This window comes from Pseudarthrobacter sp. IC2-21, assembly GCF_034048115.1.
Taxonomy (GTDB): domain Bacteria; phylum Actinomycetota; class Actinomycetes; order Actinomycetales; family Micrococcaceae; genus Arthrobacter; species Arthrobacter naphthalenicus.
This window is the reverse complement of the sequence record NZ_CP139145.1, coordinates 3029032-3086227: the sequence shown is the minus strand read 5'-3', so window position 1 is coordinate 3086227 and position 57196 is coordinate 3029032. Positions and strand designations below refer to the sequence as shown.

The window sequence follows — 57196 nt, the reverse complement described above, 5'->3', positions numbered from 1 at the left end:
CGATCTCGGAATTTCTTGCGCAAAGACTGCCCATTTACGGCGTACCCTGCGGTTGTACTCGGTGAAGGCTGCGGAAAACCTTGGAAATCGTGGCCTCTGGACACACAAGCGGACCCCCTCGGTTCTGGGTGCCGAGAGGGTCCGGTTCTTGGGGCGCCTTATGGCGCATTTTTGTGCGGGCCTGCACCTACATGCGGGAAAACGCCGCGATAATGTTGATGACTGCCGGCCCGAGGATGACGATGAACAGAACGGGCAGGATGCAGAGCATCAAGGGAAAGAGCACCTTGATGGGAAGCTTCATTGCTTTCTCCTCAGCGCGCTGTCGCCTTTTGATCCTCATCTGCTTGGCCTGTGTTCGCAGGACGCTTGCTATCGCGATACCGTAAACGTCTGCTTGGACAACGGCTCGCACGAAGCTCCGAAGGTCCGACGCCCCGGTGCGTTGTCCCATGGCCAAGTAGGCTTCCCGCCGGCTCCTGCCAACTTGCATATCCTGCAGGGTCCGGAGAAGTTCCGCGGCGAGAGGACCTTTGCCGTTCTGGCCAGCGCGTGCCATGGCTGACTCAAAGCCCAGGCCCGCCTCGACTGAGATCAGCATCTGGTCCAGGGTGCTGGGCAACTCCAGTTCGATAGCTTCCTGGCGCTTCACACCCTGGCTATGCAGGAGGAGGTCGGGAACGAAGTATGCGAGTACCGTCACGAACAAGGCTACGAGAAAGCCCATGCTCGTGGGGCTCCTGAGGATCAATAGGATTCCCACCACTCCGGCCACCAAAGCGAGAGCCGGCTTGACCACCAGCAGCCGGTCCAAAGGCATGGCCGCCGGACGGCCCGCCTTCGCGAGCAGTTTGTCAAGCCATGCCGGGTAACCCTTCGGCGTTAGGCGCTGGCCCAACTGCACAAGCCAGGGGGCTTCGACTCCTTGGGAAGCGTCGGCTGCCTTTCCTCGCCCTCGTCCAAGATTGCTTCGGACGGCCGCCAAGCCGGGGCGGTCCACTGAAATCACTGCCCAAACCATCAGCGAACACGGAACAACGATTATTGCCACTATGAACCAAGCCATTGCGCTCATGCTTTCACCTCCTAGAACTTGATCTTGACGACGCGGCTCAGCCAGAAGGACCCAAGGGCCAGCAGAACAACTCCAAACCCGAGCATGACCCACCCCAATACGTTCGCGTACAGCACGCCGAGGTAGCCGGGGTTGGAGAAGCTGAGGAACAAGAAGATCCCGACCGGCAAGGCAATGAGGATGTAGGCCGAGAGCTTGCCCTCTGCGCTGAGGGATTGCACTTGGCCCTTGATCTGCATCCGCTCTCGGATGGTCTCTCCCACATGGTCGAGTACTTCAGCCAGGTCTCCGCCGACTTCCCGGTGGATCTCGATTGCCTGGGCCATCCAGTCAAAGTCCTCGCTCCGCATGCGCCGAGCCGAGTCGGCCATAGAGTCCTTCAGGTCTCGGCCGAGCCTGGTCTCGTTGACCAGCCGTGCGAATTCCTCTGACGTAGGCGCGTCAGATTCCTGGGCCACGGCGTCCACAGCCCTCAGCAGACTGTGGCCAGCTCGTAGGCCTCCTGAGAGCATCTGCAGAGTGTCGCCGAGCTGTGATTCGAACTTGGCGCGGCGCTTGCCGGCCAAAATGTTCAGGAACAGCTTGCCTCCGAAAGGCGTCAGTAGGGCGAACACCAGTGCCAGTCCGAGGCCGCCAAGAACAAAGCCCACCACCCCCGCTGTTACCGCCGCGCATCCGAGTAAGAGGATGAAGTCTGCCTGGCGAAGGTGTAGTCCTGCTTCCTCCAAGGACGAGGAGGAACCGAACCTGGCATTCCGGCTGATATTGCGTTCGACAAAGGACGTCGCCGATGCGGCAACTCGGGTGAGGGCAGACGGTTGTTCGGCGACGCCAGGTCGCCTACGCGACAATTCGATATTTGCCTCGCGGCCGCGGAGGGTCACGACGAAGAGGAACACTAGCGAGGCCAGGCACAGAAGGACACCAAGAATCAGCAAGATCGGGCTGGTGGCACTCACCGGTAAACACCCCCAATCGGTGAGCTCCCGAAGACAGCCGGCGATAGGACAATTCCCAGGTCCGCGAAGTGATCTGCGAAACGAGGCCTGACGCCGGTGGGGATCGGCTTTCCGAGGAACCTTCCGTGAGCGTCAACTCCGGCGCTGTAATCGAATGTGAAGGCGTCCTGGAGCGTGACAATGTCGCCTTCCATCCCTTGAACTTCCGTGACATGCGTCACCCGCCTGGTGCCGTCGCGAAGGCGTGAAATGTGAACGATGAGATTTACCGCTGAAGCGATCTGTTCGCGAATGGCACGAAGCGGCAGGTCCATGCCTGCCATCAGCACCAAGGTCTCCAGTCGGGCGATAGCGTCACGGGGTGAGTTAGCGTGCACAGTTGAGATGGACCCGTCATGGCCTGTGTTCATGGCCTGGAGCATGTCCAGTGACTCACCGCCACGGACTTCGCCGATCACAATTCTGTCCGGGCGCATGCGCAGGGAGTTACGAACGAGGTCCCGGATGCTGATTTCACCCTTGCCCTCGATGTTTCTCGGCCGACTTTCGAGCCGAACAACGTGTTCCTGCTGGAGTTGAAGCTCCACGGCGTCCTCAATGGTGACGATCCGCTCGTCCGGAGGAATGAAGGATGACAAGACATTGAGAAGTGTCGTCTTACCGGTGCCGGTGCCTCCGGAGACGATGATGTTGAGCCGCGCGTGCACGCAGGCGTTCAGGAGTTCGGCGATTTCCGGGGAGATGGTGCCAAAAGAGATGAGATCTTTGACCGTCAGCGGCACCTGGCCGAACTTTCGAATCGTCAGCGACGAGCCGTTGACGGCCAACGGCGGAATGATGGCGTTAACACGCGAACCGTCCGCCAAGCGGGCGTCCACCAGTGGAGATGATTCATCAATTCTCCTACCTACTTTGGTGACGATCCGCTCGATGATCCGTCGCAGATGATCCTCGGACTTGAAGCGGGACGCCGTGAGGAAGAGTCTGCCTCCCCGTTCAACGTAGATCTTGTCCGGACCGTTGACCATCACCTCGGTCACCGCATCATCCGCAATGAACTTTTGGAGCGGTCCGAGACCAACGACGTCATCGAGGATGTCCTGGACCAAGCGCTGCCGTTCCCCCGAGGACAGAGGGATCTCATCCTCTTCGATGATGGTGCGGAGCTCCCCTTTGGCGTACTCGTGCAACTCAGCCTCGTCCAGGGACGCGTCTGAGATCCGGCTTCCCATACGCTCATAAAGTGCATTGCCGGCGCGTTCCTTGACCGCTGTTAAGGCGTCGTTTGCTTCAGCGCTGTGATCGTTGGAGGCGGGTTCACTCCAAGCGGACTCAGTCTGACTTTTCCCTGCCCACGGAATTTCAGTTCGGATTTCAGCCGGCTGCTGGCTCGCCTGGTTGCGAACAGATTGAAAGCGATCTGCGAGTGTCATTGGACTACCGCCCTTCGGTGAAGTTTTTTGTGAGTGCGCTGCTCCCACGCCGGATCAAACCGCTGAACGAGCTGACGCAAGCCCTTTGCGACAGCATCCCGGGACGACTCCTGCAGAAGGGGGACCCCCTTGTTTGTGGAATACGGCACCGCATGTGACCGGGGGAGCACGACATCCACAGGGCACCCGATAGTTGACTCGACGTCCTTCAGTGTCAGTCCGCTTCGGCGGTCGCCAAAGTTGAGCACCACGTGCCTGTTCGGCGGCAGCAAGCCAAGCTCGGTCAGGATCGAGAATCCTGTCCGAAGACCCTTGATGCTCGGTATGTCCATACCGCAGACCCAGACGCCGTCGGTGGCCTGTTCGAGGCTCGCGAGTACATGTTCCCCAAGCCCGGGTGCGGTATCGACAACCACGAACTTGAACTCGCTGGCCAGCTGCACCAGCAATCTGGCCACCTGTTCCCCTGATATTTGGTCCGCCTCCACGGGGTTAAGAGGCGCACATAGTGCGTACATGCCGGACGGATGCAGTGTGAGGTACGACTTGAGTACCAGGCTGTCACCTGCCGCCGCCCCTTTGACAGCGTCGGCGATAGTCTTCTCAGGTTCGAGTCTGAGCCCGGAGGCTACGTCGCCGAACTGCAGGTCTAAATCGACCACCACAACGCTCATCGGGTCCAGCTTTGCCAGGCCGACGGCCAGGTTGGTAGTCACGGTCGTCTTTCCCACACCGCCCTTAGGGGACATGACTGCAATGATCCGTCCGTTGCCACTCGTCGGTTCAACGATGTTTCCGAGGCCGCGGCGGCGCCCCGCGGCTGCTAAACTGGCGCGCTCCAGCATGACGTGGATGGCGTCGACCTCGGCCCCGGGGTCCAGGAGGTCCCTTATGCCGGCCCGCATGGCGGGCAACGCGATGTCGGAATCACTTTCTGTGACAAGTACCACGCTGATCTCCGGATATTGGAGGTCAAACAGACTGGCAAGCCTGATGGAGTCGTCCACCGGAAGGCCTGGTCCAAGCAGAATCACTTCCAGCTGGTCGCCCGAGAGCGTACCCAGAACGTCGTCCGGGCCCGGCGGCAGGAAGTTGGCCACGATGCCATGGAACGTTCCGTGCAGGCGGGAAGCAGCCTGCCTGGCCCGGGCTTCGAACTCGGCGTCGGCCGTGATGGCTACGAACCTGCTCACCGGTACAGCTCCGGCTTCTTGACAACCAACGGTGTTCCTTCGGTGGCGGACGCCGGTTCCTTCGTTAGCCACAGGGTTCCGAAGTTAGCCCCGAAAGCGATTTTCGCGGCATCTGCGTCGTTTCGGGCGAAAGTGACCAGCAGCTGTCCAGTGGGCAGTTCAGTATTGGCCTGTTCTTCGGCAGTGGTGCCTCCCGCGGCTGAGGCAGATGTCTTGGCCATGGAACGCTGGACGCTCGTAACCAGGACCTTGTGGAAGATCTGCTGTCCGGATTCGACATCAGGCGCGTCCTTGACGGCTCCCTTATCGAAGAGGACCACGATGCCAACGGTGTCGCCGGCCGCGATGCGCCCGCCCACCACCCGCTGCGCCTCCAGTTGAACGGAGATCTCCTGCATTCCATCGGGCACCGGGACTGAGCCGGGAGCCGACAAGCTTTCAGGATCAGCCAGCCGTGCGCCCAGTAGTGCCTCTCCTGGCAGCAGGTCCACTGCGGCGACTTTTCCGTTGAGGCCGTCCAGGCTCTTCAGGGCGCCGTTGGGCACTGAAGCCGAAGGCAGTGAGGTGAGCTTTACTGAGGCCTTCAGTTTTTCCAGGTCGGTGCCTTTGGCGACTTGTTGTTGAACGACGAGTACGTCGACTGGCTGCAGGTCTTTTTGGGCCCGCGCCTCGGATGCTGAAACGTAAGAGACAAGTAAGACTGTGCCAGCTATTGCCAGCACGAATGCGATGATGCCTCCCAGTAGGCGTGTTTTCACAGGTTCCCCCTCGGTGGATTATTAATTGGCGAGTGACACACTTGATGTTCCGAAGTCCTCCCCCCCGGTTCCTCCGGTACTGGTTTGGAACTGAACGAATGCGCCGATGATGCAGCGGTCTTCTCCTCCTGAACAGGCAAGATTAGCGTTCATCCCGGTATCTGTTGCTTTATCTCGGAATTCGTAAGGTCCACTGGCGTTCCCAAAATGCCAACCCGTGATTCTGAAGGTGGCGTATCCAATAATATGAAACGTTCCCGTATTTCCTCCGCCGGAAGCCGTATCAAATATGGGAAAGGCAACCTCCACCTTTCCGCCGGCTGTGAGGGTAGCAACCCAACCTTCTAAGATCGTTTTACAATTCTTAGGATGCTTGTTGCCTGGGTTTGATGTCGCGAAGTTTCCAATATTTGTAACAGCCACGCAGGGGTTTGCATCCGTGTCGGTGAGCCAACCCCATCCGCCGGGGATCGTATGGCCTGAGGCATTTGTACAAGTCGTGCCGGGTTTCCATGAAATTCGTTGAAGCGTCGCGGTCGCGGCGGTCGCAGGCCCAAGGCCGTAGCAACTCTCGGAGAAAGCAAGTGGGAATCCTCCGCCGCTGCTTGGAAATCCCCAAGTGGCTGTGGCCGTGGCCTGGATGTCGGTACTGTTGATTCCCAAGGCTTTGGCAAGCATCAAGGAAAAGTGGTTTGCTCCGTCGTGCGTCTGAGACTGAGTGGTCACATCCACTTTGCGCGCAGTTGTATTTGCGATAGCAGTCAAGACGTTGCTGTGAGCGTCCAGCGCGTTGCCGTTGGCGTACGGAGTAGCTCGTGCCTTTTGATCGGCAGAACAAGGAGTCGATACTGTTGCTTTAGCGCAGACCTGGGCAACAGCGAGCGCCGCTGAGTCTGCCCCATTCTGCAACTGCGCCTTTTCTGAGTACATGGCACCTACGTCTACAGCAAGGGCGCTGAAGCCAAGTAGTACAACCATGAGAAGTGCCGCAAGAGGAGCTACTACTCCGCGTTCCCTGTCAGCGGGCCGGAAACTTCCCAGGAACTTTTTGCCTAACCTTCGCATCGCATGACCCCCTTAGCCGAAATGTTCATGATGTCGGGGAGAAAGGGAACCAGCGTTGGCAGCCCAGTCAGGTAATTGACATTTGCATTGATGGTGACTACAGCATCCAGGTTTGGAGCGCAGGGACTGATGTTGATCTCACCAAGCTGCAAGTCTGCTATGGGAGCAGCGTCAACGGCTTTCTGCTTTGCCGTAGCGGGCAGGTATCCCGCCTTTGCATAATGGATTGCTGCGTATCGCGCAGCTTCGCGGGCGCCCTCGGCCATCGAAACTTGAATGCTAAAGGCTCGACCGTACTCGACGACTCCAAGGATCAAGGCGAGGAAGATGGGGAGAATGAGGGCAAACTCGACCGCGACAGCCCCAAATTCCCTGGATCTATTTCTGTCGCCGAGGTTTACCGAGGGTTTCTTCACTGCCCGACCTATCTTCTGCACCGACGCGAGATTTTCGCGCACGTGGCGATTCGCCAACTTGAGTTGGGCGCAACACAGAGGCGTCCACCTTTGCGGTTGAGACCGTTCACGATCCCTCCTGAAATTTGAATACTTGCCGACTTGCGCGTATCTAGGCGGAGATCCGAAGGGCGGTGCGGTGGCAGCGGAGCTGTCGCCCGACTACCGCCGCCCCGCCTCGGTTTTAATGAGATGCGGCTTTAGGGTGCGATGCCGGCGAGCTGGCCGCGAACGACCTCGAAGAGACGGTTGAGCTGGCCGCCCAGGAGGCCGACAGTGACGATAATGGCCACGGCGATAAGGGCGACCATGAGGCCGTATTCAACGGCGGTCGCTCCCTTCTCGGAAGAGAGGCGATCCTTTACGCCGGCGACGTAAGCCATCATTGAGACCATAAGAGAAGTCATTGTATGTTCCTTAATTCGGTGAAATGGATTTGAATTTATTCCAACGAATTTCCAGCTCCCCCCATATTTCTTAGCGGTTGCTGGACTTCGCTAAGAAGAGATTGTCAGGCGGGACTTCCGGCAACAATGCGTAGAGGTACCCGACTTTTTTCGGGTCCTTTCAATGACGTACTCGAAACGCAATCGTGAGTACTCGCATTGGCGATGTAGGTACGCACGTCACTACTTGGACGCGGCGATGCTAAAGATCTGTAGCAATGATGATGGGGCGTCGCAGCCTAAGCCAAGAGGAGCGCTACGCTGGCGGCGGCAGCAAGCATTGAGGGCCCGTGGGGCACCTCAGAGGCATGTTCCGCGCGGTTTCCGCGAACGACGACGAGCGTTACGACTCCGTTCAGGATGAATCCCAGGAGGCCGCCGTACATCAGATGACTCCAGCCTAGGTATCCCAAGTAAAGCCCGATGGGTGCCGCGAACTTGACGTCGCCCATTCCCATGCCACCGGGGGAGATAATCGCCAGAATCAGGTAGATGACGAAGAGAATTGCCCCGCCGGCGAGTGCGCGCAGCACCTCTGTCCACGGCGATCCCCCAAAAACTGCTGCCAGAAGGCAAATAAGCCCACCTAGTAATAGGGACAAAACCAAGGGGTTAGGCAGAAGATGCAGCGAAATATCAATCCTGGCCAGCTGGATCCCCAAAACAGCAAGGAGTGTAAAGGCCGGCAGCCCGGGGTCGGCCCCGAAACGCAAAGCGAAAGCGGCGCAAAGGGCGCCGGTGATCACCGCCGTCGTGATCCGGACGCGCGTGGAGGGCAGTCCGCCGATGCGGGGAAGGAGCTTGGCGATGAGCCAGTCGGCGACCGGTGAGAGGATGAGTCCCAGGACTCCGATCGCGGCCACAAACAGCGGCATTGTTGAACCGGCGTAGCCCAAAGAAGTCATCGAGTCCCCCTGCTTGCATCAGGCCGGCGCGCTGCGAAGACTGTCCGGCTCACCCATTTTGACCCTGGGGCCGAGTTCAAGCTAACATTGGTAGTCGTTGTGCGTGTCCTTTCTCGATGATGCGTGCCCGCTTGAGAATCCGGTTGCAGGATAACTACTCAACGAGCACATTCGAGACTTCTGGATGACTGGTTACATAGAGCCCTCACCTCTGTTCCGGTAGCGCATAGATAGTAGGTGCACACGCTTGAGTGACACCTAAACAAGAACGCCAGAACAAGAACGAGGCAAAAACCGTGCGTACGTACACCCCGAAGCCCGGCGATATCAACCGCCAGTGGCACGTCATTGACGCCACAGACGTTGTCCTTGGTCGTCTTGCCAGCCAGACCGCAATCCTGCTGCGCGGCAAGCACAAGGCCACCTTTGCATCCCACATGGACATGGGCGACTTCGTCATCATCATCAACGCTGAAAAGGTAGCCCTCACCGGCGCCAAGCTGGAGCAGAAGCGCGCATACCGCCACTCCGGCTACCCGGGCGGCCTGACCTCCGTCAACTACGCGGAACTCCTGGAATCCAACCCGGTCCGCGCCGTTGAGAAAGCCATCAAGGGCATGCTCCCCAAGAACTCCCTCGCTGCACAGCAGCTGGGCAAGCTGAAGGTGTACCGCGGTGCAGAGCACCCCCACGCCGCCCAGCAGCCCAAGACTTTCGAAATTACCCAGGTCGCCCAGTAGTCCTGGCCACCAAACAACTTATCTATACAAGGAGAATCGTGGCTCAGAACGAAGAGACCACCGAAGCCGTTGAGGCTGAGGAAACCCTGACCAGCTACACCTCTGAAAGCGGAGCCGCTGAAGCTGCTGCGCCCAAGAAGGAGCGCCCGGCACTCACTGTTGCCGGCGCAGCTGTTGGCCGCCGCAAGGAAGCCGTTGCCCGCGTCCGCGTTGTACCGGGCTCCGGCAAGTGGACCATCAACGGCCGTGCGCTGGACAACTACTTCCCGAACAAGCTGCACCAGCAGGACGTCAACGAGCCCTTCAAGATCCTGGATCTCGAAGGTGCCTACGACGTCATCGCCCGCATCCACGGCGGCGGCATCTCCGGCCAGGCCGGCGCCCTGCGCCTCGGCATCGCCCGTTCACTGAACGAGATCGACGTCGACAACAACCGCGCCACTCTTAAGAAGGCCGGTTACCTGCGCCGCGACGCACGCATCATCGAGCGCAAGAAGGCTGGCCTCAAGAAGGCCCGCAAGGCTCAGCAGTACTCCAAGCGCTAAATCCGCTTGCACAGAAGCCCGTCCCGCCATTGGCGGGGCGGGCTTCTGCCGTTAACTGTGTGGCTTGCCAGAGCAAGCGGGCACGTCCCTGACCAGTCGTTTCAAGTCCCCCGGCCCCCATCCCATACACTTGCACAGTGTCTAGATTATTTGGAACAGATGGAGTCCGGGGCCTGGCTAACGGCCTGTTGACGGCGGAGCTTGCGATGCAGCTCGCCCAGGCAGCAGCCGTGGTGCTGGGGCATGACCGCAACACGAACGGCACGCGGCCCCGCGCCGTGGTGGCTCGCGACCCGCGCGCCAGCGGTGAGTTCATCGCCGCGGCCGTTGAGGCCGGGCTCTCCAGCTCCGGCATTGACGTCTACGACGCAGGAGTTCTACCCACGCCGGCCGCTGCCTACCTTGTGGCCGATCTTGACGCCGACTTCGGCGTGATGATCTCCGCGTCGCACAACCCGGCACCGGACAACGGCATCAAGTTCTTCGCCCGCGGCGGCCAGAAGCTCCCTGACGACGTTGAAGACGCCATCGAGCAGCAGATGAGCAAGGAGCCCACCCGTCCCGTCGGCGCCGACGTGGGACGCATCCAGCGCTTCTCCGACGCCGAAGACCGCTACGTGGTCCACCTCCTGGGCACCCTGCCGCACCGCCTGGACGGTTTGAAGGTCGTCCTGGACTGCGCCCACGGCGCCGCCAGCGGCTGCTCACCCCAGGTCTTCAAGGACGCCGGCGCCGACGTCGTGGTCATCGGCGCGGATCCGGACGGCCACAACATCAACGACGGTGTCGGCTCCACCCACCTGGGACAGCTCAAAGCCGCCGTCATGGAGCACCGCGCGGACCTCGGCATCGCCCACGACGGCGACGCCGACCGCTGCCTCGCCGTGGACCACGAAGGCAACGAAGTGGACGGCGACCAGATCATGGCGATCCTGGCCGTTGCCCTCAAAGCTTCGGGCAAGCTCGTCGATGACGTCCTGGTCGCCACCGTCATGAGCAATCTCGGCCTCAAGATCGCGCTCCGTGAAGCCGGCATCAGCATCCGCGAAACGGCAGTGGGGGACCGCTACGTTCTCGAAAGCATGCGCGAAGGCGGCTACAACCTCGGCGGCGAACAGTCCGGACATGTCATTTTCTCCGACTACGCCACCACCGGCGACGGCGTCCTTACCGGCCTGCAGCTCGCCGCGCAGGTCGCGCTGACCGGCAAGCCGCTCAAGGAGCTGGCCGCCGTGATGACCAAGCTCCCTCAGGTCCTCATCAACGTCAGGGGCGTTGACCGCAGCCGCGTGGGCAGCTCGGAAGTTCTGCAGCAGGCCGTGGCCGTGGCTGAGGCCGGACTGGGCGACACAGGCCGTGTCCTGCTCCGCCCGTCAGGCACGGAGCCCGTGGTCCGCGTCATGGTGGAGGCCGCCGATGAAGCTACCGCCGAGTCCATCGCCGAGCGGCTCGCCCAGGTGGTCCGCACCGAGCTCGCGCTCGAACTCGTCACCGAGTAACCAAGTCCAAACAAGTGTGGCCCGCCTCCGTCAGGAAGCGGGCCACACTTGGTTGGTGAGTGGAGAACCTACATCGTTCGGTTCTGCAGTGAGTCGCGGATTTCGGTGAGCAGGGCGATCTGCGGGTCTTCGGCAGATTCTTCCTTGACGTCGGGATCGATGCCGAGCCGGCGGTTGCGGCGCTCGATCATGTGGTTCATGGGCATAACCACCACAAAGTAGATGGCGGCAGCGATAAGCAGGAAGTTGACGATGGCGGTCAGCAGAACGCCAAATTCCATGGCGTTGCCGTTGAAGTCAACCTTGGCGAAGCTATCGAAGTTCGGAGATCCCACGAGTCCTGCAATGAATGGCATGAGTACCTTGTTCACCAGTGCGGTGACGACCGCCCCGAAGGCTGTACCCATGACAACGGCGACGGCAAGGTCTACGACGTTGCCCTTCATGATGAAATTCTTGAATCCTGTCAACATAAAGACCAAGCTAGCGCACTAAAGCGACGCCACACCTGACGGCAAAGTAAACTTTTCGCCCGTGTCGGGAACCAAACGGGCCCCTCAGGCGTACCCCGGCGCCGCTTCCAGCCCGAAGTACTCCTCCACCGTGTTGATGCCCCGGTTCGCCATGTCCGTGGCGGCCCCCACTCCGATGTACCGCAGGTGCCACGGCTCGTAGTAGTAGCCGGTGATCGGGTGGAACATCCACGGGTACCGCACCACAAAGCCGAAGCGGTGGCCGTTCGCCTTCGCCCACACGGCCGCCGGCTGGTCCGCGAAGCAGGGCTGGAAGCCGCACGCCCCGCCGCCGTCGCCGATGTCGAACGCCCAGCCGGTCTGATGCTCCGAGTAGCCGGGCCGGGCGCTGGCGGTGTCGGCGTCCGCCTGGCCGCGCGCCGCCACATACCCGTTGTACGTGGTCACCTGCGTGGCGTAGGAGCGGTAGCCGCTCGCCAGGACGATGGTCACGCCGTCCCGCGCGGCCGCCGCGAACATCGCTTCCGCCGCGGCCGCCGTGGTGCTGTTCAGCAACGAAGCCTCACCGGACACGGCCAGCGGCACGTTCGGCTGCACCAGGTCCGCCGGCGCGTAGTCCGGCGGCTGCAGCGGACGGTGCTTGTTCACCACCACCCAGGGGCTCGCCGGGTCCGTCAGCGAGAACTGCCCCGGCAGGGACGCAGCCGCCGACGGCGGAACGGGAGCCTGCGACGGCGGCCCAGCTGCCGCCGTCGTACTTTCCGCCACGGTGGGGGAGGGGCCCGCAGAGGTAACGGAAGGTGCGGACGCCGACGGCGCCACCGCCTTTGGTGCCTCCGGTGTGCACGCGGTCAACACCGTCAGCCCCGCCCCGGCGGCGAGGAATTGGGCGAAGGACCGCCGGCTGGCGCCGGGCGGAAGAGCCCAGGACACGCAGTGGTGGCACACCTGGGTTAAACCTTTCGCAGGAGCATGCGGCGGATGGAGTGGTCCGCATCCTTGGTCAGCACCAGCTGCGCCCGGCCGCGGGTGGGGAGGACGTTTTCCTCCAGGTTGGGCTCGTTGATCCGCTTCCAGATGTCCCGGGCGGTGCTCTCCGCCTCGCTGGGGGACAGTGACGCGTACCGGTGGAAGTAGGACTCCGGCTGCGCGAACGCCGTGCTCTGGAGCCTGCGGAACCGTTCCACGTACCACTCCTCGATATAGGCGGTCTTGGCGTCCACATAAATGGAGAAGTCGAAGAAGTCGCTCAGGGCCAGGCCCTGCCGGCCGTCCTGGCGCGGGCGGGCCGGCGCAAGCACGTTCAGGCCCTCCACAATGAGCACATCGGGGCGGCGCACCACCACTTCCTTGTCCGGCACGATGTCGTAGGTGACGTGCGAGTACCAGGGCGCCCGGACCTCCTCCGCGCCGCCCTTGACCTCGCTCACAAAACGCAGCAGCGCCCGGCGGTCGTAGGACTCGGGGAAACCTTTGCGCTCCAGCAGCTGCCGGCGCTTGAGTTCAGCCAGGGGGTAGAGGAAGCCGTCGGTGGTGATCAGCTCCACGTTCGGGGTGCCGGGCCAGCGCCGCAGCATCTCCCGGAGCACGCGCGCAATTGTGGACTTCCCCACAGCCACCGAGCCGGCCACGCCAATCACAAAGGGGGTGCGCTGGGTCTTCTCACCCAGGAAGGTGGTGGTGGCCGAATGCAGCTGGCCCGCGGCCTCGACATAGAGGTGCAGGAGCCGGGACAACGGCAGGTAAACCTCGCGGATCTCCTTCATATCCAGTGGATCGCCGAGGCCACGCAGACGGACAATGTCCTCTTCGTTAAGGGGTTGCTCCATCTGGGCGGCGAGCCGGGACCAGGTCTGACGGTCCAGCTCAACGAACGGAGAGACACCCTCCCCGTTCGCTTCGTTGCGTTGCAAAGTCACTTTAGAGATTCTGCCCCGCGCAGGGCTGAGAGCGAAATGCGGCCCCGGAAGTTTAAAACTCAACCCGCCTGCCGATAAGCTTTAGCGCATGTGTGGAATCGTTGGATATGTGGGTCATGCTAATGGCCGTGGCAATGCCGGTCATAGCGCGTTGGACGTGGTCCTTGAGGGATTGCGTCGTCTGGAGTACCGCGGCTACGACTCCGCAGGCGTTGCGGTGGTATCGGACGGGGCCATCGAGTCCCGGAAGAAGTCGGGCAAGCTGAGCAACCTCCGGGCCGAGCTGGCGGAACACCCGCTGCCCGAGACCCTGACCGGCATCGGCCACACCCGCTGGGCCACGCACGGCGGCCCCACGGACCAGAACGCGCACCCGCACCTGGCCGACGGCGGGAAGCTGGCCCTGATCCACAACGGCATCATCGAAAACTTCGCCGAGCTCAAGCTGGGCCTGGTGGACAAGGGCTACAAGTTCGCGTCCGAAACCGACACCGAGGTCGCCGCCGTGCTCCTGGGCGACATCTTCCGCAACCAGTTGAACGGCAATGCCGACGGCGGCCTGGCCGTCGCCATGCAGCTCGCCTGCCAGCAGCTCGAGGGTGCGTTCACCCTCCTCGCCGTGCACGCTGACCAGCCCGACGTAGTGGTCGCTGCCCGCCGCAACTCCCCGCTGGTGGTTGGCCTGGGCGAGGGCGAGAACTTCCTCGGCTCGGACGTCTCCGGGTTCATTGACTACACCCGCCGCGCCGTGGAGCTGGGCCAGGACCAGATTGTCACCATCACCGCGGACTCCGTGGAGATCACGGACTTCTTCGGCGCCCCGGCCCAAGGCAAGGAATACCACGTTGACTGGGATCCCGAGGCGGCCACCAAGGGCGGCTTCAGCTCCTTCATGGAGAAGGAAATCCACGATCAGCCCGACGCTGTCCGCCAGACCCTGCTGGGCCGCTCGGACCTGAACGGCAACCTGACCCTGGATGAGCTGCGCATCGATCCGGAGGAGCTCAAGAAGGTCAACAAGATCATCGTGCTGGCCTGCGGCACCGCAGCCTACGCCGGGACCGTGGCGAAGTACGCCATCGAGAACTGGTGCCGGATCCCCACCGAGGTGGAGCTCGCGCACGAATTCCGCTACCGCGACCCGATCCTGGACGAGAACACCCTGGTGGTCTCCATCAGCCAGTCCGGCGAAACCATGGACACCCTGATGGCCGTCCGGTACGCACGCGAACAGGGCGCCAAGGCCATCTCCATCTGCAACACCAACGGCTCCACGATTCCCCGCGAGTCCGACGCCGTGCTCTACACCCACGCCGGCCCGGAGATCGCCGTCGCCTCCACCAAGGCCTTCCTGGCGCAGATCACCGCCGCCTACCTGCTGGGCCTGTACCTGGCGCAGCTGCGCGGCAACATCTTCTCCGGGCAGATCAAGGACGTCCTGGCTGACCTGGGCAAGATCCCGGACAAGATCCAGACCATCCTCGACGGCGCCGGCCCCCTCCGCGAACTGGCCCGCAGCATGGCCAACGAGCAGTCCGTCCTGTTCCTGGGCCGGCACGTGGGCTACCCCGTGGCACTCGAAGGCGCGCTTAAGCTCAAGGAAATCGCCTACATCCACGCCGAAGGCTTCGCCGCCGGCGAGCTGAAGCACGGCCCCATCGCGCTGGTCGAGGAAGGCAAGCCGGTGTTCGTGATTGTGCCGTCCCCGCGCGGCCGCGACTCGCTGCACGCCAAGGTGGTCTCCAACATCCAGGAAGTCCGCGCCCGCGGCGCCCGCACCCTGGTCATCGCCGAGGAAGGCGACGAAGCCGTGAAGGCCTACGCCGAGCACGTCTTCTACGTCCCGGAAACCCCGACGCTGCTGATGCCGCTGCTGACCACTGTCCCGCTGCAGATCTTCGCCGCCGAACTCGCCGCGGCCAAGGGCTACGACGTTGACCAGCCGCGCAACCTTGCCAAGAGCGTCACGGTCGAGTAACACAGAAGCGCCTGCTGCCTGTCCGGAAGCCCCGGCCCTTTCAAAGGGCCGGGGCTTCTGTTTAGTGCTGGGCCACGCCGTTCACGGCGCCATACCGGTCACGTCGCTGGACGCGGCCCTATCGGCACGCCACCGCTCCTCCTTGGCCCGTGCGGTGGCCACGGCGTCATCGATGACGAGCGGGACAGCCGGGTCGAGCTCAGTGTGGGATTCCACCGAGTAGAAGCGAACCTCGTGACCGTCCGGGTCATGCAGCATCGGCAGAATCCATCCGATCGTTGCGAAATGCACCCCGGCATGGGCCTCCCCGAGGCCGCTCAGGTGGGCCGCCAACGCCTCGATCCCTTCCCGGTCCGGCACTCCGATGGAGAAGTAGTCGAAGCCGGCTGACGCCTTCGCCCGGTCCGGGTTGAGGTTCAGCGCCAGGTCGGGGCCGCCGTCGGGATGGGTCATCGCAACGCCGGTAAGGCGGCCGTGTTCGCGGAACTCGATGACGACTTGATAGCCGAGCCGGGTGCCGTACCACCGGATTGACCGGTCCAGGTCTGAGACGGGCAGCTTGAGGTGGTGCACCCCGGCCAGTGTCGGAATCATCGGAACCTCCAATTGCAGTCTGACTGTATCTATGCAGCTATACTGCATCTCATGAGCAAGGACGTCAAGCAAAAATCCCTTACCGCCCCTGACCTCAGGGCCAAACGGGTGGCCCGAACAGAGGCCCAGCTCATCGAAGCGGCGAGCGTGCTTTTCTGCGATCAGGGCTACGTAGCAACAACTCTGGCCCAGATCGCAGAGCGCGCCGGTGTCGCTGCTCGCACCGTCTACGTCCGCTTCGGGACGAAGGCAGCCCTGTTCAGGCGTGTCATCGACCAGGCGCTCGTGGCTGACGCAGAGCCGGTTGACGTCGCCCACCGTCCCCGGGTCCGGGACGCGATGACCGCCGCCACCCTGGCCGAACGGATCGAGGCCCTCGCCGACGTCTCGGCCGGTATCGCGGAGCGGGCGGGCGCACTGTTCGAAGTTGCTGCCCAGTCCGAGGGTCTTGAGCCGGAGCTCGCAGAAGCCGCACAGGCCGGACGCCATTCCACCACCCAACTGTGCCGCTCGTTCTGGGACCAAGCCGCAGCCGATGGCCACCTCGCAGAGGGGCTGAATCCTGAACACCTCACCGTCGTTACCGACGTTCTGCTCTGCGCCGACACGATCGTGCACATCCGAAGGACCCACGGCTGGTCTGCGGCCCTGCACCGGTCACTCATCGTCGAGACCCTGACTGCCCTCACTCGCCGCCGCGCATGACTGGTGGTGGTCCTGTTGATGTGAATCCGGATGTGCCGGCCCGGTTTAAAAGTGACTCATTTGCGTTGATGAACAGCCCGGCCGCGGGCGTCACCGTAGAGTAGAGCCATGATTGTTGGCATTGGGGTAGACGTTGTAGACATCGAGCGGTTCGGCCGCCAGCTTGAACGGACGCCGGGTCTCCGGGACCGGCTGTTCGTCCCGGCCGAACGCGAGCTCAACACCCGGTCCCTCGCGGCCCGGTTCGCGGCCAAGGAAGCCGTGGCCAAGGTGCTCGGCGCGCCGGCCGGCATGAACTGGCAGGACTGCTGGATCGGCCTGGACCAGCACGGCCCCACCATCCAGGTGAAGGACACCGTCCTGGCGGTGGCCGAGGCCAAGGGCGTCAAACGCTGGCACGTGTCCATCAGCCACGACGGCGGGATTGCCACCGCCACGGTCCTCGCCGAAGGCTGAGCGCCCCTCCGCCGGGACGCCCAAGCACCTGACACCATGATCAGCGCCTACACCGGAACCCAGATCAGAGCCGCAGAACAGCCGCTCCTGGCCGCCGGGATGGGTACCGTCCTGATGCAGCGCGCCTCCTACGGGCTCGCCAACGCCGTGGTCCACGAGCTGCGGGACCGCGGCAGGCGGCTCTACGGCGCCAGTGTGGCGGTCCTTGCCGGCAAGGGCAACAACGGCGGCGACGGCCTGTTCGCTGCCTCGTTCCTGGCCGCGCGGGGAATGCGTACGACGGCGGTCCTCACCGGGGACGCCGCCCACTCTGAGGCGCTGGCTGCTTTTGAGCGCGCGGGCGGCCGCGTGCATGTCCTCACCGAGGCGAATGCCGGCGAGCTCGCCGCACACGTGGCGAGTGCCGACGTCGTACTTGATGCCATCCTGGGAACGGGTGCCCAAGGCGGCCTGCGGGGAGCGGCTGCCGCCCTGATGAAGGGTCTCACCGACACTCGGTCCGGGACACTGCTCGTGGTGGCCTGCGACATTCCCAGCGGCGTGGACGCCGACACCGGCGAGGCGCATGCCCTGGTCCTGTCCGCGGACCTGACCGTAACGTTCGGCGCCGCCAAAGCCGGCCTGCTGGCCGATCCCGGGGCCGACCACGCCGGCCGCGTCCACGTGGTCCCCATCGGCATCGAAGAACACCTGCCCTGGCCGTCGCTGCGCCGCCTCGAAACCCCGGACCTCGCCCGGCTGCTGCCCCGGCCCGGAAGACGCGCGCACAAGTATTCCCGCGGGGTCCTGGGCGTGGTGGCCGGCTCGGAGGACTACCCCGGCGTCGCGGTGCTGGCCTGCCGCGGGGCGCTGGCCGCCGGGGCGGGCATGGTCCGCTACCTCGGGCCGCCCGCGGTGGCAGACCTGGTCCGCCAATCCTGCCCTGAAGTGGTCTGCAGCACCGGCTCCGTGGCGGACAACCGCGTCCAGGCCTGGCTGGTCGGCTCGGGCATGGGACCCGGCGACTCGGAGCAGCTCCAGCGCGCCCGCGATGCGGTCGAATCGGGGCTGCCGGTGATCGCCGACGCCGGTGCGCTGCCGGCCCTTCCCGACGTCCTGGCGCCGCAGGTGGTGCTGACCCCGCATGCCGGGGAACTCGCAGCGCTCCTGGACCGGCTCGGGGCGGACTACGACCGTTCCGCGGTTGAGGCAAACACGCTGGGAGCCGTCCGGCAGGCCGCCGTCCTGACCGAGGCCACCGTGCTGCTCAAGGGCCCCAGCACCCTGGTCGCTTCGCCCTTCCAGGACTTCTACAGCCAGGCGGACGGCACGCCGTGGCTCGCCACCGCGGGCAGCGGCGACGTCCTGGCCGGAATCATTGGCGCGCTGCTCGCCCAGGTGGGGTCCGACGTCGGGCGCTTCCGGAACGCAGGCATCGATCCGGACGAGCGCTGGGCAGCCATCGCGGCGCTGGGCGCCAGCCTCCACGGCCGGGCCGGGACCGCCGCAGCCGATGGGGGACCGCTCACCGCAGGCCGCATTGCGGACGCTGTTCCCGGCGTTTGGGGGCGGCTCGCGGGCTGACCGGTCTGTGGACCCCCTGATTTCCCGGGCGTAACATTTGGCTGCCAGCCGCTGCTGGCCGCCGAAATTTGGGGGGGGGAGACACCGTGATCGAATCATCAGCGCAGAAGGTCGTCAGCGGGGCACCCCAGGCAGGAGGTCCACGGGTTCTGGAACTCCGCATCCACGGCATCAAAAACACGGCCCCGCACGACCTCATCGGCTGCAGGGCGGACCAGATTGAGCCTGTGGGCGACGGGGACGCCCTCAGCGGCTTCTGGACCGAAAAGGACCCGCCGGCCGGGCAGCCCACCCGGGTCGAGGCCTACAGTTGGGGCAATCTGGCACGGACTTCCCCGTCTTCATCGTTTCTGAAGGGCGTGGCACGCGTGCTCGGCCAGGCGCTCTGGTTTCTTGTCGTCCCGTTTGCCCTAGCCAACGCCGCCTACTGGGCCCGGCGGCTGCCGGCCCCGGGTACAGGGGCCCGGCCCCTCGCGGCTGGACCCGGCGCCGGGACGGTCAGGCTCTTCGCGTTACTGCTAAGCCTCGTGTTCACCACCACCTTCTGCGCGGTGGCTTTCGGCCTGCTTGCGGTGGAATGTTTTCCTTCGACGGGGCCGGGCCAGCCAACAGCCATGTGCCGTCAACTGCCGGAAGCCCTGGATTTCTTGACGGGCTGGTCGCGCGGCCAGCGCCTGGCCCTGGCCGCCCTGGTGCCGGTGGCAGCGATCCTTGCCGTGTTTGTCACGGCGAAACTTGCCACCGTGCGGAACCTCGCGCCGGTCCGGGTCAGCTGGAATGAAGAGCCGCCACAAGGTGCCGCCCAAGCTTCGGACGGCGGGCCTTTCCTCGCTTCCCCCGGATTGTGGACCCGCCCCCACGTTTCCACGGTGACCGGCAGGGCGCACATTGCCGCCTGCCTCGCGCTGGTGTGCATCTTGCTCCTGTCCGACAGCATGGGAGCGTTGTGGCGGCGCGACTGCCAGACACCCCTTCGGATGCTCGGCAGCGACTGCCTCCGGGACTTGGGTACGGCGATAGGCCGGGACGGCCTGGCCGCGCCGTTCCTGGCTCTCTCGGTGCTGCTGCTGCTGGCAACGATGGTCACGGTGGCGTTCTTCTATCCAGAAGTTCGCGCACCGGAAGAAGATGCCGCCGGCACCAAGTGGTCCAACGCCCTCTGGACCGGCGGGGCGGCCCTGGTGCTCCTGACGATCGGACAGCTGATACTCGTTCCCACCCCGGACGCGGTTCCCAGCCTGCCGTTCGCCGGAACATGGGTGGCGTCCCTGCTCCTGCTCACTGCGTTGGTGGTCCTGGCTGTCGCGGGCCTGTTCATGCGCAGCGGACGCGGTTTTCAGCTCGCTATCGCGGGGGCCTCGGTGAGCTCTGCGGTGCTCATTCTCTGGGCGGGCGGCCTGTGGGATGACTCGGTGTTGTGGATCCCGGCCGCCATCACGGCTGTCTTCGTCGCCTTCTACGTGGGCCTCCAGACGCGGGACGGCGGCACTGACGAAGGCTGGCGCGGCGGGGGTCCCGCCGTCTTTATGTTCGCCGCGATCCTCACGGCCCATTTTCTTTCCAGCGCGCTGGTCCTGGGACTGCGGAAACTCCTTCAGTGGCCCATGGACAGAGAGCTGCCAGCCCGGCCCGAGGAACTCTGGCGGGGCGCCGGCGGGTCCGAGGTTGACCTTCATGATGTGCTGGACGTCCCTTCCGTCTACGCACTCACGGGAGGCCTGCTGCTCGTCGGCATTGTTTTGGCGCTGGTCGGTTTTGTGCCCGCCTGCTCCTGGCTGATCCTCAAAGGCGGCCTCACGCCCATGCAGCCGCCCGCACCTGCCGGAACCGGACCGCCGCCGGTGCAGCCGCCGTCGTATTTCAGCGACATCGACGTGGATCCCCTTTCGGGGGCCGAAAGCCCTGGTTCCGAACGCCGGAACCTGACCTACCGTCGTCGCCGGCTCTCGGCTCTGACGCAGCGCGGGGAAGCAGCCTTTGGTCTCCTCACCCTGCTGATTTGGGGTGCCGCCGTCTTGGCGATCGCGGCCAGCGCCCTCCGCAACGGCAGCGGCGCAACGCGTTATCGCGTCCTTCTGAAAGGCCCCATGGACGTCATCCAGGAAGACTTCGCCGGCTGGGGAATCGTCCTGGCGGCAACCGTTATTCTCGCCTTCATGGTGCTGAACGCCGCAACGTCAAAGGAAGAAAGGCCTCTTGCCATCCTCTGGGACGTGATGTGCTTCCTTCCCAATGCCGCCCATCCGTTCGGTGCCCCGAGCTACTCCAACCGCGTAGTCCCTGAGCTTGCCCGGCGCATCAACGACTGGCTGGAGGCGCCCTCCCCGGGGCCGGCTCCGGAGACCGGCGAGCCCCACCACACCGTCCTGCTGTCCGCCCACAGCCTGGGCGCTGTGGTGGCGATTGCCGCGCTCTTCCATCTCAAGGCGAGCAAACCTGGGTTGGACTTCAAACGCATCAGGCTCCTCACCTACGGCGTCCAACTGCGGCCCTACTTCGGCCGGTTCTTCCCCGAGCTGTTTGGCCCGGCAGTCCTTGGCACCTGGCCAACGCGGGGACCCGGCCTCTTCTCCGCGGACCCATGGAAGGCGGCCCGGCTGAACGAGGCCCCAGGGAACGGTTCGGAGGGCCTGACTCTCGTGAAGCTCCTGAGGGCCGGGCAGGAAGCGGAGACGCCGGTATGGAGGAATATTTGGCGCCGGTCCGATTTCCTGGGATTCCCTGCCTGCGCCCACACCCCACACGGCAACCACCTGGACGTTTACGGCGTGGAGACGGAGCCGGGGCATTCCCAGTTCGTTGTGGCGACGCACGGCAACTACACGGCCACCACCACATACGCAATGGTCCGCCAGGACATGCTTGAGCACTGGCCGGCCCGAGGATTGCTGCCATAGCAGAGGTGTGAGGTAAAGTCAGCATGCTTAGTACACACGGGGCCTGGAAACGTAATAGTCACACCCACCCGCTACCGTAGCTATAGGTTCTGCACCGGCTGGGTGGCGCGGCGATGATTTCGCCCGCCCCGATGTCGAACAACAATGAGGAGCACGCATGGAAATCTGGCCCGGAACGGCTTACCCGCTTGGCGCCACTTATGACGGGACTGGCACAAACTTCGCGCTGTTCAGCGAACGCGCCGAAAAGGTGGAGCTGTGCCTCTTCGATGACGACGGTGTTGAGACCCGGTTCAGCCTCGATGAAGTGGACGGCTACGTGTGGCACGGCTACGTCCCGCAGGTGCAGCCCGGGCAGAAGTATGGCTACCGTGTCCACGGCCCGTACGACCCCCAGTCCGGCAACCGGTTCAACCCGAACAAGCTGCTCCTGGACCCCTACGCCAAGGCCGTGCACGGCCAGATCGACTGGGATCCGTCCCTGTTCACGTACAACCTGGGCGAAGAGCCGGACACCATCAACAATGATGACTCCGCATCGCACATGATGATGGGCGTGGTCATCAACCCGTTCTTCGACTGGGACGGCGACCACCTGCCCCGCGTCCCGTACCACAAGTCGGTCATTTACGAAGCCCACGTCAAGGGCCTCACCCAGCTGCACCCCGAGATCCCCGAGGAACAGCGCGGCACCTACGCCGGCGTGGCGCACCCGTCCGTCATCTCGCACCTGCAGAAGCTGGGCATCACCGCCATCGAACTGATGCCGGTGCACCAGTTCGTCAATGACGGAACCCTGCAGGACAAGGGCCTGAACAACTACTGGGGCTACAACACCATCGGCTTCTTCGCCCCGCAGAACACCTACAGCTCCACCGGCGACACCGGCCAGCAGGTCCAGGACTTCAAGGCCATGGTCCGGTCCCTGCACCGCGCCGGCATCGAAGTGATCCTGGACGTGGTCTACAACCACACCGCCGAAGGCAACCACCTGGGCCCCACCCTGTCCTTCAAGGGCATCGACAACCAGTCCTACTACCGCCTCATGGAGGGCGACGAGAAGCACTACATGGACTACACGGGCACGGGCAACTCGCTCAACGTCCGCCAGCCCCACTCCCTGCAGCTCCTCATGGACTCCCTGCGTTACTGGGTCACCGAAATGCACGTGGACGGCTTCCGGTTCGACCTCGCCTCCACCCTGGCCCGCGAATTCTACGACGTGGACAAGCTCTCCACCTTCTTCGAACTCATCCAGCAGGACCCGGTAGTCTCCCAGGTCAAACTGATCGCCGAGCCGTGGGACGTTGGCCCCGGCGGCTACCAGGTGGGCAACTTCCCGCCGCAGTGGACGGAATGGAACGGCAAATACCGCGACACCGTCCGGGACTTCTGGCGCGGCGAACCGGCCACCCTGGGCGAATTCGCCTCCCGCATCACCGGCTCCGCGGACCTGTACGAACACTCCGGCCGCCGGCCAGTGGCGTCCATCAACTTCGTCACCGCCCACGACGGCTTCACCCTCGCGGACCTGGTGTCCTACAACGAGAAGCACAACGACGCCAACGGCGAGGACAACAACGACGGCGAATCCCACAACCGCTCCTGGAACTGCGGCGCCGAAGGCCCCACCGATGATCCCGCCGTCCTGGGGCTGCGCGCCCGCCAGCAGCGGAACTTCATCGCCTCGCTGCTGCTCTCCCAGGGCGTGCCCATGCTGCTGCACGGCGACGAACTGGGCCGCACCCAGCAGGGCAACAACAACGGCTACTGCCAGGACTCCGAACTGACCTGGATCAACTGGGAAAGCATCGATCAGCCCCTCATCGAGTTCACGGCCGCCGTCAACGCGCTGCGAGCCAAGCACCCCACGTTCCGCCGGAGCCGGTTCTTCGACGGGCGTCCCGTGCTGCGAGGAGAAGGCGAGCGGCTGCCGGACATCGTATGGCTGGACCCCTCGGGCGAGACCATGAAGCCGGACGCCTGGGACAGCGGTTTCGGCCGGTCGGTGGGCGTGTTCCTCAACGGCGACGGCATCCAGGGCAAGGACGACCGCGGCCGCCGGATCACGGACGTGAACTTCGTCCTGTACTTCAACGCCCACGACGACATCGTGAACTTCACCCTCCCGAACGATGAATACGCGCCCGCCTGGGACATCATCATCGACACCGCCGGCCACAACGCGGACACGGAACCGGTCAAGGCCGGCGAAGCCCTGCCCGTGGCGGCAAAGTCCCTGGTGGTGCTCCGTGCGCACACCATGGAGGAGACCGAACCGGACCACTCCGTGGCCGCGTCGCTCGCCGCTCTGTCGCAGACGGCCACCGCGGAAACCGCCGCCCTGAGCACCCCCACGGTGCCGGAGCCGGCGAAAACGAAAAAAATCACCGAACCGAAGGGTCCCGCTAAGTGAAGTCCCCGGCGTCCACCTACCGGCTCCAGATCCGCAGCAGCTTCACGCTCTTTGACGCTGCTGAAACGGTGCCCTACCTGAAGTCACTGGGCGTCGACTGGGTCTACCTCTCTCCGATCCTGACCGCTGAGCGCGGGTCCGATCACGGCTATGACGTGACCGATCCGTCCTCAGTGGACCCGGACCGGGGCGGGCCCGAAGGGCTGCTCGCGCTGTCCAAGGCGGCCCGCGCCCACAGCATGGGTGTGCTCGTGGACATTGTCCCCAACCATGTGGGCGTGGCCTCGCCGGTCCAGAACCCCTGGTGGTGGTCGCTGCTGCAGGAGGGCCGCGGCTCGCCGTACGCGGAAGCGTTCGACGTCGACTGGGAGCTTGGCGGCGGCAAGGTGCGGCTGCCGATGCTGGGCTCGGACGCGGACCTGGACAAGCTCGAGGTCAAGGATGGCGAGCTCCGGTACTACGACCACCGGTTCCCGCTGGCCGAGGGCTCGTACAGCGACGGCGACTCCCCGCAGGAGGTCCACGGCCGGCAGCACTACGAGCTGATGGACTGGCGCCGCGCCGACGCCGAGCTGAACTACCGGCGCTTCTTCGCGGTCACCACACTGGCCGGCATCCGGGTGGAGGACCGCCCGGTCTTTGACGAGGCACATGCCGAGGTGAAGCGCTGGTTCGACGACGGCCTGGTGGACGGGCTGCGGGTGGATCACCCGGACGGCCTGGCCGATCCCGCCGGGTACCTGCGCTGGCTCAAGGAAATCAGCGGCGGCGCGTACGTGCTGGTGGAGAAGATCCTGGAGCCGGGGGAGGAGCTTCCCGGCGACTTCGCCTGCGAGGGCACCACCGGCTACGACGCCCTGGCGGACGTGGACCGCGTCCTGGTGGACCCCTCGGGCCAGCCAGGGCTCGATGCGCTGGACGCCGCCCTGCGCGGTGCCGACGCTCCGGCCGACTACGCGGAGATGATCCGCGGCACGAAACGGATGATTGCCGACGGCATTCTGCGGGCCGAGGTGCTGCGCCTGGCCCGCCTGGTCCCCGCTTCGGCCGGGCTCGAGCTGGAGCAGGCCGCGGACACCATTGCCGAAATCATTGCGTCCTTCCCGGTCTACCGCACCTATCTGCCCACGGGCGCGGAGATCCTGAAGGAGGCCTGCGGATCGGCGGCAGAGCACCGTCCGGAGCTGGCGTCGGCTGTGGGGGTCCTGCTGCCGTTGCTGCTCGATCCCGCCAACCCCATTGCGGTGCGCTTCCAGCAGACGTCGGGCATGGTCATGGCCAAGGGGGTGGAGGACACGGCGTTCTACCGCTACACCCGGCTCGGCACGCTGACCGAGGTGGGCGCCGAGCCCACCGAATTCTCCGTTTCCGCCGAGGAGTTCCACCACCGGATGCGGCGCCGGCAGGAAGAGCTGCCCCTCTCCATGACCACCCTGTCCACGCACGACACCAAGCGCAGCGAGGACGCCCGGGCCCGGATCTCGGTGATCGCCGAACTGCCGGACGAGTGGACGGCAACCCTGAACACCCTCCGCGAACTGGCACCGGTACCGGACGGCCCGTTCGAGAACCTGCTGTGGCAGGCGGTCATCGGTGCGTGGCCGGCGTCGCGGGAGCGTCTGCAGGGCTACGCGCAGAAGGCGGCCCGTGAAGCCGGCAACTCCACCACGTGGACCGACCCGGACGAAACGTTCGAAGCAAGCGTCACCGCGGCCGTGGATGCGGCATTCGACGACGACCGGGTCACCCGGGTGGTGGAGGACTTCGTGGCACGGATCGACTCCGCCGCCGCGTCCAACTCACTTGCAGCCAAGCTCATCCAGCTGACCATGCCCGGCCTGCCGGACGTGTACCAGGGGTCCGAGTTCTGGGAGCGGTCGCTGACCGACCCGGACAACCGGCGGCCGGTCGACTTCGCCCAGCGGGTCACCGAGCTGGCAGCCATCGACGCCGGCACCCTCCCCGCCGCGGGGACCGAAGCAAGCAAGCTGCTGGTCACCTCCCGGGCCCTGCGGCTGCGCCGCGACCGGCCCGACCTCTTCCAGGACTACAACCCACTGACCGCATCCGGTGCCGCGGCGCAGCATCTGCTGGCGTTCCAACGAGGCGCCTCCGGGGCCATCACCCTCGCCACCCGGCTCCCCGTGGGCCTGGAGCGCGACGGCGGGTGGCGGGACACCGCCGTCGGCCTTCCCACGGCGGTGCGGGACGAACTCACCGGCGCACAGTACCCCGCCGGGACCGTTTCGGTGGCCGCCGTCCTGGGTACCTACCCGGTGGCTTTGCTGGTACCGGTGGACGGAGAAAACGCATGACTCTGGTCAACGCCGGATCCGAGCGGTTCGATGTCTGGGCGCCCAACGCCTCCGCGGTGGTCCTGCTCGCCAACGGACAGCAGTACCCCATGAAGCAGGTGGCCGCAGCCCCGGGCGCGGAAGGTTGGTGGTCCGCACCCGACGCCCCCGCGGAGGCCGAGGTGGACTACGGCTACCTGCTCGACGGCGGAACCCGCCCGCTGCCGGATCCGCGGTCGCGGCGGGTCCCGGACGGCGTGCATGCCCTGTCCCGGACCTACGATCCCGCCTCCCACGCCTGGCAGGACGCGGGCTGGCAGGGGAAAAACCTGCGCGGCTCGGTCATCTACGAACTCCACGTGGGGACCTTCACCCCGGACGGCACCCTGGAGGCGGCGGCCGGCAAGCTCGAATACCTCGCGGACCTCGGCATCGATTTTGTGGAACTGCTCCCGGTCAACGCGTTCAACGGCACCCACAACTGGGGCTACGACGGCGTGCAGTGGTACGCGGTGCACGAAGGCTACGGCGGGCCGGCGGCCTACCAGCGCTTTGTGGACGCCGCGCACGCTGCCGGGCTGGGTGTCATCCAGGACGTGGTCTACAACCACCTGGGCCCCAGCGGAAACTACCTGCCGCAGTTCGGACCGTATCTGAAGCAGGGCGACGCCAACACCTGGGGCGACTCGGTCAACCTCGATGGCCCGGGCTCCGACGTCGTCCGTGAATACATCCTGGACAACGCGGCGCTGTGGCTCCGCGACTACCATGTGGACGGCCTGCGGCTGGACGCCGTCCACGCCTTCCGTGACGAGCGGGCCGTGCCTCTCCTGGAGGATCTGGGTGCGCTGGGGGCGGCCATTTCGGCGGAGACCGGGCTGCCCAAGACGCTCATTGCGGAGTCGGACCTGAACGATCCGCGGCTGATCTACCCCCGCGCGGCCAACGGCTACGGGCTCGCCGGGCAGTGGAGCGACGACTTCCACCACGCCGTGCACGTCAGCGTCACCGGCGAGACCACCGGGTACTACGCCGACTTTGCATCCCTCGGCGTGCTGGCCAAGGTCCTCAAGGACGGCTTCCTGCACGACGGCACTTACTCCAGTTTCCGCGGACGCCACCACGGCCGGCCCATCAACACGTCGCTGGTCCACCCGTCGGCCCTGGTGGTCTGCAACCAGAACCACGACCAGATCGGCAACCGGGCGGTGGGCGACCGGCTGTCGCAGTCGCTGGCCTACGGCCCGCTGGCCGTTGCTGCCGTGCTGACCCTGACCTCGCCGTTCACGCCCATGCTGTTCATGGGGGAGGAATACGCGGCGTCCACGCCGTGGCAGTTCTTCACCTCACACCCCGAACCGGACTTGGGCAAGGCGACGGCGGAGGGCAGGATCCGCGAGTTCGAACGCATGGGGTGGGATCCCGCCGTCGTACCCGACCCGCAGGATCCCGAGACGTTCCGCCGCTCCAAGCTCAACTGGGCTGAGGCTTCCATGGGAGACCACGCGAAGCTGCTGGCGCTCTACCGGTCCCTGACCGCACTGCGGCGCGAACACCCGGACCTCGCCGGGCTGGGATTCGCGGCCACTGACGTGACCTACAACGACGACGCCGGCTGGCTGCGTTTCCGCCGCGGGTCCGTGGAGGTACTGCTGAACTTCTCCGCGGAGCCGGTCCGGCTCGACGCGGTGCGGGGCGCTGTGCTGCTCGCCACGGACGATGCCTCTGCTGCGGACGGCGACACCTTTGTTCTGGCTGCGCACAGCGCGGCGGTTCTGACCGACGCGGCATAAGTTGCCCGGCGGGCGCTCCACTGCGTCCGCCACCAAATGACAGGATTGGACGCATGACCTACTCACCTGCGGAAAACCGCTACGACTCCATGCCCTACCGCCGCGTCGGACGCAGCGGCCTGAGGCTTCCGGCCATCTCGCTGGGACTCTGGCACAACTTCGGCGACGACAAGCCGTTTGAGACCCAGCGCGCCATCCTGCGCCGGGCCTTCGACCTGGGCGTCACCCACTTCGACCTCGCCAACAACTACGGGCCGCCCTACGGCAGTGCCGAGACCAACTTCGGCCGCCACTTCAAGGACGACTTCAAGCCGTACCGGGACCAGCTCATCATCTCCAGCAAGGCCGGCTACGACATGTGGCCCGGACCCTACGGCAACTGGGGCTCGCGCAAGTACCTGCTGGCCAGCCTCGATCAGTCGCTGGAGCGCATGGGCCTGGACTACGTGGACATTTTCTACAGCCACCGCCCCGACCCCCAGACGCCGCTGGAAGAGACCATGGGTGCGCTGGATTCCGCCGTCCGGTCGGGGAAGGCTCTGTACGCGGGCATCTCCTCCTACACCCCGGAGCAGACCCTGGAGGCAGCCCGGATCCTGACGGAACTCGGCACTCCGCTGCTGATCCACCAGCCGAGCTACTCCATGCTGAACCGCTGGACCGAGAACGGTTCACCGAACCTGTATGAGGTGCTCGACCAGGTGGGCGCCGGATCCATCGCGTTCTCACCGCTCGCCCAGGGAATGCTCACGGACCGGTACCTGAACGGCGTGCCCGCTGATTCGCGCGCCGCCCAGCACAAGTCCCTGGACCAGGGCATGATCTCCGACGAGAACCTGGGCCGGATCCGCGGGCTCAACGCCATCGCCGAGGGCCGCGGCCAGACGCTCGCGCAGATGGCCATCGCCTGGATCCTCCGCGAACAGGGCAAGGGCTCCGCCGTGACCTCCGCCCTGGTGGGTGCGTCCAGCGTCCGGCAGCTCGAAGACAGCCTCGCCGCCATCAACAACCTTGAGTTCGCGGACGATGAGCTGCGGGTCATCGACGAGTTCGCCGTGGAGTCGGACATCAACCTGTGGAAGCAGAAGTAACTTAACTGCACCTTTCACGTTGCGGGGGCCGGGAACAATCCCGGCCCCCGCTTGGTTGGGTAAGATGGTAAAGCGCCATTTGGTGCACTGCCAGCGCGCCGCCGTCGTAATTCCGGCATGGACCGCACTGGCGGCTGAGGTTGTCTTCAAAGGAGTTCCGTGTCTGCAAATCCGATTCGTGTTGCCATTGTTGGTGTGGGTAACTGCGCCGCCTCGCTCGTCCAAGGTGTGCAGTACTACCGCGACGCCGATCCCCAGGCCACGATCCCGGGTCTGATGCACGTTGAGTTCGGCAAGTACCACGTCAACGACGTCCAGTTTGTTGCCGCGTTTGATGTGGACGGCAAGAAGGTCGGCGTTGACCTGGCCGATGCCATCCTCGCCAGCGAAAACAACACCATCAAGATCGCCGAAGTTCCCCCCACCGGCGTGACCGTCCAGCGCGGCCACACCCTGGACGGCCTCGGCAAGTACTACCTCGAGACCATCGAGCAGTCCACCGAGGAACCCGTTGACGTGGTTCAGGCCCTCAAGGACGCCAAAGCCGACGTCATGGTCTGCTACCTGCCCGTTGGGTCCCAGGAAGCGGCCGAGTTCTACGCCCAGGCTGCCATCGACGCCGGCGTTGCCTTCGTCAACGCCCTGCCCGTCTTCATCGCCGGCACCAAGGCGTGGGCCGACAAGTTCACCGCCGCCGGCGTGCCGATCGTGGGCGACGACATCAAGAGCCAGATCGGTGCCACCATCACGCACCGTGTCATGGCCAAGCTGTTCGAAGACCGCGGCGTGACCCTGGACCGCACATACCAGCTGAACGTCGGCGGCAACATGGACTTCAAGAACATGCTGGAGCGCGACCGCCTCGAGTCCAAGAAGATCTCCAAGACCCAGGCCGTCACCTCCAACGTCGAAGCCGACATCGCCCCGCGCGACGTCCACATCGGCCCGTCCGATTACGTCCAGTGGCTCGACGACCGCAAGTGGGCCTTCGTCCGCCTCGAGGGCCGCAACTTCGGCGACGCGCCCGTCTCCCTTGAGTACAAGCTCGAGGTCTGGGACTCACCGAACTCCGCCGGCGTGATCATCGACGCCATCCGCGCCGCCAAGATCGGCCTGGACCGCGGCATCGGCGGCCCGCTGCTCTCCGCTTCCAGCTACTTCATGAAGTCCCCGCCGGAGCAGTTCAACGACGACCTCGCCCGTGAAAAGGTCGAGGCCTTCATCCGCGGCGACCTGGAGCGCTAACCCGCCCCTTTTCGTCCGCCCCTCCCTCGGGACGCTCTCTCACTTAATGTGGGTTTTTCCCGAACGCTCCTTCAGTTAATGTGGAGTTTTGCCTGACGCTCTCTCACCAAAAGGTGGGGGAGCGTCCTGGCTTTAACAGCCTTCAACGGCCGACGGCGGCACCCACCTGCGCCCGGAAGCCCTCAGCGGTGGCGGCTGCCCCGGGGAGTGCGAGAGGGTTGCCGGAAAACCCGCATTAAGTGAGAGAGGGTTGCCGGAAAACCCGCATTAAGTGAGAGAGCGTCGGGTTAGGTGAGGCCTACCGGGTTGCCGGCGTCGTCCACGTCCATGCGCATGGCGGCGGGGGCGGCGGGCAGGCCCGGCATCGTCATCACCGCTCCGGTCAACGCCACGATAAAGCCGGCCCCGGTCTTGGGGATGAGGTCGCGGACGTGGATGGTGAAGCCCTTCGGCGCGCCGAGCCGGGTGGCGTCGTCGGTGAAGGAGTACTGGGTCTTGGCCATGCAGACGGGCAGCCCGGACCAGCCGTTCTTTTCGATGTCGGCCAGCCGCTTCAGGGCCGGGACGGAGAAGTCCACGCCGTCGGCCCCGTAGATCTCCTGCGCGATGGTCCGGATCTTCTCCTCCACAGGCAGCTCCAGGGGATACAGGTGCCGGAAACTGCCCGGCGCGGAAACCGCCGCCGCCACCTTCGCGGCGAGCTCGTCACCGCCGTCGCCGCCCCCGCCGCGCCCCCAGACGTCGGCGACGGCGGCCTGCACACCTTCGGCCGCGCACCACTCCAGCAGCCAGTCGAGTTCCTCGGCGGTGTCGGAGGAGAACTGGTTGATGGCCACCACCGGGGTGACACCGAACTTCTCCACGTTGTGGATGTGCCGCCGGAGGTTCACGACGCCGGCCTGCAGCGCCTCGAGGTCGGGCACCGTGAGCCGGTCCTTGGGCACGCCGCCGTGCATCTTGAGCGCGCGAACAGTGGCCACGAGCACAACGGCGGAGGGGGCCAGATCGGCCACCCGAGCCTTGATGTCCATGAACTTCTCCGCGCCCAGGTCTGCGCCGAAGCCCGCTTCCGTGACCACAATGTCCGCGAGCCGCCGGGCCGTCTGGGTGGCGATCAGCGAATTGCAGCCGTGTGCAATGTTGGCGAATGGACCGCCGTGAACCAGCGCGGGCGTGCCGGCAATGGTCTGGACGAGGTTGGGCTTGATGGCTTCCTTCAACAGCAACGTGAGCGCACCCTGGACACCGAGATCCGCAACCGTGACAGGGGTCCGGGAGTACGTGTAGCCGAAAGTGATCCGGCCCAGCCGCTCGCGGAGGTCCGCCAGGTTCGCGGCCAGGCAGAAGACCGCCATGATTTCTGAGGCCACCGTAATGTCGAACCCGTCCTGGCGCGGCACTCCCTGGGTGGGCCCGCCAAGGCCGATGATCACTTCGCGGAGGGCGCGGTCATTCATGTCCAGGACCCGTTTGAACGTCATTCGTCGGGGGTCGATGTTCAGCTCGTTGCCCTGGTAGATGTGGTTGTCCACCAGGGCCATCAAGGCGTTGTTCGCTGAGGTCACCGCGTGGAAGTCGCCGGTGAAGTGCAGGTTGATCTCGTCCATCGGCAGCACCTGGGAATAGCCGCCGCCGGTGGCCCCGCCCTTCATGCCCAGCACCGGCCCCAGCGAGGGCTCCCGCAGCGCGATCATCACCTTGTGCCCGGCCCGGGCCAGCGAGTCGGCCAGCCCCACCGTGGTGGTGGACTTTCCCTCCCCGGCGGGCGTGGGTGACATGGCGGAGACCAGCACCACCCGCCCGGCCGGCCGGGGGGCCGTCAGCAGGGCCGGGTCAACCTTGGCTTTGTACCGGCCATAGAGTTCCAGAGCCTCGCCGTTGATGCCCGCTGCCGCCGCAATTTCCTCGATGGGCCGGATGATGGCCTGCCTCGCGATCTCGAGGTCGCTCAGGGGTTTCAGGCCAGTCATGGGTTCTCCTTAGTGGACCGCGACGGCGGGGGCCGCCGCACTCGTGGAAACGGCCGGTGCCGGACGGCCCGCCAGTTTGTCCTCGACGGCGGCATGGTAAGTCTCCAGCGTGATGGCCGCAGTACGGTTCCAGCCCAGGTTCTCCGCCCCGATGGAGGCTGCCCGGCCCATGTCGGCGCGGGTGTCCGGATCGTCATACATCGCTTCGAGCGCGTCAGCCCAGTCCTTGGCATGGTGCCCGTCCACCAGGAGCCCGGTCCGGCCATGGTGGATGGCCCGCTGCAGGCCGCCCACCCGCGTTCCCACCACCGGGGTCCCGCACGCCTGCGCTTCGATGGCCACCAGCCCGAAGGACTCACTGTAGGAAGGCATCACCACAACGTCCGCCGCACGGAACCAGGACGCCAGCTCGGCCGCGTTCACGGGCGGAAGGTGCGTCACGACGTCGTCCATTCCGGACTCGGTGATCAGCTGCCGGAGGTTGAAGTCCTTGTTGCCGCTCAGCGCGCCGAGGATGGTGACCCGGAGGTCGATTCCCGGCCGCCGCTTCCGCAGCAGGGCCGCGGCCTTGAGCAGGACCTGCGGACCTTTGAGGCGCTGGATGCGGCCGGCGAAGACCAGGTGGAAGGTCTCCGGCGGGACCCCGTGCTCCGCCCGGGAGCGCGCGCGGAAGGCGGGCGTGAACGTGCTGAGGTCCACGCCGGGCGGCGCCACATCGATGCGGTCGGGGTCGGCGCCGTAATGCGAGACCAGTTCCGTGGCTTCGGCGCTGGTGTTGGCGATCAGGCGTGTTGCGCCGTCGACGATCCGGTGTTCACCGTCTTCGCGCCGGCGGGGCTCGGGCTGCTCGCCGGACTGCAGCAGGAGGTTTTTGACCTTGGCCATGGTGTGCATCGTGTGGACCAGCGGCACGCCCCAGAGATCGGCGAGTTCCAGGCCGGCGATCCCGGACACCCAGTAATGCGAATGGATGAGGTCGTAACGGCCGTGCGGCTGGCGCTGCCGGATCTGTTCGATCTCCGCCACCATGGTGTGCAGCAGCGCCGGCAGTTCCTCCTTGGGGATCTTCCGCTGCGGCCCCGCGAACACGTTGTGGACGCACACGCCGGGGTCGGGGTGCTCGACGGCGGGCTGCTTGGCCGAGGTGGACCGCGTAAAGATCTCCACTTCGACGCCGGCCTCGGCCAGCGCCGACGCCAGTTCGCGGATGTAAACGTTCATGCCGCCGGCATCGCCGGAGCCGGGCTGCTCCATGGGGGAGGTGTGGAGGGACAGCAGCGCGACCCTGCGGATCGGTGTCATGGCCCCTCCTTCCCCTTCCGGCGCGGATCCCCGGGCCGGCTCTTGTCCATTCGGTAAAACACTACTCCTGCCGCCAGAGTGCACCCAGCCCGGGGAAGGCGCGCTCGTAGCCCTCCAGCAGCGCCGCCCCGAGCACGGCCGAATCCACCAGCGGATGCCGGCTGAAAGCGTCGACGGCGGCAGCCCGGTCGCCCTGCGTCGCGGCCCGCACCGTGAGCTGCTCCACCCGCTTGACCCGTTGCAGCAGGGCGAGTTGTTCCGGGTCCGGCGCCGACTGGGGAAGCGGCAGCGCGCCGTCCGGCGTTACCGTGCAGGGGACCTCGACGACGGCGTCCGCGGGCAGTCCCGGGATGGCGGGTTGCGGAGGGGTGCCTGCGGCGGTGGCGGCCTGGGTGCCCGCCTGTGCAGGAGCAGTGGGCAGGGTGTTGGGGGTGTTGAGGATCAGTTGGGTGGAGCGCCCGCCGGAGGCGGTGCCGGGGCCGCCGGACCCGTCAGCAGGGCCGCCAGCGGTGCCGCCGGCCAGCGCGCGCATCACGGCCAGCGCGACCCGTTCGTAGCCGCCGCCGGCGAGGTCGGCTTCGTCGCGCTGCTCACCGTGGGTCCGGGCCTCGGCCAGGTAGCCTTCCTCGCGGGAACGCCGGGCCGCGTCCCACAGCCGGTACGCGTCCGCGCCGGAGGCGGCAAGCCGGGGATACAGTTCGGCCTGCTGGTGGTGGATGGATTCCCCGCGGGTGACGGGCATGGTGCGCATGGCCGCAGCAGCAGCGTCCCGCTGGTAGTAGTAATAGAGGTATTCATTGGGCAGGGCGCCGAGCTCCGCCAGGAACGGCTGGGGAAAGAGCCGGCCTTCCTCAAACGACGCGAGGGCGGCCGGATCGGCCAGCAGCCCGGGCAACCGGTCGCGGCCGCCCGACTCCAGCCGGTACAGCCAGCCGAGGTGGTTCAGCCCGTAGTAGCCCACGCCGTCGAGCCTCCCGTCCGGCAAGGAAACGCCGGCAGCCCGGGCGGCCCGGTGCACCAGGCCGCCCGCGGAATCGCAGATCCCGATGACCTTGCGGCCCAGGACCGGCACGAGGGCTTCGGTGACTATGCCGGCGGGGTTGGTGAAGTTGATGAGCCAGGCGTCCGGGCAGAGGTCCCGCATCTGCCGGGCCAGGTGCAGCATTTCCGGGATGGTCCGCAGGGCGTAGGAGATGCCGCCTGGGCCCGTGGTTTCCTGGCCCAGCAGGCCGAGGTCCCGGGCGACGCGTTCGTCCGCAATCCGGCCGGCGGTGCCGCCGGGCCGGATGGCCGCAAACACGAGGTCCGTCCCGCGCAGGGCGTCCGGCAGGGACGTGGTGGTGTGGACGGCAGGAGGCGGCGCACCCGCAGGATCACCGCCGTCGGACGCTGGCTTGTCAGGCAAGGGCATGGCCCGCAGGACCGCCGCGATGGCACTGAGCCGGGCGGGATCGACGTCGAACAGCACCAGTTCGCTGACCAGCCCCGCGAAGGGGCCCGAAGCCAGCGCCCGGTACACGAGGGGCACACGGAATCCGCCGCCACCGGCAATCATGAGCCGCATAGTCAGCAGTCTAGGCGGCTTCATCAAACTGCTGCCGTGCCCCTACCGCGGCGCGGCGGCAGGGCGTAGTCTGCCGAACATGGACGCCACACCGGACCGCCGTTTCGATCCTCTTTCGTCCGTACGCAACCAGGCCGACGGAGGCTTCGACCTGATCCTGGCAGGCACGGTTTTCCAGGACATCATCTTCACCGGACTGCCGCACGCGCCCGAGCCCGGCACCGAAATCTGGAGCGAAGGCATGGGCAGCTGCCCCGGCGGGGTGGCGAACCAGGCCATTGCCGCGGCGAGGCTGGGCCTGAAAACGGGGCTCGCTGCCGCCTTCGGGGACGACGGTTACGGGGACTACAACTGGAAGATCCTGGCCGGGCAGGAGCACGTGGACCTGAGCCTGTCCCGCCGCGTGGCCGGGTGGCATTCGCCGGTCACCGTCTCGCTCAGCGTCGACCATGACCGTTCGCTGGTGACGCACGGCCACCCGGCGCCCGTCACGGCCTCAGAACTGATCGGACAGCCGCCGCCGGCGATCGCCGGCATCGCCGAACTCGGCCTCGAAATCGAACCGTGGGCCAAAGCCGCGCACCAGGCCGGGGTCAAGCTGTTCGGCGACGTGGGCTGGGACCCCAGCGGGGAGTGGGCCCCGGTCCGGCTGGAGAACCTGCAGTACTTCCACGCGTTCCTGCCCAACCAGCGCGAGGCGATGGCCTTCACCGGGAAGGACAACCCGTGGTCCGCGCTGTACGCCCTGGCCGACCGGGTGCCCGTGGCGGTGGTGACGCTCGGCGCGCAGGGTGCCATGGCGGTGGACTCCGAAACGGGGGAGGAAGAGTGGGTGCCGTCGCTGCCCGTGACCGCCTTTGACCCCACCGGCGCCGGCGACTGCTTCGACGCGGCGTTCATCATGGGCAGCCTGGCCGGCTGGCCGCTGGGAAACCGGCTCCGGTTCGCCAACCTCTGCGCCTCCCTGGCCGTCCAGGAGGTGGGCGGCTCGCTGGCGGCGCCCGGCTGGGGCGACATCGCCGACTGGTGGAAACGCGCCAACGCCCGGCCGGAACGCCAGAGCAGCCAGTGGCTGCGCCGCTTCGGCTTCCTCGCCGACATCGTCGCCGACGTCCCGGTGGCGGCACAGCGCCGGGCCGGCGCCACCATCGCGCACCTCTCGGATGCGTGAGGACCGACGGCGATGACCGCTCCGGAATTTGCTGCCGGGCCGCTCGCACTAGAATCACTAGGGTGACTTACCCCGCAGCAACCGGTGACTTCAGCGCGTCCTCAGGAAAGGATCCGCTGTACGAGCGGTCCGCCGTAATCGACCTGGACGCCATCCGCCACAACGTCCGCCGGCTGGCCGGCGCGGCTTCACCCGCCAAGGTCATGGCCGTGGTCAAGGCCGACGCCTACGGGCACGGGGCCGTCCCGGTGGCCCGGGCCGCCCTCGAAGCCGGCGCCTCCTGGCTGGGCGTGGCGCACATCTCCGAAGCCCTCGCCCTGCGGGCCGCGGGCATCGACGCGCCGCTGCTGGCCTGGCTGCACACCGCCGAAAGCAACTTCGCCGCGGCCGTGGCTGCCGGCGTCGATATCGGGTGCTCCGGCTGGGAGCTCGAACGCATCGTCGCAGCCGCCCGCGACCAGGAACGCCCCGCCCGGATTCACCTGAAAGTGGACACGGGCCTGGGCCGGAACGGCGCCACCCTCGCGTCCTGGGACCAGCTGGTGGGCGAGGCCATGGAGTACCAGGACCAGGGCCTCCTGCGGGTGGTGGGCATCTTTTCGCACCTCTCCGTGGCCGATGAGCCCGAGCGGCCCGAAACCGACGAGCAGCTGGCCGCTTTCCGCGAGGTGCTCGCCATAGCCGAAGACGCCGGCGTGGACCCCGAAGTGCGGCACCTGGCCAACACCCCCGCCACCCTGTCCCGCCCGGACACCCACTTCGACCTCGTCCGTGTGGGCCTGGGCATTTACGGGCTCTCCCCCTTTGAAGGCCAGACCTCCGCCGAACTGGGACTCCGGCCCGCCATGACGCTGCGGACGCTGGTTTCCCAGTGCAAGGACGTCCCCGACGGGCAGGGCGTCTCCTACGGCCTGCGCTACCGCACCAGCGGGCCAAGCAGCCTGGCCCTGATCCCGCTTGGCTACGCGGACGGCGTGCCGCGGGTGGCCACCGGCGGCCCCGTCCGGGTGGCCGGCCGGACCTACCCGGTGGTGGGCCGGATCGCGATGGACCAGATGGTGATCGACGTCGGCAACATCGGCGCCGCCGGGGCGGACCTGTTCGGTGCCGAGGCGGTGCTGTTCGGCAACGCGGACGACGACGGACCCACGGCCGACGACTGGGCGGCCGCCGCCGGAACGAACAACTACGAGATCGTCACCCGGATCAGCCCCCGGGTGCCGCGCCGGTTCATCAACGAAAGCCCCGCCGTCGGGGATTCACCCGCTCCGCACTCAGCCTCGAAGGCCACGCCGTGAGCGTGTCCGCGCAGGCAGAGCTTCCCGGCTGGGAGCAGACCATCAGGGTCACGACGGCGGAGCAGACCCACGCGCTCGGCGCGGCTTTGGGGAAGGTGCTTCAGTCGGGGGACCTGCTGGTGCTGACCGGCGAGCTGGGTGCCGGGAAGACCACGTTTACCCAAGGGCTCGGCGAAGGCCTCGGTGTGCGGGCGGGCATCATTTCCCCCACCTTCGTGCTGGTCCGCATCCATCCCAACCTGCCGGACGGCCCGCGGCCCGGCGGTCCCGACCTGGTGCACGTGGACGCCTACCGGCTGGGATCGGCGTCGGAAATTGACGACATTGACCTGGAAAACACCATGGACTCGTCCGTGACGGTGGTGGAATGGGGGCGCGGCCGGGTGGAGCACCTGAGCGAGAGCCGGCTGGAAGTGGACCTGCACCGCGCCATCGGACTGGACGCCGTGGGCGCCTCGGAACCCATCCCCGGCCACACCGACATCCTGGACTTTGACACCGAGGACGACGACGAGCCCCGCACCATAGTGCTGCGCGGCTTCGGTCCCCGCTGGAGCACCCGGCCTGTGCTCGGCGGCGACTTTGAAGGGACACCCTGATGCTCATTCTTGCCATCGACACCTCCGCCGTGGCCAGCGCCGCCCTCGTCTCGGACGACGCTCTCGAAGGCGTGGTGGCCAGCTTCGCCACGGAAGACACCCGCAGCCACGCCGAAGTCCTGGCGCCCGGCATTGAGGAGCTGCTGTCCTCGGCCGGCGTCACCGGCCAGAACATTGACGCGATCGTGGTGGGCGTGGGCCCGGGCCCCTTCACCGGCCTGCGCTCCGGGATTGCCACCGCGCGCACCCTTGCGTTTGTCTGGGACCGGCCGCTGCACGGGGTGATGAGCCTCGACGCCGTCGCCCTGGAGGTCGCCGAGTCCACCGATGCCGCGGACGAGTTCCTCGTGGTCACGGACGCCCGGCGCAAAGAGGTCTACTGGGCCCGGTACACCCTCGCGGAAGGGCAGCTGCCCCGGCTGGAAGACGGGCCCCACGTCAGCTTCGCCGCGGACCTGCCGGACCTGCCTGCGTACGGGGCCGGCGCCGGGCTCTTCAGCGATGTCCTCCGCGCTGACCCCGGCTTTAGCAAGGAACAGCCCGACGCCCTCTATCTGGGCCAGTTCGCCCTGGCCCGGCTCGCGTCCGGCGCTGACCTGCTGGACTCCACCCCGCTGTACCTGCGGGAATCCGACGCCCAGGTCCCCGGGCCGCGGAAGCGGGCGCTGTGAGCACGCCTGCCAGCGCGTCCGGCGCCGGCGCCGTGGCCTTCCGCGACATGACCCTCGACGACGTCTCCGCCGTCAATGCCCTGGAACAGCGGTTGTTCCCCGCCGACGCCTGGCCGCTGGAGATGTTCCTGGCGGAACTGACCCAGCCCGAAACGCGCCGCTACGTGGTGGCCGAAAGCGGCGGCGCGATTGTGGGCTACGCCGGCCTGATGTGCATCGAGCCCGTCGCGGACGTGCAGACCATCGCCGTCGTGCCTGAATTCGAAGGGCGCGGAATCGGCTCGGCCCTCCTGACCCGGTTGATCGATGAGGCCCGGCGGCGCGGGGCGGCCGATGTCCTGCTGGAGGTCCGCGAGGACAATCCGCGGGCGCAGCAGCTGTATGTGCGTTTCGGCTTCGAACAGATCCACGTGCGCCGCAAGTACTACCGCGACGGCGTGGACGCCCTCATCATGCGGCTGCAGCTGGTCCCCGACGGCGCCGCCCCCACAACCGACGCCCCCTCAACGGAAGCCCCTACAACGGAGACCCCTACAACGGAAGCAGGACAGGCATGAACGGCTCGCAGCCCCTGGTGCTGGGCATCGAATCCTCCTGCGACGAAACCGGCGTGGGCATCGTCCGCGGCACCACCCTGCTCACCAACACCGTGTCCTCCTCGATGGACGAGCATGTGCGCTTCGGCGGAGTGATCCCGGAGATCGCCTCCCGCGCCCACCTTGACGCCTTTGTCCCCACGCTGCGCCAGGCGCTCGCCGACGCCGGCGTGACCCTGGAGGATGTGGACGCCATCGCTGTCACGTCAGGCCCCGGGCTCGCCGGTGCGCTGATGGTGGGCGTCTGCGCCGCGAAAGCCCTGGCCCTTGCCACCGGCAAACCGCTCTACGCCATCAATCACCTGGTGGCACATGTGGGCGTCGGGCTGCTGGACGGGGCCAAGGCAACCGGGAATGCCAAGACAACCGGGAGCGCCAACCAAGCAGTGCGCGACGGCGGGATCCCGGCTTCCGGGCCGGACGGCGCCGCAGGTGCCCCGCGCCTCCCCGGGAACCTTGGCGCCCTGCTGGTCTCGGGCGGCCACACCGAGATCCTGAAGATCAACAGCATCACGGACGACGTCCAGCTCCTCGGCTCAACGATCGACGACGCCGCCGGTGAAGCCTACGACAAAGTGGCGCGCATCCTGGGCCTGGGTTACCCGGGCGGCCCTGCGATCGACAAGCTGGCCCGCACCGGCAACGCCAAAGCCATCAGGTTCCCGCGGGGGCTCAGCCAGCCCAAGTACATGGGCACCGCCGAGGAACCCGGCCCGCACCGCTACGACTGGTCCTTCAGCGGACTCAAGACCGCCGTCGCGCGCTGCGTGGAACAGTTCGAAGCCCGCGGCGAGGAGGTCCCGGTGGCCGACATCGCCGCTGCCTTCCAGGAGGCGGTGGTGGATGTGATTACCTCCAAGGCCGTGCTGGCGTGCCGCGAACACGGCATCAAGGATGTCCTGCTGGGCGGGGGAGTGGCGGCCAACTCAAGGCTGCGCGAGCTCACGGGCCAGCGCTGTGCGTCCGCCGGCATCCGGCTTCACGTGCCGCCGCTGGACCTGTGCACGGACAACGGGGCCATGGTGGCGGCCCTGGGTGCGCAGCTGGTGATGGCCGGAATCGGACCGAGCGGCATCGGCTTCGCCCCGGACTCCTCCATGCCGGTCACCGCGGTGTCCCTCCCGGCCTGAGGCAGGTTGGTGTTCGAAGCCAGGGGAACCTTCGCGGGGCACTTTGGGCGTGCGGGCGTCGCACATCACGACGAGGGCCGGCGTGTCTGTGTCGAAGTGCCCCGTTTCGGGAGGGCCGGGTCAGGCCGTGGGGCCGTTCCGCATCTGCTTCACGAGGTCCAGCACCACGGCCCGCAGGTCCCCGCCGTGCTCGGCGGCGACGCGGCGCTGGCGCTGGTAGCCGGCGCCCCGCTGGATGATCTTCTCAACGTCGGCCAGTTCGTCCGGGCAGCCAAGCTTGGCGGCCACCGGCTCGAGCCGGTTCAGGGTTTCCATCAGGTGGTCGGTGACCAGCATTTCATTGCCGGCGGCGTCGAGGATGATGATGGCTTCCATGCCGTAGCGGGCGGCCCGCCACTTGTTTTCCTGGATGTGCCACGGCGGCATGGTGGGGATGGTGCCGCCGTTGTCCAGGGTGGTGGAGAACTCGTCCACGAGGCACTGGGTGAGGGCGGCGATGGCACCCACTTCCTCCAGCGTGGCCAGGCCGTCGCAGATGCGCATCTCAATGGTGCCCAGGTTCGGGACAGGCCGGATGTCCCAGCGGATTTCGGACAGTGTGTCGATCACGCCGGTGGTGAACATGTCCTGGACGTAGGACTCGTATTCTTCCCAGGAGCGGAACTGGAACGGCAGGCCCGCCGTCGGAAGCTGCTGGAACATGAGGGCGCGGTGGGAGGCGTAGCCGGTGTCCTCACCGCCCCAGAACGGGCTCGACGCCGAGAGCGCCTGGAAATGCGGGAAGTAGTTAACCAGGCCATCCAGCACGGGCAGGGCTTTTTCGCGCCGGTCCAGGCCCACATGGACGTGCACGCCGTAAATGACCATCTGCCGGCCCCACCACTGCGTCCGGTCGATCAGCTTGGCGTAGCGGGCCTTGTCCGTGACCGGCTGCAGCTGCGGCGGGCTGAAGGGGTGACTGCCGGCGCAGAAGACCTCAACACCCATGGGATCGGTGATCTCGCGGACGGCTGCCAGGGACTTGCTGAGGTCCTCCTTGGCTTCGGCGGCGGTCTCGCAGATCCCCGTGACCAGTTCCACCGTGTTCAGCAGCAGTTCCTGCTTGATGTGGGGATGCTCGTCATCTTCGTTCAGTTCGGGATGTTTGGCTGCAACGCCGCGGAGCACCTCGTTGGCCACCGATGCCAGTTCGCCGGTCTGGCCGTTGACCAGGGCCAGCTCCCATTCCACACCAAGAGTTGATTGCTTCGATGAAGCGAAATCAATCTTCAAATGCGTTCCTAACTGTTCGGTTGTCCGTGGCCGCGCGCCGCGTTCAAGTCTAGTGCAGGGGTAGCATCGACCTAATGGCTTTGTTCGTACGGACCCGTGACAGTATTCACAAAACTACCCTCTTCTTCATGGCGGCAGCCGCCGCGGCCGCGCTGGCTGCCTGTGCCGCCGGCCCGGCCGCGGCACCGGAAGTTTCAGGATCCGGCCCGGAGTCCGCTGCAGGGTCCCCTTCCGCCTCGGAACCTCCGACGACGGCACCTCCTTCAGCGTCGCCGTCACCTGACCCTCAGCTGGCACCCTTGGGGTGGGGCCCGGAACAGCGGGACCGTGACGTTGCCGCCGCTGCCGTGGCGGCGATGACGGTGGAACAGAAGGCCGGGCAGGTGCTGATGCCCCTTTACATGGGGCCTGATCCTGCAGCCCAGGCCGCCACCATTGAACGCCTCCACCTCGCCGGCTCCATCATCATGGGCGACAACGTTCCCCTCGACGCCAACGGCCTGGCAAACCCGGCTGCCATGAGCACGGTGAACCAACGCCTCTCACAGGCTGCCCGCGCCGACGGCAGGCCGTGGCCCGGGCTCATTGGCGTGGACCAGGAGGGCGGGATCGTGACCCGGCTGGGCGCCCCGCTGACGGAATGGCCCACGCCCATGAGCTACGGCGCCGCCGGCAGCACGCCCCTGGCCAGGGACGCCGGCGCGGCGATGGCTTCCGAGCTCGCGCCGCTGGGGTTCAACCTGGACTTCGCCCCCAGTTCGGACGTCAGCATCGGGCCGGCGGATCCCACCATCGGAGCACGGTCCATGTCCGGCAACCCGGAGCAGGCCGGGCAGCTTGCCGTGGCGTTCTCCCAGGGCATGCAGGCAGCCAACGTCCTGCCCGTCATCAAACACTTCCCGGGCCACGGCTCGGTTACCGTGGACTCGCACCAGGCCCTCCCGGTGCAGCCGGCCTCCATCGCCGAGCTCGAGGCTCGCGACTGGAAGCCGTTCCGCGCCGCCGTCGCCGCCGGTGTGCCGATCGTCATGACGGGGCACATCGCCGTGCCTGCGCTGGAACCCGGCGTCCCGGCGTCGTTATCAGCACCGACGTACGCGACCCTGCGCGGCATGGGCTTCAAGGGTGTCGCGGTGACCGACGCCCTGAACATGGGCGCCATCCAGAAGCAATATCCCGGCGGTTCCGCTGCTCCGATTGCCTTGGCCGCCGGAGCGGACCTGCTGCTGATGCCCGCCGACGTGGGGCAGGCGCACGCCGCCATTGTGGCTGCCGTGGCCGCCGGACGGGTGCCGGCGGCAAGGCTGGACGAGGCGGCAACGCGGGTGGCCACGATGATGACCTGGCGCGGCCGAACCGCTTCCTCTCCGGGGGCGCTGCCGGGAGCCGGTCCCGGCAGCAGCGGCGACATGTCAGCCCGGGTGTCCGCGGGCGCCATCACCATGGTGTCCGGGCCGTGCGGGGGGCCCGTCGCGCCCGCAGGCGTCCGGATTGCCGGGGGTTCGGACCAGGACCGGGCACGGTTCGCCGCTGCCGCCGCGAAGGCCGGGCTCAGCATCGGCCGGGGCCCCCTGGTCACGCTCATCGGCAACGGGGGACGGCCCGCAGGGGGCGATATTGCCGTGACTCTTGATGCGCCGTGGCCGCTGGCGGGCTCCGCCGCGCCGGTGAAGGTGGCCCTTTACGGCCGGAGCCAGGGCGCCTTCGACGCGCTGGCTGCCGTACTTGCGGGCAACGCGGCCGCCCCCGGGAAGCTGCCTGCCGCCGTCGGAAGCTTCCCGGCAGGCACGGGCTGCCCCTAACCCCAACTAAGTAGCGCCAACTGACGTTTTGGGTGCTCAAAACGACAATTGGCGCTACTTACTTGGGGAACGCGTTTATTACTTGGGGAACGCGTTTAATGGTGACGTGCCCATTCTGAATAAAGACATGACCCTCTGCATCTCGCTCTCGGCCCGTCCCAGCAACAACGGGACCCGGTTCCACAACCACCTTTACGAACAGCTGAACCTGAACTGGATCTACAAGGCTTTCGCCCCCACGGACCTGGCCCAGGCGATCGCCGGCGTCCGCGGCCTGGGGATCCGGGGCTGCGCCGTGTCCATGCCCTTCAAGGAGGACGTGATGGCCCTCGTGGACGAGCTGGATCCTTCCGCCAAAGCCATCGACTCGGTCAACACCATCGTGAACACGAACGGCCACCTCAAGGCCTACAACACCGACTACACCGCCATTGAACAGCTGTTGAAAACCAACGCCGTGTCCACGGACTATTCCGTGCTGGTCCAGGGCGCCGGCGGGATGGCCAAGGCCACCGTCGCCGCACTGCGCGACGCCGGGTTCACCGACGTCACCGTCATCGCCCGCAATGAAACCACCGGGCGCGCGCTCGCCGAACAGTACGGCTTCCAGTGGCGGGCAGCGCTCGACGGCGACACGGCGGACGTGATCATTAACGTCACCCCCATCGGTATGGAAGGCGGCCCCGACTCTGGCTCGCTGTCCTTCCCGGAGGAGACCATTGCCGCTGCCAAGGTGGTGTTCGACGTCGTGGCGCTGCCGGCCGAGACGCCGCTGATCAAGGCCGCGCGGTCCGCCGGAAAACGGGTCATCACCGGCGCGGAGGTGGCCACCATCCAGGCGCTTGAGCAGTTTGTGCTCTACACCGGAGTGCGTCCCACCGACGAGCAGGTCCGGGCCGCCGAGGACTTCATGCGCGCCCAGTAGGACAGCCTCAGACGGGCTCCACCGAGATGGCCACCCGGTCCTCCCCGATCCGGGTCAGGACCAGGGTGGCTGTTTTGGCCGCGCCCCTGCCGCCGCCCTTGTGACCGCCTTTGTTGCCGGCAAGCAGCTGCTTCCGCACTTCTTCGGGGGTGACGGACATGCCACGCTTTTTAATGTCCAGCACCGTGATGCCGTTGTCCCTGACCCAGCCCTTGAGCGCCTTGACGTTGTAGGGCATCACCTCCAGAACCCTGTAGGCGCGGGCGAACGGTGTATCCCGCAGCTCCGGGGCGCAGATGTAGGCGATGTGCTCGTCCAGCAGGTGGCCGCCGAGTTCAAGCGCGACGTCGGCCACCAGGCCGGCGCGGATCACCGCACCGTCGGGTTCGTACAGGTAGCCCTCTGCCGGACCGACAGGGGCGGTGGGGCCGCCGTCGAAATCCTCGGCGCTGGTGATCTCGGCTGCGCCCTGCGGCCCGAGCAGCAGGGCGGCGCGGCGAATACCGGGCCGGCTCACGGAATTGAACCAGAGGCTCACCTCGGTGACATCGCCGCCCACGGACACCCACTGCGCCTCGCAGCCGGCGGGGACCGAGTCGTGCGGCATGCCGGGACCCATTTTGACGCCCACCGCACGTCCGGTGGCTGCGAGCGATTCCACGAAGGACAGCGGCGGCGAGAACGCTTCAGGATCCCAGATCCGCTTGGTCCCCGACGTGGACGTGGTCCGGCGGGCGGGATCCAGCCAGACGCCGTCGATCCCGTCCAAAGAAACAGCGGTGGCGTCGGAATGCACCACCGTGGCGTTGGGAAACGGGATGAGGTTGACCGTGGCGCAGGCGGCCGTGGTCTCGTCCATCTCCACTGCCGTGACCGTGAGGTCCATCGACGCCAGGGCCAGGGCGTCCGCTCCCAGGCCGCAGCCGAGGTCCGCCACGTGGCGGATTCCCGCCTGCGCGAATCGTTCCGCGTGCCGGGCGGCCACGTTGAGGCGGGTTGCCTGTTCAAGGCCGGCCTGCGTGAAGAGCATGCTGCGGGCGAACTCGCCGAACTTGGCCTCTGCCTTGGTGCGCAGCCTGGACTGGGTGAGCACGGCCGAGACGAGTTCGGGGGAGTGCCCGGCCTTACGGAGCGTCGAATTAAGCTCGAACGCCTCGTCCTCGCGGTACGGACCCAGGGACGCCAACAGCTCCCAACCCTCGCTGGTCAGGAGTGGGGCAATCTGGTCCTGCGGTGCTTGAGACATGGGTTCAAGCCTAGTGGAGGTGGCCAAGCCGCGGTTCCGGCTAGGGTTGAAGCTATGGAAGACAGTGCAGGCACCCAGCCGTCCGGACCACCCAGAAACAACCGCACGGACCTGGTGAAGATTGCCCGCCCCGCCCTGATCGCCGGAGCCGCAATCGCCGTCGTCTGCATCGCCCTGCTGGTGATCATCTTCTTCCTGGACACCTTTAACGCCACTGTCTATTCCGTGGGCGGCAAGGACATCCAGGACGCCACCGACGAAGCCCGGCAGATCCGGGACCTGTACTCCGGGGCCCGCGTGGGCGGCATCATCCTGCTGGTGATTTCGCTGCTCGCTGCCGCGGGCGGCTCCGTCATCCTCTACCTCAACCGGGGCGCCGCTGATGAAGGGGACGACGGCGACGAAGACGTGGACTTCGAGGACCTCGCCGGCCGGTAACGCCGTCCCGCGCCGGCCTGCTTCCGCGGTCCGGCGCCCCGCGAACAAGCTGCCCGGTCAGTGGCCGGATGTGATGGCCGCCAACAGTGCCGTCCCGTCGGGGCTGCCGAGACCGGTGCACGGATCCCAGCCGGAAGCTGCCTGGTAGGTGCCGTTGTTTCCGGAGGTGACGTCACGGAACCCGGCCTTTCGGCTGTAGAGCAGGGGCTGAATCTGCCCGAAGTGCCGGTTGGTTGACTGGGCAAGCAGCGCAATCAGTGCAGCCCAGAGGGGTGCGACGGCGCTCGTTCCGCCGATGACCATGTCCTTGCCGTCCACTCTGACTTTGTAGCCCGTCTGCGGGTCAGCGACACCGCTGACGTCCGGGACCCCGCGGCCGTGGCTCCCCGGGGCGGGTCTGGGCGCCGGTTTGTGGCGGCGGGTGCGGGCTGCCAGCCCGTTTTGCCAGGCCGGGGCCGGGAAAGTGTCGCTGTAACCACCTCCTGTGGCTGAGTGCGGCCCGTCGTTCCAGACGGTTTCGGAGCTGATCGTTCCCGTGGCCGTGTCCGCGTCGAGGCGGGTTCCGCCGCAGGCCAGCGCGTGCGGGCTGGAGGCCGGGAAGTCGGCGTGGTCTTTGCCGTCCGTCGCGCCGTCGCTACTTCCGTTGTCCCCGGCCGCGGCTGTGACGGTAATACCAAGGGCTGAAGCGTCGGCCAGGGCCTGGTCAAAGGCTGTCCGGGCCTGCGCGGTCCAGGCATCCTCGCTCTGGCCCCAGCTGATGCTGATCGCCGCCGGCGTCGGGGTTGCATGGGAGGCGTTGATGATGGCGTCCAGGAACCCGGCGTCGGTGTTCGGGGCGAAGTAGACCAGGATGTCCGCCTTCGGGGCCAACGCGCCGGCCACTTCGATGTCGAGCAGCACTTCCCCGTCTGCCCCGGTGGGGTCCTGCCCGGGATGGTTGACGGCTCCGTCGACGCCAACGGCGGTGACGCGGGGTCCGGTGATTCCCAGACCTGCGAAATAGGTGTCCAGGTCATCCTGGCCAAAGCCGCCGCCGAGTTCGATGATGGCCACGCCCTGGCCGCTGCCGTCCGCGCCCGCCGGGAAGTTGTAGATCCGTGCCAGCTCGGGCGGGGTGTAGCTGGTGCGGGCGGCGGTCAGCGGGATGGCGTGGAACTGGGCACGCGCCTGGGGCCGGTCATCAAGGCCCAGCACCGCCGTAACGATTCCCTCCAGTTCCGCCGGGATTGTCAGGCTTCCGGTCCGGTGCCGGTGGGTGACGTCGTGACCATGGGGGCCACTGCTGGTCACTTCCTCCAGGCTGGTGCCGAAGATACGGCTCAGCAGCTCGACGGTTCCGGCCAGCCGCAACCGGCGGGCGGCGGGGTCGGCGTCGAGGATTTCGGCTCCGAGCCGGGTGAACGTGTCGGTGGCAAGCCGCAGATCCGCGGTGGCGGCTCCATGGCCGGCTGCGAGCTCCTCGCGGGACATCGGTTCGGCAGGCATCTGCGTCAGCGGTTCCCGACGGCGCAGGATCACGGTCACCTCAATCCTGCGGGAAGGATCGGCGGGACCGTGCGCGGCCTGGATCCGTTCGGCGGGCGGACGTTCCGAACCCGGCAAAGGGACGCTGCCGACGGCGGGCCGGGACGTGGTGTTGCTGTGCTCAGACATGAAATAGCTCCGTTCCCAGGAGAGTCATTGTTCAGGGCTTCGTCGGTTTCGGGAGGACATCGTGCGGCCGGATCTCCCGGTCAGTTACGACACTAACGGCAATCCTGCACGGGCATAAGCTACTTTGAAGACCGGACACTAGCGGCATGGCCTGGACGAAGGAGCCTTGATGGACAGCGATTCCGGTACGTGGTTCCTGAGCCGGGCCGAGCGGGGAAACCCGTACTCAGCCGTGCAGGCCGGCGGACCGGCATCGCCGTCCTGGTCGGAGGGCAACCTCGTGCGGCCCCTCATTCACGGGGCCACCTACTTCGCCCGGTTGCATGAGGAACTGACGGCCCTGCAGGCCGGAGACCGTGTGTGGTTTACCGACTGGCGGGGCGACGCCGACGAGCAACTGCTGGCCGGCGGGCCGTCGATCGGCGACCTGCTGGCGCGGCTGGCCCGTGCAGGGGTGGAGGTGCGGGGCCTCGTCTGGCGATCCCACGGCGAACGCGTGTCAGCCCCGATCAGCGGCCGGTCAAACGAGCTTCTGGGCCGTGAAATCAACGACGCCGGCGGCGAGGTGCTGCTGGACCAACGGGTACGGATGTTCGGATCGCACCACCAAAAACTTGTCGTCATCCGCCACCGCGACAATCCGTCCCGGGACGTCGCGTTCGTGGGCGGCCTGGACCTTTCCCACAGCCGCCGGGATGATGCCCGGCATCAGGGAGATCCGCAAGCGGTCAGCATGGACTCGCGGTACGGGAAGCGGCCTCCGTGGCACGATGCCGCCCTCGAACTGCGCGGGCCGGTGGTGGCTGATGTGCTGGAAGTCTTCGCCGAACGGTGGAACGATCCGCACCCCCTGGACCGGCGCACTCCGTACCGGATGCTGTTGCAACGCCTGGCCCGTATGCCACGGCATCCCGAGCCGCTCCCGGAGGTTGCACCGCCCCCGCCGCCTGCCGGCCCGCACTCGGTGCAGCTGCTGCGGACCTACGGGGTGAAGCGGCCGCCGTTCCCGTTCGCGCCTTTCGGCGAGCGAAGCATTGCGCGCGCCTATGCGAAAGCGTTCGCCCGGGCCCGTTCGCTGATCTACATCGAGGATCAGTACCTGTGGTCGACGGAGGTGGCAGCGGGCATCGCGGATGCCCTTAAGCGGAACCCCGGGCTGAACGTGATCATCGTGGTTCCGAAGTTCCCGGACTCCGACGGGCGTCTCGGAGGCCCGCCCAGGCGGCTCGGGCAACTGCGGGCCATCGGGATGCTGCGCAGGGCGGCGCCGGGCAGGGTGGGGGTGTTCGACCTGGAGAACAGTGCCGGCACGCCCATTTATGTCCATGCCAAGATCTGCATCATCGATGACATCTGGTTCACCTGCGGATCGGATAACTTCAACCGCCGGTCCTGGACCACCGACAGCGAACTGACCTGCGCCGTGCTCGACACAACGGCGGACAGCCGGGACCTTTCCGGGACCGGCGCCGGCCAGCAGACGGACCTGCCCCTGGCCCGGTCGCTCCGGCTCGAGCTCTGGGCGGAACACCTGGGCCGGGACCAGGACGATCCGGAACTCCAGGACCCGGCGTCCGCTCTCAGGCTCTGGGATGCCGCCGCCGACGCCCTTGATCAATGGCACCAGGCCGGCCGCCGCGGGCCCCGTCCGGCCGGGCAGGTGCGCCGTCATACTCCGGAGCCGGTATCTCCCCGTCAGCGCCGCTGGGCGCTCCCGATCAACCGGTTCATCGTTGATCCGGACGGCCGCCCGCGCCGGCTGCGCGGTACCACCGAGTTCTAGTCCTGCTCCTGGCCTGTGGCCCGGTTCCCGGCCAGCGTCCGGTAGATGGTCCAGCCGACGGCGGTGAGCGGCACCGCGAGCAAGGCGCCGATGACGCCGGCCAGGGTTGCCCCTGCCGCCAGGGCAAGAATGATCACCAGCCCGTGGATCCGCAGCACCCTGCCCATGAAGAACGGCTGCAGGATGTGGTGTTCGAACTGGTTGGCCACCACCAGGATGATCAGCACCAGCAGCGCAGGCACGGGGCCGTTTTCCACCAGGGCCACGAGGACCGCCAGGCTGCCGGCTGCGGTGGCCCCGATGATGGGCACAAACCCGCCGAGGAAGACCACCGCCGCCAGGGGCAGTGCCAGGGGAACGCGCAGGATCAGCAATCCCGCCAGGACCATGACGGCGTCGATCGCGGCGATGATCAAGGTTCCACGCACATACCCGCCCAGCACCAGGAGGCTGCGTTCGGCAGCCAGGTGCGCGGTGCCGCGGCGGTCGGCCGGAAGGAACCCGATGAGGAAGTTCCGGATCCTCTCTCCGTCCTTGAGGAAAAAGAACAGGATCACGGCTGTGAGGACGGTGCCGGCGGCTATCTCCCCGGCCGTCCTCAGGCCCGTGAGGGCATCGGCTCCCAGGCTTCCGCCGGAGAGGAACTTCTGGAATTCACTCTGGGCAGCATTGATCTGATCCCTGGAGAAGGGCAGCGGGCCGGTGGTGATGGTCTTCTGGAGCTCCGCGATGCCCGCTTCGGCGCGGACGGCAAGAGCGCTGGACTGCTGCCGGACCAGAGTCACGATTCCCCCGATCACTCCGGCTGCGACGGCGAGGATCACCAGGAACGAGGAGAGGACGGCCAGGGCACGCGGCCAGCCGTGGCCTGCGAGCCAGCGGACCACGGGTGCCATGGCAGACGCCAGGATCAGGGCTATCAGAACAGGAGTGGTGACCAGCGGGACGCGGGTTGCGGCCGCGACCGCAGCCCAGGCCACCGCGCCCACGGCCAGTACCTGGATGGAGCGGACCGCGGCCCTGCCCAGGCTGTCCGTCCAGAGCAGGGCCATCCTGGACGGGAATGATGCTGGCGGCAGCGGTGACGGAGCGCCGTCGGATGGGCTGGGGGTGCTGTTACTGTCCATCAGGCCATTATCCGAACCTGGGCCGCCATCACGTAGGACGGTCGGTGCGAGTCTGCGGGACCGGGTGTGGATTAAAAGCGTCGAACTTGTCCACCGAGGACGTAATTCTGGCACTCGCCTTGACCGAGTGCTAACGAATACATAGAGTCGTCATTAGCACTCTCCCTAGGAGGGTGCTAACACATGAAGAGCGGCCCGCCAGGCTGCTGCCGGCACCGCGACGACGGTTTGCCAGCCACGGCGAAGCAGCTCAACTGTCCATGAATTTTGCTGACGTAGAAGGAGAGGTCCGAGTGTCGGTCTCTATTAAGCCTCTTGAGGATCGTATTGTTGTCCGCCCGCTCGAAGCCGAGCAGACCACGGCTTCCGGCCTGGTTATCCCGGACTCCGCACAGGAGAAGCCGCAGGAGGGTGAAGTTGTTGCAGTAGGCCCCGGCCGCTTCGAAGACGGCCACCGCGTTCCGGTGGACGTTGCTGTTGGCGACGTTGTTATCTACTCCAAGTACGGTGGAACCGAAGTCAAGACCGGCGGCACCGAGTACCTCGTGCTCTCCGCCCGCGACGTTCTGGCGATCGTCGTAAAGTAACTCTTTTGGATCCCCGTGCCGCTGACCATGCATTCCGCTGGTCAGCTGCACGGGGTTCTGTCTTGAAAGGACAAAACCATGGCAAAGCAGCTTGCGTTTAATGACGCTGCCCGCCGGTCGCTTGAAGCCGGCATTGATAAGCTCGCCAACACTGTCAAGGTGACGCTCGGCCCCCGCGGCCGCAACGTTGTCCTCGACAAAAAGTGGGGAGCACCCACCATCACCAACGACGGCGTCACCATCGCCCGCGAAGTTGAGCTTGATGACCCGTACGAGAACCTTGGCGCCCAGCTGGCCAAGGAAGTAGCCACCAAGACCAACGATGTTGCCGGCGACGGTACCACCACGGCCACCGTGCTGGCCCAGGCCCTGGTCAAGGAAGGCCTGCGCAACGTTGCTGCCGGCGCCGCGCCGGGCCAGATCAAGCGCGGCATCGAGGTTTCCGTTGAAGCCGTTGCTGCCCGCCTGCTGGAGAACGCACGCCCGGTTGAGGGTACCCAGGTAGCCAACGTGGCCGCCATCTCGGCCCAGAGTGACGAAATCGGCGAGCTCCTCGCCGAGGCATTCGGCAAGGTCGGCAAGGATGGTGTGATCACCATCGAGGAATCCTCCACCACGCAGACCGAGCTGGTCCTCACCGAAGGCATGCAGTTCGACAAGGGCTACCTGTCCCCGTACTTCGTGACCGACACCGAGCGCCAGGAAGCCGTCCTCGAGGACGCCCTCATCCTGATCAACCAGGGCAAGATCTCCTCGGTCCAGGATTTCCTGCCGCTGCTGGAGAAGGCGCTGCAGAGCTCCAAGCCGCTGTTCATCATCGCCGAAGACATCGAGGGCGAGGCACTGTCCACCCTGATCGTTAACCGCATCCGCGGCACCCTGAACGTGGTTGCCGTCAAGGCTCCGGGCTTCGGCGACCGCCGCAAGGCCATGCTGCAGGACATCGCCACCCTCACCGGTGCACAGGTTGTCTCGCCGGAGCTGGGCCTCAGCCTGGACACCGTTGGCCTCGAGGTGCTGGGTACCGCCCGCCGCATCACGGTCACCAAGGACAACACCACCATCGTTGACGGCGCCGGTTCCGCAGAAGACGTCGCAGCCCGGGTTGCCCAGCTGCGCGCCGAGCTGACCCGCACCGACTCTGACTGGGACAAGGAAAAGCTTCAGGAACGCCTGGCGAAGCTTGCCGGCGGCATCGGCGTGATCAAGGTTGGCGCAGCCACCGAGGTTGAGCTGAAGGAAAAGAAGCACCGCATCGAAGATGCCGTGTCCTCCACCCGCGCCGCCCTTGAAGAGGGCATCGTGGCCGGTGGCGGTTCCGCACTGATCCACGCGCTGAAGGCCCTCGACGAGGACTCCGCAGTGCAGGCCCTCGAAGGCGACGCCGCCGCAGCTGTGGGCATTGTCCGCCGTGCGCTGGTCCAGCCGCTGCGCTGGATCGCCCAGAACGCCGGCTTCGACGGCTACGTTGTCACGGCCAAGGTTGCCGAACTCGAAACCAACAACGGCTTCAACGCCAAGTCGGGCGAGTACGAAGACCTGATCCGTGCCGGCGTCATCGACCCCGTCAAGGTCACCCGTGCGGCCCTCCGCAACGCGGCCTCCATCGCCGCGCTGGTTCTCACCACCGAGACCCTCGTGGTGGAGAAGCCCGCTGAAGAAGACGAGCACGCAGGCCACAGCCACTAGCTGATGGTCACACAAAAACCGGTCCAGCCTCGGCTGGGCCGGTTTTTTGTGTACCCGCGACCGCGGCCCTTAAGTGTCCGCCATGTCCCGCGTCTCGACGCCGCCCGCGCGTTCGTAGACCAGTGACACCGCACCCTTCGGGAAGGATCGGGCCGGCTCCGCGAGGCGGAAGGTGGCGGGGATGGTCCCGGCATCGAAGAGGCGCTTGCCCTGCCCCAGGGTGACCGGATAAAGCCAGAGGTGGAGGCGGTCCAGCACGTCAGCCTCGAGCAGTGAACGGATGAGGGCGCCGCTGCCGAACATGTGCACCTGGCCGTATTCCTCGCGGAGCCGGCCCGCGGCCGCGGCGTCCGGCAGCACGGTGGTGCCCGCCCAGCCCGGCTCCGTCAGAGTGCTGGAAACAACGAACTTTGGCACGCTATTGAGGATGCCGCCGATCTCGTCGGTCTGGTGGGGCCAGTAGGCGGCGAAGATATCGTAGGTCTTACGTCCCAGGAGCAGGGCGTCGATCCGGTTGATTTCCTCGCCGATGGCTGCGCCGGCCTCCTCGTCGGACACCGGGGCCTGCCATCCCCCGTAGGCGAAACCGCCTTCCGGGTCTTCTTCGCGGCCGCCGGGCGCCTGGTAGACGCCGTCGAGGGTGATGAACAGGTTAGCGACGATGATACCCATCCACCAAGTCTGGAACGGTGTTCCCGCGCTGTCCAGACCCGGCGGCCGTGGCAGACTGTTGCCATGCTGCTCGATGAGCTCGTGAGAACAACCCAGGCCGTCACGTCCACGCGCTCCCGGCTCGCGAAGGTCGAAGCACTGGCTGACCTGCTGCGCCGCCTCGAACCGGGGGACATCCCCACCGTGGTCGGATTGCTGACGGCCCGGCCGCGCCAGGGCAGGGTTGGCGTCGGTTGGCGCGGCATGTCGGCGGCCATGGGTGAACCGGCCACCGAACCGGGCCTTACCGTGTCCGATCTTGACGCCGCCCTGGATCGGCTGCTCGCCGCGGGCGGCGCGGGGTCAGCCGCGGAGCGTGCCTCGACCCTCCGGGGGCTCACGGCGGCGGCCACCGAAGGTGAGCAGGCCTTCATCGCCGGGGTGCTGCTGGGGGAGCTGCGCACCGGTGCCCTGGCGGGGGTGCTGACGGACGCGGTAGCCCGCGCCGCCGACAAGCCGGTGGACGCAGTCCGCCGCGCGGCCATGCTGTCGGGGGATCTCGGCGGGACGGCTCTGCTGGCCATCACGGGCACCGCAGCCCAATTGGACGCCGTGGGCCTCGTCGTCGGGCGCCCCGTGTTGCCCATGCTCGCCGCCACCGCGGCCAGCACCAGTGAGGCGCTGGAGGTTACCGGGGAAGCGTCCGTGGAATACAAGCTCGACGGCGCCCGCATCCAAGTCCATCGCCTCGGCGGGAATGTCCGCATCTTCACCCGCACCCTGGCCGAGGTGACCCACCGGCTGCCGGAGGTGGTGGAGGTGGTGCGCGGGCTGCCCGTGCAGGATGTGATTCTCGACGGCGAGACCCTCACCCTCGACGAGGACGGCGGTCCGCGGCCTTTCCAGGAAACCATGTCGCGTTTCGGGGCGGACGCTGCGCGGACGGCGGTGCTCCATCCGTGGTTCTTCGACGTCCTGCACCTCGACGGGCGCGACCTGCTCGATGAGCCGCTGTCCACGCGCCTCGGCCTGCTCGGGCGCATCGCCCCCGACTACCGGATTCCGGGAGAGATCACGGCGGACGCCGCTGTGGCCGAACGAGTGTCCCGCGAGGCGCTCGCGGCGGGTCATGAGGGCGTGGTTGTGAAAGCGGTGGGGTCGGCCTACGCTGCCGGCCGGCGTGGTTCGAACTGGATCAAGGTGAAGCCGGTGCTGACCTACGATCTGGTGGTTCTTGCCTGCGAGTGGGGTTCGGGCCGGCGCGCCGGGTTGCTGTCGAATGTGCATCTCGGTGCCCTGGACCCCGCCGGCGAGTTCGGTGAACCCGGCGGCTATGTGATGGTGGGCAAGACGTTCAAGGGCCTCACCGACGCGCTGCTGCGCTGGCAGACGGAGAGGTTCCAGGAGCTCGAGGTGCGGCGCACGGCGGGCACCGTCTGGGTGGATCCTGTCACCGTGGTGGAGATCGCCATCGACGGTGTGCAGCAGTCCTCGCGCTATCCCGGCGGAATCGCCCTCCGGTTCGCCCGGGTGAAGCGCTACCGGGACGACAAAACGGCGGCGGAGGCCGATACTATCCAGACGTTGCGCGGGCTTCTCGTGCCGGGTGGGGCGCGGGCGTAGCGTGGCCGGAGGGATCCCCGGTCCCGCTAACCGAGGGTCCGGGCACGCTGCCACTTGAGGCGCTTGGCCGTGGCCTCGGGGAGCCGCCGGGAAATGAGCCGGTAGAACACCAGGACGGCGAAGGCCGCCGCCACGATGCCCACGAGGTTGACCAGCAGCTGCAGGGCCGAGCCGGCGGCCTTCTGGTACTCGCCAAGGACCAGAGCCACCGCAACGAACCCTGCGGCCGGGACCGTGGTGACCGAGATAAAGACGCCGATCAGGGCAGCCGAACGGCGGCTGATGACGGACAGCATCCCGGCGGTTCCGGCCAGGACCGCCACAATCAGGGAGTAGGGCCCGGGGTGGTAAATGAACTCGACGGCGGACCCGGTGTCCAGTGCATCGGTGGGGAAGAGGCCCAGGGGGATGGACAGCCATGCGGTCAGGGCTGCCAGCAGCATGGCCACAGGGAAGCCCACGGCCAGCGCCACGGCCGCGCGGCGCCCCAGGGTCCATTGCCGCCTCACCAGTGCCACGGCCAGGGCAGCCAGGGGACCGAACTCGGGGCCCACGGCCATGGCCCCGACAATGGCAATGGTGGAATTCGTCACGATGCCGATGGCTGCGAGCTGGGTGGCCAGCACCAGGAAGGCAAGGTAGCTCCACGTGAGCCGGGAGTCCTCACCCGTCTGATGGCTGACTTCGTCCCAGATCATGGCATCCGCGCCGTCCCCGGGCGCCACGGATTCCGCTTCCTCCGCCCGGCGGGACAACACCAGCTCGGGCGTGGCGATGACAATGGAGCCCACCTCCTGCACCTTGAGGACCTGGAGCTTCTCGATCAGTTCCTCCACCGATTCCCTGGCCACCTGCACCTCGATCAGGTCGCCCTTCGGAGCTACGGACGCCCCGGGGAAGAACGCTGTTTCAGCCGTTCCCACCTGGTCCCGGCAAGCCTGCAATGCTACTGCTGACAGTCCTTCGGGCACACAAATCCGCAGCTCGACAATCACGTCCGCTCCCTTCCCTGAATGTGGCCAGCTTAGTTCGTGCCGATCCGCGGGTCCGGGGTATCTGATTGGCCAGCGGGCGCTCCAGTCAAATAGGCTTGATGTTTTTGCCAGCCGGTTTTGAGGGGGTCACTTGTGAAGGCGGGAACCGAGGCTGCCCCGGACAAGACGGCAGGCGCCACCGGCGGCCCCCGGAAACCCACCTTCCGTCCCGAAGTCCAGGGGCTCCGTGCGCTCGCCGTGCTGATGGTGGTGACCTACCATGTGTGGCTTGGCCGGGTGTCCGGCGGCGTGGATATCTTCCTCCTTATTTCGGCTTTCCTCCTGACCCTCTCTTTCGTCCGGAAAGTCGAGTCCGGCACGCCCCTGAAGCTGGTCCGGCACTGGCTGCACCTGTTCAAGCGGCTGCTGCCCGCCGCCGTCGTGGTGATCCTGGGCGTCCTTGCCGGCACCTGGCTGGTCCTGCCGCAAGGCCGCTGGCCCATGGTGCTCGAGCAGACCTGGGCGTCCCTGCTGTACCGGCAGAACTGGCTGCTGGCAGACGCCGCCGTGGATTACTACGCCCAGGACCACGCCGGTGCCAGCCCGCTGCAGCACTTCTGGTCCCTGT

Annotated in this window: 49 protein-coding genes (1 of these 49 cut by a window edge); 27 read left to right on the top strand and 22 right to left on the bottom strand. The window is 66.5% G+C overall.

What is annotated here, in order from left to right; translation table 11 throughout:
- Window positions 1–187: 187 nt before the first annotated feature.
- From SBP01_RS14100 to SBP01_RS14060, 9 genes are all read right to left on the bottom strand, one after another.
- The gene (locus tag SBP01_RS14100; protein WP_320538354.1) at window positions 188–904 is read right to left on the bottom strand and encodes a type II secretion system F family protein; all 717 of its coding nucleotides are present in this window, start codon (window positions 902–904) and stop codon (window positions 188–190) included.
- A 182-nt stretch (window positions 905–1086) separates the two neighbouring features.
- Window positions 1087–2034, bottom strand: coding sequence for a type II secretion system F family protein (locus SBP01_RS14095; RefSeq protein WP_320536208.1), 948 nt, complete (start codon window positions 2032–2034; stop codon window positions 1087–1089).
- Window positions 2031–3467, bottom strand: a complete 1437-nt coding sequence (locus SBP01_RS14090) for a CpaF family protein (RefSeq protein WP_320538353.1) — start codon at window positions 3465–3467, stop codon at window positions 2031–2033. The genes SBP01_RS14095 and SBP01_RS14090 overlap by 4 nt, the downstream gene beginning before the upstream one ends.
- A complete protein-coding gene (locus SBP01_RS14085) occupies window positions 3464–4660 on the bottom strand; it encodes an AAA family ATPase (protein WP_320536207.1) in 1197 nt (398 codons plus the stop codon). Before SBP01_RS14085 ends, SBP01_RS14090 begins: the two co-directional genes overlap by 4 nt.
- Window positions 4657–5418 carry a Flp pilus assembly protein CpaB gene (gene cpaB, locus SBP01_RS14080; protein ID WP_320536206.1) on the bottom strand — a complete coding sequence of 254 codons (762 nt, stop codon included), beginning with the start codon at window positions 5416–5418 and terminating at the stop codon, window positions 4657–4659. Before cpaB ends, SBP01_RS14085 begins: the two co-directional genes overlap by 4 nt.
- A 21-nt stretch (window positions 5419–5439) precedes the next feature.
- Window positions 5440–6483, bottom strand: coding sequence for a Tad domain-containing protein (locus SBP01_RS14075; protein WP_320536205.1), 1044 nt, complete (start codon window positions 6481–6483; stop codon window positions 5440–5442).
- The gene (locus SBP01_RS14070) at window positions 6471–6941 is read right to left on the bottom strand and encodes a TadE/TadG family type IV pilus assembly protein (RefSeq protein WP_320536204.1); all 471 of its coding nucleotides are present in this window, start codon (window positions 6939–6941) and stop codon (window positions 6471–6473) included. The genes SBP01_RS14075 and SBP01_RS14070 overlap by 13 nt, the downstream gene beginning before the upstream one ends.
- 197 nt (window positions 6942–7138) lie before the next feature.
- A complete protein-coding gene (locus tag SBP01_RS14065; protein ID WP_320536203.1) occupies window positions 7139–7345 on the bottom strand; it encodes a Flp family type IVb pilin in 207 nt (68 codons plus the stop codon).
- A 278-nt stretch (window positions 7346–7623) separates the two neighbouring features.
- Window positions 7624–8289, bottom strand: a complete 666-nt coding sequence (locus SBP01_RS14060) for a prepilin peptidase (protein WP_320536202.1) — start codon at window positions 8287–8289, stop codon at window positions 7624–7626.
- Window positions 8290–8585: 296 nt separating this feature from the next.
- Between SBP01_RS14060 and rplM the strand changes: the two genes are divergently transcribed.
- From rplM to glmM, 3 genes are all read left to right on the top strand, one after another.
- Complete coding sequence (gene rplM / locus SBP01_RS14055) at window positions 8586–9029, top strand: 50S ribosomal protein L13 (protein ID WP_015937805.1); 444 nt, start codon at window positions 8586–8588, stop codon at window positions 9027–9029.
- A 38-nt stretch (window positions 9030–9067) separates the two neighbouring features.
- Window positions 9068–9574, top strand: a complete 507-nt coding sequence (rpsI, locus tag SBP01_RS14050; protein ID WP_164205955.1) for a 30S ribosomal protein S9 — start codon at window positions 9068–9070, stop codon at window positions 9572–9574.
- 137 nt (window positions 9575–9711) lie between these two features.
- Window positions 9712–11073 (top strand): phosphoglucosamine mutase, encoded by a 1362-nt coding sequence (glmM, locus tag SBP01_RS14045; protein WP_320536201.1) that lies wholly within the window; start codon window positions 9712–9714, stop codon window positions 11071–11073.
- A gap of 68 nt (window positions 11074–11141) precedes the next feature.
- On the opposite strand, the gene mscL is transcribed toward glmM, so the two are convergent.
- The 3 genes from mscL to coaA all read right to left on the bottom strand — a co-directional run bounded on the left by mscL (window position 11142) and on the right by coaA (window position 13465).
- On the bottom strand, window positions 11142–11546 hold the full coding sequence (gene mscL, locus SBP01_RS14040; protein ID WP_320536200.1) for a large conductance mechanosensitive channel protein MscL: 405 nt from the start codon (window positions 11544–11546) through the stop codon (window positions 11142–11144).
- Window positions 11547–11630: 84 nt separating this feature from the next.
- Window positions 11631–12494 carry a D-alanyl-D-alanine carboxypeptidase family protein gene (locus tag SBP01_RS14035; protein WP_414004232.1) on the bottom strand — a complete coding sequence of 288 codons (864 nt, stop codon included), beginning with the start codon at window positions 12492–12494 and terminating at the stop codon, window positions 11631–11633.
- Window positions 12495–12499: 5 nt separating this feature from the next.
- A complete protein-coding gene (coaA, locus tag SBP01_RS14030; RefSeq protein ID WP_320536198.1) occupies window positions 12500–13465 on the bottom strand; it encodes a type I pantothenate kinase in 966 nt (321 codons plus the stop codon).
- An 88-nt stretch (window positions 13466–13553) separates the two neighbouring features.
- On the opposite strand from coaA, the gene glmS reads away from it, so the two are divergent.
- A complete protein-coding gene (gene glmS / locus SBP01_RS14025; protein ID WP_320536197.1) occupies window positions 13554–15443 on the top strand; it encodes a glutamine--fructose-6-phosphate transaminase (isomerizing) in 1890 nt (629 codons plus the stop codon).
- A gap of 81 nt (window positions 15444–15524) precedes the next feature.
- On the opposite strand, the gene SBP01_RS14020 is transcribed toward glmS, so the two are convergent.
- Complete coding sequence (locus tag SBP01_RS14020; protein ID WP_320536196.1) at window positions 15525–16037, bottom strand: VOC family protein; 513 nt, start codon at window positions 16035–16037, stop codon at window positions 15525–15527.
- Window positions 16038–16088: 51 nt separating this feature from the next.
- Between SBP01_RS14020 and SBP01_RS14015 the strand changes: the two genes are divergently transcribed.
- The 9 genes from SBP01_RS14015 to SBP01_RS13975 all read left to right on the top strand — a co-directional run bounded on the left by SBP01_RS14015 (window position 16089) and on the right by SBP01_RS13975 (window position 30497).
- Window positions 16089–16742, top strand: a complete 654-nt coding sequence (locus SBP01_RS14015) for a helix-turn-helix domain-containing protein (RefSeq protein ID WP_320536195.1) — start codon at window positions 16089–16091, stop codon at window positions 16740–16742.
- Between the two features lie 108 nt (window positions 16743–16850).
- Window positions 16851–17198: a holo-ACP synthase gene (locus SBP01_RS14010; protein WP_275212276.1), complete on the top strand. Its 348-nt coding sequence runs from the start codon at window positions 16851–16853 to the stop codon at window positions 17196–17198.
- A gap of 36 nt (window positions 17199–17234) precedes the next feature.
- Window positions 17235–18761 carry an NAD(P)H-hydrate epimerase gene (locus SBP01_RS14005; RefSeq protein ID WP_320536194.1) on the top strand — a complete coding sequence of 509 codons (1527 nt, stop codon included), beginning with the start codon at window positions 17235–17237 and terminating at the stop codon, window positions 18759–18761.
- An 86-nt stretch (window positions 18762–18847) separates the two neighbouring features.
- Window positions 18848–21658, top strand: coding sequence for a hypothetical protein (locus tag SBP01_RS14000; RefSeq protein ID WP_320536193.1), 2811 nt, complete (start codon window positions 18848–18850; stop codon window positions 21656–21658).
- Between the two features lie 157 nt (window positions 21659–21815).
- Window positions 21816–24074, top strand: a complete 2259-nt coding sequence (gene glgX / locus SBP01_RS13995) for a glycogen debranching protein GlgX (protein ID WP_320536192.1) — start codon at window positions 21816–21818, stop codon at window positions 24072–24074.
- Window positions 24071–26389, top strand: coding sequence for a malto-oligosyltrehalose synthase (treY, locus tag SBP01_RS13990; protein ID WP_320536191.1), 2319 nt, complete (start codon window positions 24071–24073; stop codon window positions 26387–26389). Before glgX ends, treY begins: the two co-directional genes overlap by 4 nt.
- Window positions 26386–28161, top strand: a complete 1776-nt coding sequence (gene treZ, locus SBP01_RS13985; protein ID WP_320536190.1) for a malto-oligosyltrehalose trehalohydrolase — start codon at window positions 26386–26388, stop codon at window positions 28159–28161. The genes treY and treZ overlap by 4 nt, the downstream gene beginning before the upstream one ends.
- Before the next feature lie 53 nt (window positions 28162–28214).
- Entirely contained in the window at window positions 28215–29252 is a 1038-nt protein-coding gene (gene mgrA / locus SBP01_RS13980) for an L-glyceraldehyde 3-phosphate reductase (protein ID WP_320536189.1), read from the top strand.
- Between the two features lie 159 nt (window positions 29253–29411).
- Window positions 29412–30497: an inositol-3-phosphate synthase gene (locus SBP01_RS13975; RefSeq protein ID WP_275212283.1), complete on the top strand. Its 1086-nt coding sequence runs from the start codon at window positions 29412–29414 to the stop codon at window positions 30495–30497.
- 287 nt (window positions 30498–30784) lie between these two features.
- Here SBP01_RS13975 and SBP01_RS13970 read toward each other — a convergent pair whose 3' ends face one another.
- The 3 genes from SBP01_RS13970 to SBP01_RS13960 form a co-directional block, all read right to left on the bottom strand.
- Window positions 30785–32467: a formate--tetrahydrofolate ligase gene (locus SBP01_RS13970; protein ID WP_320536188.1), complete on the bottom strand. Its 1683-nt coding sequence runs from the start codon at window positions 32465–32467 to the stop codon at window positions 30785–30787.
- A gap of 9 nt (window positions 32468–32476) precedes the next feature.
- On the bottom strand, window positions 32477–33769 hold the full coding sequence (gene mshA, locus SBP01_RS13965) for a D-inositol-3-phosphate glycosyltransferase (protein WP_320536187.1): 1293 nt from the start codon (window positions 33767–33769) through the stop codon (window positions 32477–32479).
- Between the two features lie 61 nt (window positions 33770–33830).
- Window positions 33831–35333 (bottom strand): 6-phospho-beta-glucosidase, encoded by a 1503-nt coding sequence (locus tag SBP01_RS13960; RefSeq protein ID WP_320536186.1) that lies wholly within the window; start codon window positions 35331–35333, stop codon window positions 33831–33833.
- 79 nt (window positions 35334–35412) lie between these two features.
- Here SBP01_RS13960 and SBP01_RS13955 point away from each other — a divergent pair, with 79 nt between their 5' ends.
- From SBP01_RS13955 to SBP01_RS13930, 6 genes are all read left to right on the top strand, one after another.
- Entirely contained in the window at window positions 35413–36504 is a 1092-nt protein-coding gene (locus SBP01_RS13955; RefSeq protein ID WP_320536185.1) for a carbohydrate kinase family protein, read from the top strand.
- Between the two features lie 62 nt (window positions 36505–36566).
- Window positions 36567–37802: an alanine racemase gene (alr, locus tag SBP01_RS13950; RefSeq protein WP_320536184.1), complete on the top strand. Its 1236-nt coding sequence runs from the start codon at window positions 36567–36569 to the stop codon at window positions 37800–37802.
- Complete coding sequence (gene tsaE, locus SBP01_RS13945) at window positions 37799–38401, top strand: tRNA (adenosine(37)-N6)-threonylcarbamoyltransferase complex ATPase subunit type 1 TsaE (protein WP_320536183.1); 603 nt, start codon at window positions 37799–37801, stop codon at window positions 38399–38401. The genes alr and tsaE overlap by 4 nt, the downstream gene beginning before the upstream one ends.
- Window positions 38401–39072, top strand: coding sequence for a tRNA (adenosine(37)-N6)-threonylcarbamoyltransferase complex dimerization subunit type 1 TsaB (tsaB, locus tag SBP01_RS13940; RefSeq protein ID WP_320536182.1), 672 nt, complete (start codon window positions 38401–38403; stop codon window positions 39070–39072). Before tsaE ends, tsaB begins: the two co-directional genes overlap by 1 nt.
- Before the next feature lie 47 nt (window positions 39073–39119).
- Window positions 39120–39629, top strand: a complete 510-nt coding sequence (rimI, locus tag SBP01_RS13935) for a ribosomal protein S18-alanine N-acetyltransferase (protein ID WP_414004306.1) — start codon at window positions 39120–39122, stop codon at window positions 39627–39629.
- Window positions 39626–40798: a tRNA (adenosine(37)-N6)-threonylcarbamoyltransferase complex transferase subunit TsaD gene (locus SBP01_RS13930; RefSeq protein WP_320536180.1), complete on the top strand. Its 1173-nt coding sequence runs from the start codon at window positions 39626–39628 to the stop codon at window positions 40796–40798. Before rimI ends, SBP01_RS13930 begins: the two co-directional genes overlap by 4 nt.
- Window positions 40799–40918: 120 nt before the next feature.
- Here SBP01_RS13930 and SBP01_RS13925 read toward each other — a convergent pair whose 3' ends face one another.
- The gene (locus tag SBP01_RS13925) at window positions 40919–42070 is read right to left on the bottom strand and encodes a glutamate--cysteine ligase (protein WP_320536179.1); all 1152 of its coding nucleotides are present in this window, start codon (window positions 42068–42070) and stop codon (window positions 40919–40921) included.
- 356 nt (window positions 42071–42426) lie between these two features.
- Here SBP01_RS13925 and SBP01_RS13920 point away from each other — a divergent pair, with 356 nt between their 5' ends.
- On the top strand, window positions 42427–43872 hold the full coding sequence (locus SBP01_RS13920; protein WP_414004305.1) for a glycoside hydrolase family 3 N-terminal domain-containing protein: 1446 nt from the start codon (window positions 42427–42429) through the stop codon (window positions 43870–43872).
- A gap of 127 nt (window positions 43873–43999) precedes the next feature.
- Entirely contained in the window at window positions 44000–44797 is a 798-nt protein-coding gene (locus tag SBP01_RS13915; protein WP_320538352.1) for a shikimate 5-dehydrogenase, read from the top strand.
- A 7-nt stretch (window positions 44798–44804) separates the two neighbouring features.
- Here SBP01_RS13915 and SBP01_RS13910 read toward each other — a convergent pair whose 3' ends face one another.
- Complete coding sequence (locus tag SBP01_RS13910; protein ID WP_320536177.1) at window positions 44805–46043, bottom strand: class I SAM-dependent methyltransferase; 1239 nt, start codon at window positions 46041–46043, stop codon at window positions 44805–44807.
- Window positions 46044–46097: 54 nt separating this feature from the next.
- Between SBP01_RS13910 and SBP01_RS13905 the strand changes: the two genes are divergently transcribed.
- The gene (locus tag SBP01_RS13905) at window positions 46098–46481 is read left to right on the top strand and encodes a hypothetical protein (protein WP_275212296.1); all 384 of its coding nucleotides are present in this window, start codon (window positions 46098–46100) and stop codon (window positions 46479–46481) included.
- 57 nt (window positions 46482–46538) lie between these two features.
- Here SBP01_RS13905 and SBP01_RS13900 read toward each other — a convergent pair whose 3' ends face one another.
- The gene (locus tag SBP01_RS13900) at window positions 46539–48134 is read right to left on the bottom strand and encodes a S53 family peptidase (protein ID WP_320536176.1); all 1596 of its coding nucleotides are present in this window, start codon (window positions 48132–48134) and stop codon (window positions 46539–46541) included.
- A 169-nt stretch (window positions 48135–48303) separates the two neighbouring features.
- Between SBP01_RS13900 and SBP01_RS13895 the strand changes: the two genes are divergently transcribed.
- Complete coding sequence (locus SBP01_RS13895; RefSeq protein WP_320536175.1) at window positions 48304–49917, top strand: phospholipase D family protein; 1614 nt, start codon at window positions 48304–48306, stop codon at window positions 49915–49917.
- Here the strand turns inward: SBP01_RS13895 and SBP01_RS13890 are convergent.
- The gene (locus SBP01_RS13890) at window positions 49914–51044 is read right to left on the bottom strand and encodes an AI-2E family transporter (RefSeq protein ID WP_320536174.1); all 1131 of its coding nucleotides are present in this window, start codon (window positions 51042–51044) and stop codon (window positions 49914–49916) included. The genes SBP01_RS13895 and SBP01_RS13890 overlap by 4 nt on opposite strands.
- Window positions 51045–51337: 293 nt before the next feature.
- On the opposite strand from SBP01_RS13890, the gene groES reads away from it, so the two are divergent.
- The gene (gene groES, locus SBP01_RS13885; RefSeq protein WP_275212301.1) at window positions 51338–51631 is read left to right on the top strand and encodes a co-chaperone GroES; all 294 of its coding nucleotides are present in this window, start codon (window positions 51338–51340) and stop codon (window positions 51629–51631) included.
- Window positions 51632–51709: 78 nt separating this feature from the next.
- Window positions 51710–53320 (top strand): chaperonin GroEL, encoded by a 1611-nt coding sequence (groL, locus tag SBP01_RS13880; protein WP_275212302.1) that lies wholly within the window; start codon window positions 51710–51712, stop codon window positions 53318–53320.
- A gap of 69 nt (window positions 53321–53389) precedes the next feature.
- Here groL and SBP01_RS13875 read toward each other — a convergent pair whose 3' ends face one another.
- Window positions 53390–53992 (bottom strand): dihydrofolate reductase family protein, encoded by a 603-nt coding sequence (locus SBP01_RS13875; protein WP_320536173.1) that lies wholly within the window; start codon window positions 53990–53992, stop codon window positions 53390–53392.
- Window positions 53993–54055: 63 nt separating this feature from the next.
- Between SBP01_RS13875 and SBP01_RS13870 the strand changes: the two genes are divergently transcribed.
- Complete coding sequence (locus SBP01_RS13870) at window positions 54056–55594, top strand: ATP-dependent DNA ligase (protein WP_320536172.1); 1539 nt, start codon at window positions 54056–54058, stop codon at window positions 55592–55594.
- Window positions 55595–55620: 26 nt separating this feature from the next.
- On the opposite strand, the gene SBP01_RS13865 is transcribed toward SBP01_RS13870, so the two are convergent.
- A complete protein-coding gene (locus SBP01_RS13865) occupies window positions 55621–56589 on the bottom strand; it encodes a DUF389 domain-containing protein (protein ID WP_320536171.1) in 969 nt (322 codons plus the stop codon).
- 132 nt (window positions 56590–56721) lie between these two features.
- Here SBP01_RS13865 and SBP01_RS13860 point away from each other — a divergent pair, with 132 nt between their 5' ends.
- Window positions 56722–57196: the 5' end (the start) of an acyltransferase family protein gene (locus tag SBP01_RS13860; RefSeq protein ID WP_320536170.1), read on the top strand. The gene runs 1592 nt beyond the window's last position; 475 of the gene's 2067 nt are visible here — the first part of the coding sequence; the start codon lies at window positions 56722–56724; its stop codon lies off the right edge, out of view.

What these genes read in the sequence shown, in the direction of transcription:
- groL (WP_275212302.1), top strand. Translation starts at nt 51,710, where the DNA reads ATGGCAAAGCAGCTTGCGTTTAATGACGCTGCCCGCCGGTCGCTTGAA.
- SBP01_RS14005 (WP_320536194.1), top strand. Translation starts at nt 17,235, where the DNA reads ATGATCAGCGCCTACACCGGAACCCAGATCAGAGCCGCAGAACAGCCG.
- rimI (WP_414004306.1), top strand. Translation starts at nt 39,120, where the DNA reads ATGACCCTCGACGACGTCTCCGCCGTCAATGCCCTGGAACAGCGGTTG.
- SBP01_RS14010 (WP_275212276.1), top strand. Translation starts at nt 16,851, where the DNA reads ATGATTGTTGGCATTGGGGTAGACGTTGTAGACATCGAGCGGTTCGGC.
- SBP01_RS13890 (WP_320536174.1), bottom strand. Translation starts at nt 51,044, where the DNA reads ATGGACAGTAACAGCACCCCCAGCCCATCCGACGGCGCTCCGTCACCG.
- tsaB (WP_320536182.1), top strand. Translation starts at nt 38,401, where the DNA reads ATGCTCATTCTTGCCATCGACACCTCCGCCGTGGCCAGCGCCGCCCTC.
- SBP01_RS14015 (WP_320536195.1), top strand. Translation starts at nt 16,089, where the DNA reads ATGAGCAAGGACGTCAAGCAAAAATCCCTTACCGCCCCTGACCTCAGG.
- SBP01_RS13930 (WP_320536180.1), top strand. Translation starts at nt 39,626, where the DNA reads ATGAACGGCTCGCAGCCCCTGGTGCTGGGCATCGAATCCTCCTGCGAC.
- glgX (WP_320536192.1), top strand. Translation starts at nt 21,816, where the DNA reads ATGGAAATCTGGCCCGGAACGGCTTACCCGCTTGGCGCCACTTATGAC.
- SBP01_RS13870 (WP_320536172.1), top strand. Translation starts at nt 54,056, where the DNA reads ATGCTGCTCGATGAGCTCGTGAGAACAACCCAGGCCGTCACGTCCACG.
- SBP01_RS13900 (WP_320536176.1), bottom strand. Translation starts at nt 48,134, where the DNA reads ATGTCTGAGCACAGCAACACCACGTCCCGGCCCGCCGTCGGCAGCGTC.
- treZ (WP_320536190.1), top strand. Translation starts at nt 26,386, where the DNA reads ATGACTCTGGTCAACGCCGGATCCGAGCGGTTCGATGTCTGGGCGCCC.
- SBP01_RS13875 (WP_320536173.1), bottom strand. Translation starts at nt 53,992, where the DNA reads ATGGGTATCATCGTCGCTAACCTGTTCATCACCCTCGACGGCGTCTAC.
- mshA (WP_320536187.1), bottom strand. Translation starts at nt 33,769, where the DNA reads ATGACACCGATCCGCAGGGTCGCGCTGCTGTCCCTCCACACCTCCCCC.
- SBP01_RS14020 (WP_320536196.1), bottom strand. Translation starts at nt 16,037, where the DNA reads ATGATTCCGACACTGGCCGGGGTGCACCACCTCAAGCTGCCCGTCTCA.
- SBP01_RS13970 (WP_320536188.1), bottom strand. Translation starts at nt 32,467, where the DNA reads ATGACTGGCCTGAAACCCCTGAGCGACCTCGAGATCGCGAGGCAGGCC.
- glmS (WP_320536197.1), top strand. Translation starts at nt 13,554, where the DNA reads ATGTGTGGAATCGTTGGATATGTGGGTCATGCTAATGGCCGTGGCAAT.
- SBP01_RS13920 (WP_414004305.1), top strand. Translation starts at nt 42,427, where the DNA reads ATGACGGTGGAACAGAAGGCCGGGCAGGTGCTGATGCCCCTTTACATG.
- mscL (WP_320536200.1), bottom strand. Translation starts at nt 11,546, where the DNA reads ATGTTGACAGGATTCAAGAATTTCATCATGAAGGGCAACGTCGTAGAC.
- SBP01_RS13910 (WP_320536177.1), bottom strand. Translation starts at nt 46,043, where the DNA reads ATGTCTCAAGCACCGCAGGACCAGATTGCCCCACTCCTGACCAGCGAG.
- SBP01_RS14065 (WP_320536203.1), bottom strand. Translation starts at nt 7,345, where the DNA reads ATGACTTCTCTTATGGTCTCAATGATGGCTTACGTCGCCGGCGTAAAG.
- SBP01_RS13895 (WP_320536175.1), top strand. Translation starts at nt 48,304, where the DNA reads ATGGACAGCGATTCCGGTACGTGGTTCCTGAGCCGGGCCGAGCGGGGA.
- SBP01_RS13960 (WP_320536186.1), bottom strand. Translation starts at nt 35,333, where the DNA reads ATGCGGCTCATGATTGCCGGTGGCGGCGGATTCCGTGTGCCCCTCGTG.
- SBP01_RS13915 (WP_320538352.1), top strand. Translation starts at nt 44,000, where the DNA reads ATGACCCTCTGCATCTCGCTCTCGGCCCGTCCCAGCAACAACGGGACC.
- mgrA (WP_320536189.1), top strand. Translation starts at nt 28,215, where the DNA reads ATGACCTACTCACCTGCGGAAAACCGCTACGACTCCATGCCCTACCGC.
- SBP01_RS13955 (WP_320536185.1), top strand. Translation starts at nt 35,413, where the DNA reads ATGGACGCCACACCGGACCGCCGTTTCGATCCTCTTTCGTCCGTACGC.
- SBP01_RS14060 (WP_320536202.1), bottom strand. Translation starts at nt 8,289, where the DNA reads ATGACTTCTTTGGGCTACGCCGGTTCAACAATGCCGCTGTTTGTGGCC.
- SBP01_RS14075 (WP_320536205.1), bottom strand. Translation starts at nt 6,483, where the DNA reads ATGCGAAGGTTAGGCAAAAAGTTCCTGGGAAGTTTCCGGCCCGCTGAC.
- SBP01_RS13905 (WP_275212296.1), top strand. Translation starts at nt 46,098, where the DNA reads ATGGAAGACAGTGCAGGCACCCAGCCGTCCGGACCACCCAGAAACAAC.
- SBP01_RS14090 (WP_320538353.1), bottom strand. Translation starts at nt 3,467, where the DNA reads ATGACACTCGCAGATCGCTTTCAATCTGTTCGCAACCAGGCGAGCCAG.